Raw genomic sequence first — 57,671 nt, 5'->3', positions numbered from 1 at the left:
GCGATGGCGACTGAACTGCGAAAAGTGGGGGCTGAAGTGGAAGAGGGGCATGACTTCATTCGCATTACGCCGCCGGAAAAACTGAACTTTGCCGAGATCGCCACTTATAACGATCACCGCATGGCGATGTGTTTCTCGCTGGTGGCCTTGTCAGATACGCCGGTGACGATTCTTGACCCAAAATGTACGGCCAAAACATTTCCGGATTATTTCGAGCAACTGGCGCGGATTAGCCAGGCAGCCTGAATGAAGAACGGGCAATAAATAGCCAAATCTTTCTTTATCAAAACGTCGGCGCATTGTCGGCGTTTTTTTTCGGACATTGTGAACCATTTTTATTGATGGTAGCGTTAACTGTCAATGTAAGTTGTTGATACATAATATTTATATATGATTAATCAACGGATGATTCACATGAAGAATACTAAATTACTGCTGGCGATTGCGACCTCTGCAGCATTACTGACAGGGTGTCAAAATACCCACGGTATTGATACCAATATGGCTATCAGCTCCGGTTTAAATGCATATAAAGCAGCAACGTTAAACGATGCCGATGCAAAAGCGATTGCCAATCAGGGCTGTGCCGAAATGGACAGCGGCAATCAAGTCGCAAGTAAATCCAGCAAGTACGGTAAACGTCTGGCAAAAATCGCCAAAGCATTGGGTAACAATATTAACGGCACGCCGGTCAACTATAAGGTTTATATGACCAGCGACGTCAACGCATGGGCGATGGCGAACGGCTGTGTTCGTGTCTACAGTGGCCTGATGGACATGATGAACGACAACGAAATTGAAGGGGTTCTGGGTCATGAACTGGGGCACGTTGCGTTGGGTCACTCGCTGGCTGAAATGAAAGCCTCTTATGCGATCGTTGCCGCACGTGATGCTATTTCCGCCACCAGCGGTGTTGCTTCCCAGCTTTCCCGTTCACAATTAGGTGATATCGCAGAAGGCGCTATCAATGCTAAATACTCCCGCGATAAAGAGTCTGAAGCAGATGATTTCTCCTTTGATCTGCTGAAGAAACGTGGCATCAGCACCCAGGGACTGGTCGGTAGCTTTGAAAAACTGGCTAGCCTGGATGGCGGTCGTACCCAGTCCATGTTTGACTCTCACCCACCATCAACAGAGCGTGCGCAACATATCCGTGATCGTATCGCCTCTGGTAAGTAAATCATTGTCATCTTTCGGGCTGGTCTTCTGCCAGCCCGCTATAATTGCGCAATAAATCCCCATCTGAATACAGACAAAACTGGTTTTTGCACACAACGTTAACGATTTGTGGCGCCGACGCGTATAATGCGCGCGGTTATGTTAACGGTACGCCTGTTTTAAGGAGATAAAGATGACGGCAATTGCCCCGGTTATTACCATTGATGGCCCAAGCGGTGCAGGGAAAGGCACCTTGTGTAAGGCTATGGCGGAAGCGTTGCAATGGCATCTGCTGGACTCGGGTGCAATTTATCGCGTACTGGCGCTGGCGGCATTACATCACCATGTTGATGTGGCGTCAGAAGACGCTCTGGTGCCGCTAGCATCCCACCTGGATGTACGTTTTGTGTCGACCAATGGCAATCTGGAAGTGATCCTCGAAGGGGAAGATGTCAGCGGTGAAATTCGTACTCAGGAAGTGGCGAATGCCGCTTCACAAGTCGCCTCATTTCCTCGTGTTCGTGAAGCATTATTGCGTCGCCAACGTGCGTTTCGTGAATTGCCAGGCCTGATTGCCGATGGCCGCGACATGGGAACAGTTGTATTCCCTGATGCGCCAGTGAAAATTTTCCTTGACGCCTCTTCGGAAGAACGTGCGCATCGCCGAATGCTACAGTTGCAGGAGAAGGGCTTTAGTGTTAACTTTGAACGCCTTTTGGCCGAGATCAAAGAACGCGATGACCGCGATCGTAATCGTGCGGTAGCGCCTCTGGTTCCGGCATCCGATGCTTTAGTGTTGGATTCCACCACCTTAAGCATTGAGCAAGTAATTGAAAAAGCGTTACACTACGCGCGCCAAAAATTGGCTCTCGCATAAGCGACCGAATTTGCAGTACCCCCGTTGCAATGGAATGACAGCGGGTATGTTAAACAACCCCATCCGGCACGGAGCCAGGTGGACGTTAAATATAAACCTGAAGATTAAACATGACTGAATCTTTTGCTCAACTCTTTGAAGAGTCCTTAAAAGAAATCGAAACCCGCCCGGGTTCTATCGTTCGTGGCGTTGTTGTTGCTATCGACAAAGACGTAGTACTGGTTGACGCTGGTCTGAAATCTGAGTCTGCCATCCCGGCTGAGCAGTTCAAAAACGCCCAGGGCGAGCTGGAAATCCAGGTAGGTGACGAAGTTGACGTTGCTCTGGACGCAGTAGAAGACGGCTTCGGTGAAACTCTGCTGTCCCGTGAGAAAGCTAAACGTCACGAAGCCTGGATCACGCTGGAAAAAGCTTACGAAGATGCTGAAACTGTTACCGGTGTTATCAACGGCAAAGTTAAGGGCGGCTTCACTGTTGAGCTGAACGGTATTCGTGCGTTCCTGCCAGGTTCTCTGGTAGACGTTCGTCCGGTGCGTGACACTCTGCACCTGGAAGGCAAAGAGCTTGAATTCAAAGTAATCAAGCTGGATCAGAAGCGCAACAACGTTGTTGTTTCTCGTCGTGCCGTTATCGAATCCGAAAACAGCGCAGAGCGCGATCAGCTGCTGGAAAACCTGCAGGAAGGCATGGAAGTTAAAGGTATCGTTAAGAACCTCACTGACTACGGTGCATTCGTTGATCTGGGCGGCGTTGACGGCCTGCTGCACATCACTGACATGGCCTGGAAACGCGTTAAGCATCCGAGCGAAATCGTCAACGTGGGCGACGAAATCACTGTTAAAGTGCTGAAGTTCGACCGCGAACGTACCCGTGTATCCCTGGGTCTGAAACAGCTGGGCGAAGATCCGTGGGTAGCTATCGCTAAACGTTATCCGGAAGGTACTAAACTGACTGGTCGCGTGACCAACCTGACCGACTACGGCTGCTTCGTTGAAATCGAAGAAGGCGTTGAAGGCCTGGTACACGTTTCCGAAATGGATTGGACCAACAAAAACATCCACCCGTCTAAAGTTGTTAACGTTGGCGATGTAGTGGAAGTTATGGTTCTGGATATCGACGAAGAACGTCGTCGTATCTCCCTGGGTCTGAAACAGTGCAAAGCTAACCCGTGGCAGCAGTTCGCGGAAACCCACAACAAGGGCGACCGTGTTGAAGGTAAAATCAAGTCTATCACTGACTTCGGTATCTTCATCGGCCTGGACGGCGGCATCGACGGCCTGGTTCACCTGTCTGACATCTCCTGGAACGTTGCAGGCGAAGAAGCAGTTCGTGAATACAAAAAAGGCGACGAAATCGCTGCAGTTGTTCTGCAAGTTGACGCAGAACGTGAACGTATCTCCCTGGGCGTTAAACAGCTCGCAGAAGATCCGTTCAACAACTGGGTTGCTCTGAACAAGAAAGGCGCTATCGTAACTGGTAAAGTAACTGCAGTTGACGCTAAAGGCGCAACCGTAGAACTGGCTGACGGCGTTGAAGGTTACCTGCGTGCTTCTGAAGCATCCCGTGACCGCGTTGAAGACGCTACCCTGGTTCTGAGCGTTGGCGACGAAGTTGAAGCTAAATTCACCGGCGTTGATCGTAAAAACCGCGCAATCAGCCTGTCTGTTCGTGCGAAAGACGAAGCTGACGAGAAAGATGCAATCGCAACTGTTAACAAACAGGAAGATGCAAACTTCTCCAACAACGCAATGGCTGAAGCTTTCAAAGCAGCTAAAGGCGAGTAATTCTCTGACTCTTCGGGATTTTTATTCCGAAGTTTGTTGAGTTTACTTGACAGATTGCAGGTTTCGTCCTGTAATCAAGCACTAAGGGCGGCTACGGCCGCCCTTAATCAATGCAGCAACAGCAGCCGCTTAATTTGCCTTTAAGGAACCGGAGGAATCATGACCAAGTCAGAATTGATAGAAAGACTTGCCACCCAGCAATCGCACATTCCCGCTAAGACGGTTGAAGATGCAGTAAAAGAGATGCTGGAGCATATGGCCTCGACTCTTGCGCAGGGCGAGCGTATTGAAATCCGCGGTTTCGGCAGTTTCTCTTTGCACTACCGCGCACCACGTACCGGACGTAATCCGAAGACTGGTGATAAAGTAGAACTGGAAGGAAAATACGTTCCTCACTTTAAACCAGGAAAAGAACTGCGCGATCGCGCCAATATTTACGGTTAAGTTTTCACTCAAACTTGAACGCGAGAAAAGCACCTGTCGGGTGCTTTTTTCATTTCTGTAATCTGGAACTGGAAGCTGCCTCGCAGCGTTTTGTGTAGTTTTCACATTCCCGTTAAATTCTTCTGAACCCGTCTCGGGGAACGCAAAACTCCCGCCAGACAACCGTTCAACAAAGTTGCACACTTTCCGAAAACAGGGAGGGGTGCATGAAAATAACGACAGTTGGCGTATGCATTATTTGCGGAATTTTTCCGCTGCTGATTTTGCCACAATTGCCTGGGACATTAACCCTTGCGAGTCTGACCGTCTTCGCCTGCGTACTGGCATTTATTCCTGTTAAAGCCGTTCGTTATTTCACGCTGACATTGCTGTTTTTCCTTTGGGGCATATTGGCGGCAAAGCAAATTTTGTGGGCAGGAGAAAACTTAACTGGCGCGACGCAGGATGCAATTGTCGAGATTACTGCTACTGACGGCATAACCACTCATTACGCTCAAATTACCCATCTACAAGGTCGACGTCTTTTCCCTGCGCCAGGCATTGTGCTGTATGGCGAGTATCTGCCACAAGTGGTTTGTGCCGGACAACAATGGTCAATGAAACTCAGAGTTCGTGCGGTTCACGGTCAGCTTAATGATGGTGGCTTTGACAGCCAGCGTTATGCTATTGCCCAGCACCAGCCTCTAACCGGGCGTTTTCTTCAGGCAAGAATCATTGAACCGGGGTGTAGTCTGCGGGCGCAATATCTGGCCTCTTTGCAAACGACCCTGCAACCTTATCTGTGGAAAGCGGTGATTCTTGGCTTAGGTATGGGTGAACGGTTATCTGTGCCCAAAGAAATCAAAGATATTATGCGCAATACTGGTACAGCGCATTTAATGGCGATATCGGGATTGCACATCGCTTTTGCGGCGTTGCTGGCAGCCGGGCTCATTCGCGGTGGGCAAATTTTCCTCCCTGGTCATTGGATCCACTGGCAGATGCCATTAATTGGCGGAATTTTCTGTGCCGCTTTTTATGCCTGGTTGACTGGTATGCAACCTCCGGCACTGCGTACCATCGTGGCGCTTGCAACGTGGGGAATGCTTAAGTTAAGTGGGCGACAATGGAGTGGCTGGGATGTATGGATATGTTGTCTGGCGGCAATTTTGCTGATGGATCCTGTTGCCATTCTCTCGCAAAGTTTATGGCTCTCTGCTGCAGCGGTGGCAGCACTGATTTTTTGGTATCAGTGGTTTCCCTGTCCTGAGTGGCAACTGCCGCCGGTATTGCGTGCAGTTGTTTCCCTCATTCATTTGCAACTGGGAATCACACTCCTGCTTATGCCCGTGCAAATCGTCATATTTCATGGCATTAGTCTGACCTCGTTTATAGCAAATTTGTTCGCTATTCCCTTAGTGACATTTATCACGGTTCCGTTGATTCTCGCCGCGATGATAGTGCATTTAAGCGGACCATTAATCGTGGAACAAGGATTATGGTTTCTGGCCGACAGATCTTTGGCTTTACTTTTCTGGTTGTTAAAGAGCTTGCCAGAAGGATGGGTCAACGTTGCTGAACGTTGGCAATGGCTATCATTTTCTCCCTGGTTATTACTGGTAGGATGGCGACTAAACGCATGGCGAACGTTGCCTGCGCTGTGCGTGGCTGGAGGCATTATGATGTGTTGTCCACTGTGGCAAAAAACACGGTCTGACGAGTGGCAGGTGTATATGCTTGATGTCGGGCAAGGGCTGGCAATGGTGATTGCGCGAAACGGCAAAGCGATTCTCTATGATACGGGCCTCGCCTGGCCAGAAGGTGACAGCGGGCAACAACTGATTGTCCCCTGGCTACGCTGGCATAACCTTGAACCGGAAGGCGTCATTCTGAGTCATGAACATCTGGATCATCGGGGAGGGCTGGACTCGATATTACGTGTCTGGCCGACGTTATGGGTCAGAAGCCCTTTAAACTGGGAACATCATCAGCCCTGTGTGCGCGGTGAAGCGTGGCAGTGGCAAGGATTACGTTTTAGCGCACACTGGCCTTTACAAGGTAGCAACGATAAAGGAAATAACCATTCCTGTGTGGTTAAGGTTGACGACGGAACGTATAGCATTCTTTTAACCGGTGATATTGAAGCACTCGCTGAACAAAAAATGCTAAGTCGTTACTGGCAACACGTGCAGGCAACATTACTTCAGGTGCCCCATCATGGCAGTAATACCTCATCATCATTGCCATTAATTCAGCGTGTGAATGGAAAAGTGGCACTGGCATCGGCATCGCGCTATAACGCATGGCGACTACCCTCCAGCAAAGTTAAAAGACGCTATGAAATTCAGGGATATCAATGGGTTGATACCTCGCATCAGGGGCAAATAACCGTCGATTTTTCAGCGCAAGGCTGGCAGGTACGCAGCCTAAGGGAGCAAATTTTACCTCGTTGGTATCATCAGTGGTTTGGCGTGCCAGTGGATAACGGGTAGAATATGCGGCTATTTCAACAAATGCTGGTTTTTTGAATGCATAACGACAAAGATCTCTCTACGTGGCAGACATTCCGCCGACTGTGGCCAACCATTGCGCCTTTTAAAGCGGGTCTGATCGTGGCGGGCATAGCGTTAATTCTCAACGCAGCCAGCGATACCTTCATGTTATCGCTCCTTAAGCCACTTCTCGATGATGGCTTTGGTAAAACCGATCGCTCCGTGCTGATGTGGATGCCGCTGGTGGTTATTGGGCTGATGATTTTACGTGGTATCACCAGTTATATTTCCAGTTACTGCATTTCCTGGGTATCAGGAAAAGTGGTAATGACCATGCGTCGCCGTCTGTTCGGCCACATGATGGGAATGCCGGTGTCATTTTTTGACAAACAGTCAACCGGGACACTGCTTTCACGTATTACTTACGATTCTGAACAGGTTGCTTCGTCGTCTTCCGGCGCGCTGATTACGGTGGTGCGTGAAGGTGCTTCCATTATCGGTCTGTTCGCCATGATGTTCTATTACAGCTGGCAGTTGTCGATCATTTTGATTGTGCTGGCGCCGATCGTCTCGATTGCGATTCGTATCGTATCGAAGCGTTTTCGCAGCATCAGCAAAAACATGCAGAACACCATGGGGCAGGTGACCACCAGTGCTGAACAGATGCTGAAAGGCCATAAAGAAGTATTGATTTTTGGTGGCCAGGAAGTAGAAACGAAGCGTTTTGATAAGGTCAGCAACAAGATGCGTTTGCAGGGAATGAAGATGGTATCTGCCTCTTCCATCTCTGACCCGATCATTCAGCTGATTGCCTCTCTGGCGCTGGCATTTGTTCTCTACGCCGCGAGCTTCCCAAGTGTAATGGATAGCCTGACAGCCGGTACGATCACCGTTGTCTTCTCTTCGATGATTGCACTGATGCGTCCGCTGAAATCGCTGACCAACGTTAACGCCCAATTCCAGCGTGGTATGGCGGCCTGTCAGACGCTGTTTACAATTCTGGATAGTGAACAGGAGAAAGACGAAGGTAAACGCGAGATTGAGCGTGCTACTGGCGACGTCGAATTTCGCAATGTCACCTTTACCTATCCGGGGCGTGAAGTCCCTGCGCTGCGTAATATCAACCTGAAGATCCCAGCAGGGAAAACAGTGGCTCTGGTAGGGCGTTCGGGTTCGGGTAAATCAACTATCGCCAGCCTGATCACGCGTTTTTACGATATTGATGAAGGCGAGATCCTGATGGATGGTCACGATCTGCGCGAGTATACCCTGGCGTCGTTACGTAACCAGGTTGCACTGGTATCGCAGAATGTCCATTTGTTTAACGATACGGTTGCCAACAATATTGCTTACGCACGTACAGACCAGTACAGCCGTGAGCAAATTGAAGAAGCGGCGCGTATGGCTTATGCCATGGACTTTATCAATAAGATGGATAACGGTCTTGATACGGTGATTGGTGAAAACGGCGTGTTGCTCTCTGGCGGTCAGCGCCAGCGTATCGCTATCGCTCGAGCTTTGTTGCGTGACAGTCCTATTCTGATCCTTGATGAAGCCACTTCGGCGCTGGATACAGAATCCGAACGTGCGATTCAGGCGGCGCTTGACGAGCTACAGAAAAACCGTACCTCACTGGTGATTGCTCACCGTTTGTCTACCATTGAAAAGGCAGACGAAATTGTGGTCGTTGAGGATGGTGTCATTGTGGAACGCGGCACGCATAACGATTTGCTTGAGCACCGTGGTGTCTACGCGCAACTTCACAAAATGCAATTTGGTCAATGATCGAAAAAATCTGGTCTGGTGAATCTCCTTTGTGGCGGCTGTTGCTGCCACTCTCCTGGTTGTATGGTCTGGTGAGTGGCGCTATCCGTCTTTGCTATAAACTAAAACTGAAGCGCGCATGGCGTGCCCCAGTGCCTGTTGTGGTGGTCGGTAATCTCACCGCAGGTGGTAACGGGAAAACACCGGTCGTTGTCTGGCTGGTAGAACAACTGCAAAAACGCGGTGTTCGTGTTGGTGTTGTATCCCGGGGCTATGGCGGTAAGGCCGAGTCGTATCCGATGTTATTGTCGGCAGAGACTACCACAGCACAGGCGGGTGATGAACCTGTGCTGATTTATCAGCGTACTGGCGCGCCTGTTGCAGTTTCTCCCGTCCGTTCTGATGCGGTAAAAGCCATTCTTGCGCAACATCCTGATGTGCAGCTCATCGTAACCGACGACGGTCTACAACATTATTGTCTGGCACGAGATGTGGAAATTGTCGTCATTGATGGTGTGCGTCGCTTTGGCAATGGCTGGTGGCTGCCTGCGGGGCCAATGCGTGAGCGAGCCGGGCGTTTAAAATCGGTTGATGCGGTAATCGTCAATGGCGGCGTACCGCGTGATGGTGAAATTCCGATGAATTTAATACCGGGTCAGGCAGTGAATTTGCGTACCGGTGCTCGTTGTGACATTGCACAGCTTGAACATGTGGTGGCAATGGCGGGGATTGGTCATCCGCCGCGCTTTTTTGCCACGCTGAATATGTGTGGTGTGCAACCGGAAAAATGTGTGCCGTTGTCCGATCATCAGTCTTTGAATCATGTGGATGTCAGCGCATTGTTAAGTGCCGGGCAAACACTGGTTATGACTGAAAAAGATGCGGTGAAATGCCGGGGCTTTGCAGAAGAAAATTGGTGGTATTTGCCCGTTGACGCACAGTTTTCGGGCGCTGAGCCAGAGAAACTGCTCGCGCAACTTTCCTCGCTGGCTTCTGGCAACTAATTCGCAGCAGCAGCGTTCAATTGATGGAGCCATGAATGACGCTGCCGTATATCTCTCTTGCTGATGCGCGTAATCTTCATCTCGCTGCGCAAGGCCTGTTAAAAAAATCTCGTCGTCGCGCGTTGCCGCAAGATATTCTGGCAGCTATTTCCCGCATGTCCTTGCTGCAAATCGACACTATCAATATCGTTGCCCGCAGCCCTTATTTGGTGCTTTTTAGTCGTCTGGGTAATTATCCTCCGCAGTGGCTGGACGAGTCGCTGGCGCATGGCGAATTAATGGAATACTGGGCGCATGAAGCCTGCTTTATGCCGCGTAGTGATTTTCATCTCATTCGCCACCGGATGCTGGCGCCAGAAAAAATGGGCTGGAAATATCAAGACGCCTGGATGCGGGAACATGCGGAAGAAATTGAACAGTTACTTCAGTACATTCAGGATAACGGACCCGTACGTTCAGCCGATTTTGCTCATCCCCGCAAAGGGGCAAGCGGTTGGTGGGAGTGGAAGCCGCATAAACGCCATCTGGAAGGGCTGTTTACTGCTGGAAAGGTTATGGTGATTGAAAGGCGTAATTTCCAGCGCATATATGATTTAACCCATCGCGTCATGCCGCACTGGGATGATAAGTGTGACCTCGTTTCGCAAACAGAAGCAGAAATCACGATGCTGGATAACAGCGCGCGTAGCCTGGGAATATTTCGCGAACAGTGGCTGACAGATTACTATCGCCTTAAACGCCCGGCGCTGGCTGCCTGGCGTGATGTGCGTGCTGAACAGCGGAAAATTATCCCCGTAAATGTGGAGAGGTTAGGACAACTCTGGCTGCATACTGATTTGTTGCCTCTTCTCGAAACTGCTCTCGCGGGAAAACTCACCGCGACGCATTGCACTGTACTGTCACCCTTTGACCCTGTCGTCTGGGATCGTAAACGTGCAGAGCAGCTTTTTGATTTTAGCTACCGGCTGGAATGCTACACGCCGGCACCGAAACGTCAGTATGGCTATTTCGTTCTGCCGTTACTGCATCGTGGACAATTAGTCGGGCGAATGGATGCAAAAATGCATCGCCAGACGGGCGTCCTTGAAGTTATCTCCCTTTGGTTACAGGATGGCATCAAACTGACTGCTTTTCTTCAAAAAGGATTGCGCCAGGCGATTACAGATTTTGCTGGTTGGCAGCAGGCAACGCGAGTGACATTAGGGCGCTGCCCACACGGTCTCTTTAGTGATTGCCGCACAGGCTGGGAAATAGCCCCCTGGGCATAAATGATTATGATAAGATTTATGCATTCATAACCCGATCCATCTGGAGGAACTATGGATCATCGTCTGCTCGAAATCGTTGCCTGTCCGGTTTGCAACGGCAAACTTTGGTATAACCAGGAAAAACAAGAACTGATTTGCAAACTGGATAACCTGGCTTTCCCGCTGCGCGATGGCATCCCAGTGCTGTTGGAAACGGAAGCCCGCGTACTGACTGCTGATGAGAGTAAATCATGAGTTTTGTGGTGATTATTCCTGCACGCTACGCTTCTACGCGTCTGCCAGGTAAACCGTTGGTCGATATTAACGGTAAGCCGATGATCGTTCATGTTCTTGAACGCGCCCGCGAGTCAGGAGCCGATCGCATCATTGTAGCAACCGATCATCAAGATGTTGCCCGCGCTGTTGAAGCTGCTGGAGGGGAAGTGTGCATGACGCGCGCCGATCATCAGTCAGGCACCGAACGCCTGGCGGAAGTTGTCGAAAAATGCGCGTTCAGCGACGACACGGTGATTGTTAATGTGCAGGGCGATGAGCCAATGATCCCTGCGACAATCATTCGTCAGGTTGCTGATAATCTCGCCCAGCGTGAAGTAGGCATGGCTACCCTTGCTGTACCTATCCACAGTGCGGAAGAAGCCTTTAATCCGAATGCAGTTAAAGTGGTGCTTGACGCTGAAGGTTATGCGCTTTACTTCTCGCGTGCCACCATTCCGTGGGATCGTGACCGTTTTGCAAAAGGTCTGGAAACCGTTGGTGATAACTTCCTGCGTCATCTTGGTATTTATGGCTACCGTGCAGGCTTTATCCGTCGTTATGTCAACTGGCAGCCAAGTCCGTTAGAACACATCGAAATGCTAGAGCAGCTTCGCGTACTGTGGTATGGCGAAAAAATCCACGTTGCTGTTGCCCAGGAAGTTCCTGGTACAGGAGTGGATACCCCTGAAGATCTCGAGCGCGTTCGCGCTGAAATGCTCTAAGCTAATTTCACGACACTCCACCTGATTGTTGGGGAGTGTCGTACCGTTACGATTTTCCTCATTTTTCTTTTCAACAATTGATCTCATTCAGGTGACATCTTTTACATTGGCGCTCATTATGAAGGCAGTAGCTTTTATGAGGGTAATCTGAATGGAACAGCTGCGTGCCGAATTAAGCCATTTACTGGGCGAAAAACTCAGTCGTATTGAGTGCGTCAATGAAAAAGCAGATACGGCGTTGTGGGCTTTGTATGACAGCCAGGGAAACCCAATGCCGTTAATGGCGAGAAGCTTTAGTACGCCAGGACAAGCCCGCCAGTTGGCATGGAAAACCACCATGCTGGCGCGCAGCGGGACTATTCGTATGCCAACCATCTATGGCGTGATGACACATGAAGAACATCCTGGCCCCGATGTCCTGTTACTGGAGCGGATGCGTGGTGTTTCTGTGGAAGCACCCACGCGTACACCGGAACGTTGGGATCATCTGAAAGAGCAAATTGTTGAAGCTCTGCTGGCCTGGCACCGACAGGACAGTCGCGGTTGCGTCGGTGCAGTCGACAATACTCAGGAAAATTTCTGGCCCTCATGGTATCGGCAACATGTTGAAGTGCTATGGACCACGCTCAATCAGTTCCATAACACCGGATTAACGATGCAGGATAAGCGTATCCTGTTCCGCACCCGCGAATGTCTTCCGGCATTATTTGAAGGATTTAACGACAATTGTGTGCTGATCCATGGCAATTTCTGTTTGCGCAGCATGTTGAAAGATTCTCGTAGCGATCAATTACTGGCGATGGTAGGGCCGGGCCTCATGCTTTGGGCGCCACGTGAGTATGAGTTGTTCCGGTTGATGGATAACACTCTGGCAGAGGATTTACTCTGGAGTTACCTGCAACGCGCGCCAGTGGCGGAGTCGTTCATCTGGCGGCGTTGGTTGTATGTGTTATGGGATGAAGTTGCGCAACTGGTCAATACCGGACGGTTTAGCCGGCGCAACTTCGATCTGGCATCAAAATCACTCCTTCCCTGGCTCGCCTGACGAACCTTTCAGCCACTGCCAGATGCGACCAAGCGTTTCATAGCCGACTCGGTCGCTATGCATCAACCAGACCGGAGAGGGAATTGCCCGTTCCCACGGATTAAGCGGTGAGTCGATTGCCAGCTGATTCGCCGGGGCTGGCAGCGGATTCAGACCTTCCTGTTGGAAAAAGATCATCGCGCGCGGCAAATGAGACGCAGATGTCACCAGCAGGAAAGGGGCGTCACCAATTGCCTGTTTCACTGCGGCTGCTTCTTCTTCGGTATCTTTTGGCAAATCCAGCGTAATAATTTGTTCGCGCGGTACGCCCAGCGATTGCGCTACTCTGGCACCCACTTCGGCTGTACTCACCGTATTGGTTTTTGCCACGCCTCCCGTGAAGATCAGTTTTGATCCCGGATTCTCGCGCCATAAACGAATACCTTCATTCAGGCGCGGCAAACTATTATTGATTAAATTTGAACTTGGTGCCCACTGCGGGTTCCAGGTATAACCACCTCCGAGCACCACGATATAGTCCACTTTTTGTGCATTATTCCATGTCGGATAAGTACTTTCGATGGGACGCAGCAGGCGGTCGGCTACTGGTTGCAAACTTAATAACAAAAGCGCCAGCCATCCGGCGCTAATAAATATCTTTCCGGTTTTTTGAAAACGGCTAAACCACAGTAGCACCAGACCCACACCGATAATCAACAACATTAGCGGAAGTGGCAGTAGCATACCGCCAATCACTTTTTTCAGTGTAAAAAGCATCCTTTCTGGTTCCTTTTTTAACCATATAGCGAGGGATCGGCAGTGATATTACACCAGACGGGTTCATTCTCGCCGTGGCTGTGACAAAATAGCGCCTTTATCAGAAAACGTCTTAGCCAACCGGTGGAGAAAGCAATGCAGGATCGCAATTTTGATGACATTGCGGAAAAGTTTTCCCGTAACATTTACGGCACCACCAAAGGACAGCTTCGGCAGGCTATTCTGTGGCAGGATCTCGATCGTGTGCTGGTGGATATGGAGCCGCACAAACTGTGCGTACTGGATGCCGGTGGTGGTGAAGGACAGACCGCGATCAAAATGGCCGAACGTGGGCATCAGGTCATTTTATGCGATCTCTCCGCCCAGATGATCGACCGCGCAAAGCAGGCGGCAGAAGCTAAAGGTGTGAGCGACAACATGCAATTTATACATTGCGCCGCTCAGGACGTTGCTTCGCATTTGGAAACGCCCGTTGATCTGATATTGTTCCATGCGGTGCTGGAATGGGTGGCTGACCCCCGCAGCGTATTGCAAACATTGTGGTCAGTGTTGCGCCCAGGCGGCATGTTGTCATTAATGTTCTACAATGCGCACGGCTTGCTGATGCATAACATGGTCGCAGGGAATTTTGATTACGTGCAGGCGGGAATGCCGAAAAAGAAAAAACGGACGCTTTCGCCAGACTATCCACGCGACCCGGCGCAGGTATATCAGTGGCTGGAAGAAGCTGGCTGGCAAATTATGGGTAAAACCGGCGTTCGCGTGTTTCATGATTATCTGCGTGAAAAGCACCAGCAGCGCGACTGCTACGAAGCATTACTTGAATTAGAAACGCGTTATTGCCGCCAGGAACCGTATATCAGCCTGGGGCGTTATATTCATGTCACCGCGCGCAAACCGCAGAGCAAGGATAAAGTATGAGTGAATTTTCCCAGACAGTCCCCGAACTGGTTGCCTGGGCCAGAAAAAATGACTTCTCCATCTCGCTGCCGGTAGACCGACTCTCTTTTCTGCTGGCGGTTGCCACGCTGAATGGCGAGCGTCTGGATGGTGAGATGAGTGAAGGCGAGCTGGTGGATGCATTCCGCCATGTGAGTGATGCGTTTGAGCAAACCAGCGAAACCATCGGCGTGCGCGCCAACAACGCGATCAACGACATGGTGCGTCAACGTCTGCTGAACCGCTTTACCAGTGAGCAGGCGGAAGGGAACGCTATATATCGTCTGACGCCGCTCGGCATCGGCATTACTGACTACTATATCCGTCAGCGCGAGTTTTCTACGCTGCGTCTTTCTATGCAGTTGTCGATCGTTGCAGGCGAACTGAAGCGTGCGGCGGATGCGGCAGAAGAGGGCGGTGATGAGTTTCACTGGCACCGCAATGTCTATGCGCCGCTGAAATATTCGGTAGCAGAAATTTTCGACAGCATCGATCTGACGCAACGCCTGATGGATGAGCAGCAGCAGCAGGTGAAAGATGACATCGCTCAGTTGCTGAATAAAGACTGGCGGGCGGCGATCTCCAGCTGCGAATTGTTGCTTTCAGAAACCTCCGGTACGCTGCGTGAATTGCAGGATACGCTGGAAGCGGCAGGTGACAAATTGCAGGCTAACCTGTTGCGCATTCAGGATGCGACCATGACGCATGACGATCTGCATTTTGTCGATAGTCTGGTGTTCGATCTGCAAAGTAAGCTCGATCGTATTATCAGCTGGGGACAGCAATCTATCGACTTGTGGATTGGCTACGATCGCCACGTACACAAATTTATCCGTACTGCTATCGATATGGATAAAAACCGCGTCTTTGCCCAGCGGTTACGTCAGTCGGTACAAACCTATTTTGATGAGCCGTGGGCGCTGACTTACGCGAATGCCGATCGTCTGCTGGATATGCGTGACGAAGAGATGGCACTGCGCGACGAAGAAGTGACCGGGGAGCTTCCGCCAGATTTAGAGTACGAAGAGTTCAACGAGATCCGCGAACAACTGGCGGCGATCATCGAAGAACAGCTCGCCGTGTACAAAACCAGACAAGTACCGCTGGATCTTGGTCTGGTGGTACGCGAATATCTGGCGCAGTATCCACGTGCGCGTCACTTTGACGTTGCGCGTATTGTTATTGATCAGGCGGTACGCCTCGGCGTAGCGCAAGCAGATTTCACCGGACTGCCTGCGAAATGGCAGCCGATTAATGATTACGGAGCCAAGGTACAGGCGCATGTCATCGACAAATATTGAACAAGTGATGCCGGTTAAGCTGGCGCAGGCGCTGGCGAATCCGTTATTTCCGGCGCTGGATAGCGCCTTACGTTCAGGCCGTCATATTGGCCTCGACGAACTGGATAATCATGCATTCCTGATGGATTTTCAGGAATATCTGGAAGAGTTTTACGCACGTTATAACGTGGAGCTTATTCGCGCGCCGGAAGGTTTTTTCTATTTGCGCCCACGTTCTACCACTATTATCCCGCGCTCCGTATTGTCGGAACTGGACATGATGGTCGGGAAAATCCTCTGTTATCTCTATCTCAGCCCGGAACGGCTGGCGAACGAGGGGATTTTTACTCAGCAGGAACTGTATGATGAACTGCTCACCCTGGCCGATGAAGCGAAACTGCTGAAACTGGTAAATAACCGTTCTACCGGTTCGGACGTGGATCGCCAGAAGTTGCAGGAAAAAGTACGCTCTTCGCTCAACCGTCTGCGCCGCTTAGGCATGGTGTGGTTTATGGGGCACGACAGCAGCAAGTTCCGCATTACTGAATCGGTGTTCCGTTTCGGTGCGGATGTCCGTGCGGGCGACGATCCGCGCGAAGCTCAGCGTCGCCTGATTCGCGATGGTGAAGCTATGTCGCTGGAAAACCACCTGCAACTCAACGACGAAACTGAAGAGAATCAGCCAGATAGCGGAGAGGAAGAATAATGATTGAACGCGGTAAATTTCGCTCACTGACGCTGATTAACTGGAACGGCTTTTTTGCCCGTACCTTTGACCTTGATGAGCTGGTCACGACGCTTTCCGGCGGTAACGGTGCGGGTAAATCCACCACTATGGCGGCGTTCGTTACGGCGCTTATCCCCGACCTGACCTTGTTGCATTTCCGTAACACCACGGAAGCCGGTGCTACCAGCGGTTCGCGAGATAAAGGCCTGCACGGTAAGCTAAAAGCGGGGGTCTGTTATTCGATGCTTGACACCATCAACTCGCGCCACCAGCGCGTGGTGGTTGGTGTGCGTCTACAACAGGTTGCCGGGCGCGATCGTAAAGTTGATATCAAACCGTTTGCCATTCAGGGCTTGCCGATGTCGATGCAGCCGACGCAACTGGTGACCGAAACCCTGAACGAACGTCAGGCGCGCGTGCTGCCGCTTAACGAGCTGAAAGACAAGCTCGAGGCGATGGAAGGCGTGCAGTTTAAGCAGTTCAACTCCATCACCGATTACCATTCGCTGATGTTCGATCTGGGCATCATCGCGCGTCGTCTGCGTTCTGCTTCTGATCGTAGTAAATTCTATCGTCTGATCGAAGCCTCGCTGTACGGCGGTATTTCCAGCGCCATTACCCGTTCTCTGCGCGACTACCTGCTGCCAGAAAACAGCGGTGTGCGTAAAGCGTTCCAGGACATGGAAGCGGCGCTGCGTGAAAACCGCATGACGCTGGAAGCGATTCGTGTCACCCAGTCTGACCGTGACTTGTTCAAGCATCTGATTAGCGAAGCCACCAACTATGTGGCGGCGGACTACATGCGTCACGCCAACGAGCGCCGTGTCCATCTCGACAAAGCTCTGGAGTTTCGTCGTGAGCTACATACTTCGCGTCAGCAACTGGCGGCGGAACAGTACAAACACGTCGATATGGCGCGTGAGCTGGCAGAGCACAACGGTGCCGAAGGCGATCTGGAAGCGGATTATCAGGCGGCCAGCGATCACCTGAACCTGGTGCAGACTGCACTGCGTCAGCAGGAAAAGATCGAACGTTACGAAGCGGATCTCGATGAGCTGCAGATCCGTCTGGAAGAGCAAAACGAAGTGGTGGCAGAAGCCATCGAGCGCCAGGAAGAGAACGAAGCGCGTGCGGAAGCCGCTGAACTGGAAGTGGATGAGCTGAAAAGCCAGCTTGCTGACTACCAGCAGGCGCTGGACGTCCAGCAAACGCGCGCGATCCAGTACAACCAGGCGATTGCTGCGCTTAATCGTGCCAAAGAATTGTGTCATCTGCCGGACTTAACCGCCGACAGCGCCGCCGAATGGCTGGAAACCTTCCAGGCGAAAGAGCTGGAAGCGACCGAAACAATGCTCTCTCTTGAGCAGAAAATGAGTATGGCGCAAACTGCGCACAGCCAGTTTGAGCAGGCTTATCAATTGGTAGTAGCAATCAACGGTCCGCTGGCGCGTAACGAAGCGTGGGAGGTCGCCCGCGAATTGCTGCGCGAAGGGGTCGATCAGCGCCACCTGGCAGAACAGGTTCAGCCGCTACGGATGCGCTTAAGCGAACTGGAACAGCGTCTGCGCGAGCAGCAAGAAGCCGAAAGACTGCTGGCAGAATTCTGCAAACGTCAGGGCAAGAATTTCGATATCGACGAACTGGAAGCCCTGCATCAGGAACTGGAAGCGCGCATTGCCTCTCTTTCTGACAGCGTGTCTAACGCCCGTGAAGAGCGCATGGCGCTGCGTCAGGAACAGGAACAACTGCAATCACGCATTCAGAGTCTGATGCAGCGTGCGCCGGTTTGGCTGGCGGCGCAAAACAGCCTCAATCAGTTGAGCGAGCAGTGCGGTGAAGAGTTCACTTCCAGTCAGGACGTCACTGAATACATGCAACAGTTGCTGGAGCGTGAGCGCGAAGCGATTGTTGAACGTGACGAAGTGGGCGCGCGTAAAAACGCCGTTGACGAAGAGATTGAGCGTTTAAGTCAGCCGGGCGGCTCTGAAGATCAGCGCCTGAATGCGCTGGCAGAACGTTTTGGCGGCGTGCTGCTGTCAGAAATTTATGACGACGTTAGCCTTGAAGATGCGCCGTACTTCTCTGCGCTATATGGCCCGTCTCGGCACGCGATCGTCGTGCCGGATCTGTCGCAGATTGCCGAACAACTGGAAGGTTTAACCGATTGCCCGGAAGATCTCTATCTGATCGAAGGTGATCCGCAGTCATTCGATGATAGCGTGTTCAGCGTTGATGAGCTGGAAAAAGCGGTGGTGGTGAAAGTTGCCGACCGTCAGTGGCGTTACTCACGCTTCCCGGAAGTTCCGCTGTTTGGTCGTGCGGCGCGCGAAAGCCGTATTGAAAGTCTTCATGCCGAGCGTGAAGTGCTCTCTGAACGTTTTGCTACGCTCTCCTTTGATGTACAAAAAACCCAGCGCCTGCATCAGGCATTTAGCCGTTTTATCGGCAGCCATCTGGCGGTGGCGTTTGAGTCCGATCCGGAAGCCGAAATCCGCCAACTCAACAGCCGTCGCGTCGAGCTGGAGCGTGCGTTGAGTAATCATGAAAATGATAACCAGCAGCAGCGTATTCAGTTTGAGCAGGCGAAAGAGGGCGTTACGGCGCTAAATCGCATTCTGCCGCGTCTCAACCTGTTGGCTGATGACAGCCTGGCGGATCGCGTCGATGAAATCCGCGAACGTCTGGATGAAGCACAGGAAGCCGCGCGTTTTGTTCAGCAGTTCGGTAATCAACTTGCAAAACTGGAGCCGATGGTTTCGGTGTTGCAGAGCGACCCGGAACAGTTCGAACAGTTAAAAGAAGATTACGCGTACTCCCAGCAAATGCAGCGAGATGCCCGTCAGCAGGCATTTGCCCTGACTGAAGTGGTGCAGCGTCGTGCGCACTTTAGCTACTCCGACTCGGCAGAAATGCTCAGCGGTAACAGCGATCTCAACGAAAAACTGCGTGAGCGTCTGGAGCAGGCGGAAGCGGAACGTACCCGCGCTCGTGAAGCGTTGCGTGGTCACGCAGCGCAGTTGAGCCAGTACAACCAGGTACTGGCCTCGCTGAAAAGTTCTTACGACACCAAAAAAGAGCTGCTTAACGATCTGCAACGCGAATTGCAGGATATCGGTGTGCGTGCCGATAGCGGGGCAGAAGAACGGGCGCGTATTCGCCGTGACGAATTACATGCGCAACTGAGCAATAACCGTTCACGTCGCAACCAACTGGAAAAAGCACTTACCTTCTGCGAAGCGGAGATGGACAACCTGACCCGCAAACTGCGCAAGCTGGAACGTGATTACTTTGAGATGCGCGAGCAGGTGGTGACCGCCAAAGCGGGCTGGTGTGCAGTCATGCGCATGGTGAAAGATAATGGCGTTGAGCGCCGCTTACACCGTCGCGAGCTGGCTTATCTCTCCGCTGATGATTTGCGTTCCATGTCGGATAAGGCGTTAGGTGCGCTGCGTCTGGCGGTAGCGGATAACGAACATCTACGCGACGTGCTGCGTATGTCGGAAGATCCAAAACGTCCGGAACGTAAAATTCAGTTCTTCGTGGCGGTTTACCAGCATCTGCGCGAACGTATTCGTCAGGATATTATTCGTACCGATGATCCGGTTGAAGCTATCGAGCAGATGGAAATCGAACTTAGCCGTCTGACTGAAGAGTTAACTTCCCGCGAACAGAAACTGGCGATCAGTTCCCGCAGCGTGGCGAACATTATTCGCAAAACCATTCAGCGCGAACAGAACCGTATCCGTATGCTCAACCAGGGATTGCAGAACGTGTCGTTCGGTCAGGTGAACAGCGTGCGTCTGAACGTGAACGTGCGTGAAACTCACGCCATGCTGCTGGATGTCCTTTCTGAACAGCATGAACAACATCAGGATCTGTTTAACAGCAACCGTCTGACCTTCTCGGAAGCTCTGGCGAAACTGTATCAGCGCCTTAACCCGCAGATTGATATGGGCCAGCGCACACCGCAGACCATTGGTGAAGAACTGCTGGATTACCGCAACTACCTGGAGATGGAAGTTGAGGTTAACCGTGGTTCCGATGGCTGGCTGCGTGCGGAATCGGGCGCACTATCTACCGGTGAAGCAATTGGTACAGGTATGTCGATTCTGGTTATGGTGGTACAGAGCTGGGAAGATGAATCACGCCGCCTGCGCGGTAAAGACATTTCTCCTTGCCGCCTGTTGTTCCTCGATGAAGCAGCGCGACTGGATGCTCGTTCTATCGCCACGCTGTTTGAATTGTGTGAGCGTTTGCAAATGCAGCTCATCATCGCGGCGCCAGAAAATATTAGCCCGGAGAAAGGCACCACCTACAAACTGGTGCGTAAGGTATTCCAGAATACCGAGCACGTACATGTGGTTGGTTTACGTGGCTTTGCGCCGCAGCTTCCTGAAACGCTTCCTGGAGCTGACGAAGCGTCTTCCCAGGCAAGTTAAGATTAAGGCGGCAGCGATGTCGCCTTTTTTCCGAAAACTCCGTTTCTGCACTAAAAAAATGCCGCATTACGGCGCGCTTTTCTTTAAACTTCTTTACATTAGGTTGTGTAAAAACGTATCGGTGTTTATATACTGAAGGTAAGCCTGATAAGTAACAGGCTTGCTCGTCATACTTTCGTGAGTATTGGCGTTGTACAGGCAAATAGAGAAAAGCAGCCTGGCTATTCAAAGTATGATAAAAACAGGGGGCAAGGGATGTTGCTTAACATGATGTGTGGTCGTCGGCTTTCGGCAATGAGTTTGTGTCTGGCCGTAACATTCGCTCCACTGTTCAGTGTGCAGGCTGATGAGCCTGAAGTAATCCCTGGCGACAGCCCGGTGGCTGTTAGCGAACAGGGAGATGCACTGCCGCAAGCGCAAGCTACGGCAATTATGGCGGGACTTCAGCCGCTACCAGAGGGTGCGGCGGAAAACGCTCGCACACAAATCGAATCTCAATTACCCGCAGGTTATAAGCCGGTTTATCTTAACCAACTTCAACTGCTGTATGCCGCACGTGATATGCAGCCGATGTGGGAAAACCGTGATGCGGTAAAAGCCTTCCAGCAGCAACTAGCAGAAGTGGCGATTGCTGGTTTTCAGCCGCAGTTTAACAAATGGGTAGAGTTACTGACTGATCCTGGCGTTAACGGTCTGGCACGCGACGTAGTGTTGTCGGATGCAATGCTGGGCTATCTCCATTTCGTTGCTAACATTCCGGTCAAAGGTACGCGCTGGTTGTACAGCAGTAAACCTTATGTGCTCTCTACACCACCGCTCTCGGTCATTAACCAATGGCAGGTGGCGCTAAATAATGGTCAGTTGCCAACGTTTATTGCAGGACTGGCTCCGCAGCATCCGCAATATGCCGCGATGCATGAATCTTTATTGACCTTACTCAGCGATACCAAACCGTGGCCACAACTGACCGGTAAAGCAACGCTGCGTCCTGGCCAGTGGAGTAATGATGTACCAGCACTGCGCGAGATTTTGCAGCGAACGGGAATGCTCGAAGGCGGACCGAAAATTGCGCTCCCTGGCGATGAAACACCCGCTGATGCAGTCGTGAGTCCGTCCGCCGTTGCCGTCGAACAGCGGAAACTAAGCCGATGGACAGGCAAACTACGGCTCGCAGTAAACCGGCACCAGCCGTGCGCGCCGCCTACGATAATGAGCTGGTGGAAGCCGTTAAACGTTTTCAGGCATGGCAAGGATTGGGGGCAGATGGCGCTATTGGCCCGGCAACGCGGGACTGGTTAAATGTAACGCCAGCTCAGCGTGCAGGTGTGCTGGCACTCAACATCCAGCGTTTACGCTTGCTGCCTGCGGAGCTTTCTACTGGCATCATGGTCAATATACCCGCCTATTCTTTGGTCTATTACCAGAACGGTAATCAGGTGCTGGACTCGCGGGTAATTGTCGGTCGTCCTGACCGAAAAACACCGATGATGAGCAGTGCTTTAAACAATGTGGTGGTGAATCCGCCGTGGAACGTACCGCCGACGCTGGCACGCAAAGATATTTTGCCAAAAGTGCGTAACGATCCGGGTTATCTGGAAAGTCATGGCTATACGGTGATGCGCGGCTGGAACAGCAAAGAAGCGATTGATCCGTGGCAGGTTGACTGGTCAACGATTACTGCGTCGAATTTACCGTTCCGCTTCCAGCAAGCTCCTGGCCCACGAAATTCGCTAGGACGGTATAAATTTAATATGCCGAGTTCAGACGCTATCTACTTGCATGACACGCCTAATCACAATCTGTTCAAGCGTGATACACGCGCGTTAAGCTCAGGGTGTGTGCGGGTGAATAAGGCATCTGATCTGGCAAATATGCTGTTGCAGGATGCAGGCTGGAATGACAAGCGTATTTCCGACGCCCTGAAGCAGGGAGATACCCGTTACGTCAATATCCGTCAGTCGATTCCGGTTAATCTCTACTACCTGACCGCGTTTGTCGGTGCAGACGGTCGTACTCAATATCGTACAGATATTTACAATTATGATCTGCCTGCGCGATCCAGCTCGCAAATTGTATCGAAAGCGGAACAATTAATCAGATAAATGAAGTAGTTCGGGTAAATCAGTTGTCGTAATAATTGGCATGATTGGGGGGTATTCTCGGTAGCCCCCATTACTGCTGGGATTGAGTCATCTTGACGTTAGCTTTATGGGCGGTTAAGGTGCCTCTTGTGCGCCAGAAGTGCATATAAACGATAACATTGACCTGTAGACTTGATTATCATGGACAAATTCGACGCTAATCGCCGTAAACTGCTGGCGCTTGGTGGCGTTGCACTTGGTGCCGCCATCTTGCCGACCCCTGCGTTTGCGACACTCTCTACCCCACGTCCGCGTATTTTGACACTCAACAATCTCCATACCGGAGAGTCAATTAAAGCGGAGTTTTTCGATGGCAGAGGCTATATTCAGGAAGAATTGGCAAAACTAAACCATTTTTTCCGCGATTTCCGCGCGAACAAAATAAAGTCCATCGACCCAGGATTATTCGACCAGTTGTATCGCCTGCAAGGGCTGTTAGGCACCCGCAAACCGGTGCAACTCATTTCCGGTTATCGCTCTATTGATACCAACAATGAACTACGCGCGCACAGTCGTGGGGTAGCGAAGAAAAGCTATCACACCAAAGGCCAGGCGATGGATTTCCATATTGAAGGTGTCGCGTTAAGCAATATTCGCAAAGCCGCGTTATCTATGCGTGCAGGTGGTGTAGGATATTACCCACGTAGTAACTTTGTGCATATTGATACCGGGCCAGCACGGCACTGGTAACAATCGCTTAACGAAACAGGGGCAGTATGAATTATCGTATTATTCCGGTCACTGCATTCTCCCAGAATTGCTCATTGATCTGGTGTGAACAAACTCGCCTGGCTGCACTGGTTGATCCTGGCGGCGATGCAGAAAAAATCAAACAGGAAGTTGATGCCAGCGGCCTGACGCTAATGCAGATCCTGCTTACGCATGGTCACCTGGATCATGTTGGCGCGGCGGCGGAAGTGGCGCGACATTACGGCGTGCCGGTTCTTGGTCCGGAAAAGGAAGATGAGTTCTGGCTGCAAGGCTTGCCTGCGCAAAGCCGTATGTTTGGCCTGGATGAGTGTCAGCCACTAACACCGGATCGTTGGCTGAACGAAGGCGACACTATCAGCATAGGGAATGTGACTTTACAGGTGTTACATTGCCCTGGGCATACGCCGGGTCATGTGGTCTTCTTTGATAATCAGTCAAAACTGCTCATTTCTGGCGACGTTATTTTCAAAGGTGGAGTGGGGCGCAGTGACTTCCCGCGTGGCGATCACAATCAACTGATTTCTTCAATCAAAGATAAATTGCTGCCACTGGGGGATGACGTGACATTTATTCCGGGTCACGGACCATTATCCACTCTTGGTTATGAGCGCCTGCATAATCCCTTCCTGCGAGATGAAATGCCCGTCTGGTAAAGGCGTATAAAAAAGCCCGCTTTCAATGCGGGCCTGGATTTCTGGCAAAGTGCGCTTTGTTTATGCCGGATGCGGCGCGAGCGCCTTATCCGGCCTACAAAATCGTGCAAATTCAAAATATTGCAGGGGACGCGTAGGCCTGATAAGCGTAGCGCATCAGGTAATGCTGCATTTGTCATCAGTCTCAGCCCGCTTTCAGCGGGCTTTATTGGTTTTAACGCTTACAGCACTGCCACAATCGCTTCGCACAGCGGAGCCATGTTGTCTGGCGTCATCCCGGCTACGTTCACACGACCGGAAGCTACTGCATACACGCCAAACTCTTCACGCAGACGCAGTACCTGTTCTTTAGTCAGACCGCTAAAGGAGAACATGCCATTCTGTTTGATGATAAAGCTGAAGTCGCGGTTTGCACCTTTCTCCTGCAGCGTATTAACGAACAACTGACGCATACGCTGAATGCGCTGGCGCATATCGGTCAGCTCTTGTTCCCAAATAGCACGTAACGCATCATTGCTCAGGATAGTGGCAACAACCGAAGCTCCGTGCGCTGGTGGGTTAGAATAGTTCGCACGAATCGCTGCCTTCATCTGGCTGAACGCGCAATCAACGGTTTCACTGTCAGCAGCAACCAGCGTACATGCGCCTACACGCTCGTTGTACAGACCAAAGTTTTTAGAGTAGGAACTGGCGACGATAAGTTCTTTATGCAGACCAGCGAAAACGCGCAGACCTTCAGCATCTTCTTCCAGACCGCGAGCAAAACCCTGGTAAGCGAAGTCAAACAGCGGTAACCAGCCTTTCTCAACGGAAAGCTGCGCCAGCGTTTGCCATTGCTCCAGTGTAGGATCGATACCGGTTGGGTTATGACAGCAGCCGTGGAACAGAACCACATCGCCAGCCTGGGCTTCGTTCAGACTGTTAATCAGGGCGTCGAAGTCCAGAGTATGTTTTTCTGCGTCGTAATAAGCGTATTCACGTACTTCCAGACCAGCAGAGTTGAATACGCTCTTATGATTTGGCCAGCTTGGGTTACTTACCCACACACGCTTAACACTGGTATTTTTCGCCAGGAAATCGGCAGCCACGCGTAACGCACCAGTACCACCTGGGGTCTGAGCCGTGCGGGCGCGTTTGTCGTTGATCAGGGCGCTACCTTTACCAAACAGTAATTCCTGGGTGCAACGACCAAATTCAGGGATACCGTCAATGCCGAGGTAGTTTTTGGTGGTTTCATTTTCGAGCAGATACTGTTCAGCCTTTTTAACGCTGGTCAGTACCGGAGTTTTGCCCGTCTCATCTTTATAGACACCAATCCCGAGGTTAATTTTGCCAGGACGTTCATCGGCACGAAACAGATCGGCCAGACCCAGAATCGGGTCGGCAGGAGCGGCGGTAATGTTCTCAAACATGACGAGGTTCCATTATGGTTACAGAAGGGAAGTCCGCTATCAGGGTAACGGGAGATTTACAAAATTCCAACTATTACTGATGAAAACGCCGGCTGTTTTTGCAAGACGTGAGATTGCTCTGGAAGGCATAAAAAAAACAGGACCAAAGTCCTGTTTTTTCGGCATTTAACAAAGAGGTCTGCTATTAGAACTGGTAAACGATACCCACAGCAACGGTGTCGTCAGAACCTACGCCCAGTTTGTTGTCAGAATCGATCTGGTTGATGATGTAGTCAACATAGGTGGACATGTTTTTGTTGAAGTAGTAGGTTGCGCCCACTTCAACGTAGTTCACCAGATCAACATCACCGATACCTTCTACGTCTTTCGCTTTAGATTTGGTGTAAGCGATGGACGGACGCAGACCGAAATCGAACTGGTATTGCGCAACTAACAGAACGTCTTGCGTTTTGTTGGCAAAGCCGCCAGTGATCGGCGTAGCGTTACGGGTTTCACCGTAGTTTGCTGCCAGGTAGATGTTGTTCGCATCATACTTCAGGCCAGTAGCCCACTGTTCAGCTTTTTTACCCTGGCCGAGAGGCTGAGCTTCCTGCAGGTTGGTACGGTCAGCGGCACCATAAGCACCAACGATACCAAAGCCTTCGAATTCGTAGCTGATGGAGCCGCCAACACCGTCGCCGTTAGAACGACGTGCGGTGTCACGTTCGTTTTTACCCAGGTACTGAACAGCGAAATTCAGGCCGTCAACCAGACCAAAGAAGTTGGAGTTACGGTAAGTTGCAACGCCGCCAACACGGCCAACGAAGAAGTCATCGCTGTATGCAGTGTCACCACCAAATTCTGGCAACATATCGGTGTAACCCAGTGCATCATAAACAACACCATAGTTACGACCGTAATCGATTGAGCCAGCATCAGCAAATTTCAGACCAGCGAACGCCAGACGGGTTTTGTTGCCATTTTGGGCATCAGAACCCTCAGAGTTGTTACCCTGGAAGTTGTATTCCCACTGACCGTAACCGGTCAGATCGGAATTGATTTGAGTTTCCCCTTTAAAACCAAGACGGGCATAGGTCATATCGCCATTGCCACCGTAACTGTTTTCACCGTTACCCTTGGAAAAATAGTGCAGACCGACAGCTTTACCGTACAGATCTACTTTGTTGCCATCTTTGTTATAGATTTCTGCAGCGTTTGCAGTACCTGCTACTAACAGAGCAGGGACGATCACTGCCAGAATGTTGCGCTTCATCATTATTTATTACCCTCATGGTTTTTTTTATGACACCTGCCACTGCCGTCAATAAGTTTCGTCAATAAATATTTACGGAGCTATTGATGAAAGTTTGGTGTCTTTATGTATCTGCAGGCATCTTTCCATTCAAACTAACGTTTCGCTACCGTGAAAGTGCTACAAAGATAAAGATATAGTTACAAAAAGAAAAAATATGTAACTAAAGGTAAATTTTAAGGAACTTTGTGAACGCCGTCATATTTCCATTGGACTTTAATGATATTTGCAGTGAGTTTGATCTATTTATATGATTTCCTTATATTAAATTTAGCTAAACGGAAATTTTCGCTCTGAGGATTTCTCTCAGTGGCTTCGCTAAAACACACGTTCAGACATCCAGAAAGCCAATAAGAGTTATGGAAATTGTGCTATTGGCTAAGAAATAACTAATCCGCAATAAGAATGCGGATTATTTTTTGTTCACAAATGTTACGTGGAAATATTCCGTAACAGGAAGGCTGTTGTGACAGGGTTGCAAATAGATTGATTGACTTAACAAACAGATAACTTGACAGAAGGGAATAGAAAAGAGCCAGCGGGCGCTGGCTCTCGGAAAAACTAAATTAGAAGCTGGCGTTACGCGGGGTACGCGGGAACGGAATCACGTCACGCACGTTTTGCACACCAGTCACGTAGGCGATCAGGCGTTCAAAACCAAGACCGAAACCGGAATGCGGAACAGTACCGTAGCGACGCAGATCGCGATACCACCAGTAATCTTCTTTGTTCAGACCCATCTCCAGCATACGTTCGTCCAGCACGTCCAGACGCTCTTCACGCTGGGAACCACCAATGATCTCACCGATGCCCGGTGCCAGTACGTCCATTGCTGCAACGGTTTTACCGTCTTCGTTAAGACGCATATAGAACGCCTTAATATCTTTCGGATAGTTTTTCACCACGACCGGCGCTTTAAAGTGTTCTTCTGCCAGGTAACGTTCATGCTCGGAAGAGAGATCCACGCCCCAGTAAACCGGGTTTTCAAATTTCTTACCGCAATTTTCAAGGATGGTTACCGCGTCGGTGTAATCAACCTGCGCAAAGTCGGCTTCAATGAAGCGTTCCAGACGGCTGACAGCATCTTTATCTACGCGTTCAGCGAAGAATTTCATGTCGTCAGCACGTTCTTCGAGAACCGCTTTGAAGACATATTTCAGCATGGCTTCAGCCAGACCGGCGATATCGTTCAGGTTAGCAAACGCCACTTCCGGCTCCAGCATCCAGAATTCCGCCAGGTGACGGCTGGTGTTGGAGTTTTCTGCACGGAAAGTCGGGCCAAAGGTATAAATTTTGGACAATGCGCAAGCGTAGGTTTCGCCGTTCAACTGACCAGATACGGTCAGGAAAGACTCTTTACCGAAGAAGTCTTTGTCGAAATCGACTTTGCCCTGATCGTTACGCGGCAGGTTTTCCAGATCCAGCGTTGAAACGCGGAACATTTCGCCAGCGCCTTCGGTATCAGATGCGGTAATCAGTGGTGTTGAAACCCAGAAGAATCCCTGCTCGTTAAAGAAGCGATGCAGCGCCTGTGCCAGCGTGTGGCGAACGCGCGCAACGGCACCAATCAGGTTGGTACGTGGACGCAGGTGAGCGACTTCACGCAGATACTCAATGCTGTGGCGTTTTGCTGCCATCGGGTAAGTGTCTGGATCCTCAACCCAGCCGGCAACTTCAACGTTGCTGGCCTGAATTTCAAATTGTTGCCCCTGGCCCGGCGACGCCACGACTTTACCCGTCACAATGACCGAGCAACCGGTGGTCAGACGCAGGACGTCTTCATTGTAATTGGGCAGAGAATTATTGATGACAGCCTGTACAGGATCAAAGCAGGAACCGTCATAAACGGCGAGGAAGGAGATGCCAGCTTTTGAATCTCGGCGGGTACGCACCCATCCGCGCACGGTGACTTCGCTGTCAACGGCTACACGGCCCTGGAGTACGTCGGCTACAGGCACAACGCTCATAATATTCTCTCTGTTAATAGTCGGAAAAAATAAACACTTGTCCACCCGTCAATGGGGGGATACCTATGTTACCTGGCATCTGCAATCAGACAAGCAGAATTCGCAGATGGGACAAAAGATTTCGGAATAAAAGGCAAAAAAGGGAGCCGTTATGGCTCCCTGATGATATTAACTGGCTTTTTTAATGTGCGGAAGGTCGAACGCTTTACGCAGCGCACGGACAAACGCTTTGTCATGGCAGATAGTTTTGCCAGGACTGTCAGAAAGTTTCGCCACCGGTTTACCGTTACACTCCACCAGCTTAATCACAATATTCAGTGGTTTGACCTGGGGTATATCGCAGGTCAGGCGCGTACCGATACCAAAGCTTAATTGCACACGGGAAGAGAAGTGGCGATAAAGCTCGACCGCTTTGCGTAAATCCAGATTGTCAGAGAAAACCAGCGTTTTGCTCTGCGGATCAATTCCCAGCTTCTCATAATGTGCAATGGCTTTTTCGCCCCATTCAACCGGGTCGCCGGAATCATGGCGAAGCCCCTGGTAACGACTGGCAAACTCCACGCCGAAATCACGCAGAAAGGCATCCATAGTAATGCAGTCGGTTAACGCAATGCCAAGTTGGTCAGGATATTCTTCCAGCCACGCAGCAAGTGCGGCGCGCTGACTATTGGCAAGATCCGGGCTGATTTGTTGATGCGCCTGGAACCATTCATGCGCTTGCGTTCCCATAGGGGTGAGGGAAAGCCGACGCGCCAGATCGTAATTACTGGTGCCAACGAACCAGGGTTCCTGTTGCAAACGTTTAACGATGGTTTCTTGTACTTCGCGGGAAAAACGGCGGCGAGTGCCGAAATCCATCAGATGGAAGCGCGACATCTCGAGATCGGCGGTTAATGCCGAAAAGTCGACTAATTTGCTTTCCAGCGTATCGAGGGCTTGCGCAACGTCGGCCTGCGGTGAGCGATAGCGATGTATCAGTTCACTGATGACCGCCAGCAGAGGAACTTCCCAGAGGATGACTTCACGCCACGGGCCGCTTAAACGAATATCCAGCTTACCGTTATCGTTGGTGACGGTGACCTGTTCCGGGTTAAAGCGGAACTCGCGTAGCCAGTTGAGATAGTCGGCCTTAAAAAAAGGCAGGGCAGAGAGCCATTGATATTCATCATCCTGCAGGCGCAGGTGCTGCATCGCCTGAACCTGTTCACGAATAGCATCGGCATAAATACCCAGCAGATCGTCACCTCGGCAACGAAACTCCGCCGCGACATGCACATCATAATAGTGATGAAACACGGCTTGCTGCATATGCAACTTATAAGCATCTGTATCCAGCAACGAGTGCAGAACAGGAGAAGCGAATTGTGTCATAGGTGCGCAGTAGCGTCCTCGTACGGGAGCGTTTAGTACAATAAACATCTTCAGGAACTGCTGGAGTATACCTTGTTTCGCAATTTATTGAACCCCGATCACACCATATGCCACCTTTATGGTCGATGGTATTGCGCCCTGTATGTTATAAAAATGTAGCAATAAAAGCGTTTGTACCTGAAAAGATGAAGATTCTGCGTAGCGAGATTTATGCAACAGGAATAGACTGAACACCTGACTCTATAAAAGATGCTAAAGGTTATTTATGACTCAACAGCCACAAGCCAAATACCGTCACGACTATCGTGCGCCGGATTACCAGATTACTGATATTGACTTGACCTTTGACCTGAACGCGCAAAAGACGGTGGTTACCGCGATCAGCCAGGCTGTCCGTCATGGTGCATCAGATGCTCCGCTTCGTCTGGACGGCGAAGATCTTAAACTGGTTTCTATTCATATTAATGATGAGCCGTGGACAGCCTGGAAAGAAGAAGAGGGCGCACTAATCATCAATAATTTACCGGAACGTTTTACGCTTAAGATTGTTAATGAAATTAGCCCGGCGGCGAATACTGCGCTGGAAGGGCTTTATCAGTCAGGCGATGCGCTTTGCACCCAGTGCGAAGCCGAAGGTTTCCGCCATATTACGTACTATCTCGACCGCCCGGACGTGCTGGCGCGTTTTACCACCAAAATTGTTGCCGATAAAACTAAATACCCGTTCCTGCTTTCCAACGGTAACCGCGTTGCGCAAGGCGAACTGGAAAACGGACGTCACTGGGTACATTGGCAGGATCCGTTCCCGAAACCGAGCTATCTGTTTGCGCTGGTAGCTGGTGACTTCGATGTACTTCGCGACACCTTCACTACCCGCTCCGGTCGCGAAGTGGCGCTGGAGCTGTATGTCGATCGCGGCAATCTTGATCGCGCGCCGTGGGCGATGACCTCGCTGAAAAATTCCATGAAGTGGGATGAAGAACGCTTTGGTCTGGAATATGACCTCGACATCTATATGATCGTTGCAGTGGATTTCTTCAACATGGGCGCAATGGAGAATAAAGGTCTTAACATCTTTAACTCCAAATATGTGCTGGCGCGTACCGACACCGCAACCGATAAAGATTATCTCGACATTGAGCGTGTCATCGGTCATGAATATTTCCATAACTGGACTGGTAACCGCGTTACCTGCCGTGACTGGTTCCAGCTCAGTCTGAAAGAAGGCTTGACCGTTTTCCGCGATCAGGAGTTCAGTTCTGACCTTGGTTCCCGCGCAGTTAACCGTATCAACAACGTACGCACCATGCGCGGATTGCAGTTTGCGGAAGACGCCAGTCCGATGGCTCACCCAATCCGTCCGGATATGGTCATTGAAATGAACAACTTCTACACTCTGACCGTTTACGAAAAGGGCGCAGAAGTGATTCGTATGATCCACACCTTGCTGGGCGAAGAAAACTTCCAGAAAGGGATGCAGCTCTATTTCGAGCGTCATGATGGTAGTGCTGCGACCTGCGACGATTTCGTTCAGGCGATGGAAGATGCGTCAAATGTCGATCTTTCCCATTTCCGTCGCTGGTACAGTCAGTCCGGTACGCCGATTGTGACCGTTAAAGACGACTACAATCCGGAAACCGAGCAGTACACTCTGACCATCAGCCAGCGCACACCAGCCACGCCGGATCAGGCAGAAAAACAGCCACTGCATATTCCGTTTGCTATTGAATTGTATGACAACGAAGGCAAAGTGATTCCGTTGCAGAAGGGTGGCCATCCGGTCAATCCGGTATTGAATGTCACCCAGGCGGAACAGACCTTTGTCTTCGATAACGTCTACTTCCAGCCTGTGCCTGCGCTGCTGTGCGAATTTTCTGCGCCGGTGAAACTGGAATATAAGTGGAGCGACCAGCAACTGACTTTCCTGATGCGCCATGCGCGTAATGATTTCTCTCGCTGGGATGCGGCACAAAGCCTGCTTGCAACCTACATCAAACTGAACGTCGCCCGTCATCAGCAAGGGCAGCCGCTATCTCTGCCGGTGCATGTTGCAGATGCTTTCCGTGCGGTATTGCTCGATGAGAAGATTGACCCGGCGCTGGCGGCAGAAATCCTGACGCTGCCTTCCGTCAATGAAATGGCAGAACTGTTCGATATCATCGACCCGATTGCCATTGCTGAAGTGCGTGAAGCTCTCACCCGTACTCTGGCGACTGAACTGGCGGATGAGTTGCTGGCTATTTATAACGCGAATTACCAGAGTGAGTACCGCGTTGAGCATGAAGATATTGCGAAACGCACTCTGCGTAATGCCTGCCTGCGTTTCCTCGCTTTTGGTGAAACGCATCTGGCTGACGTGCTGGTGAGCAAGCAGTTCCACGAGGCCAACAATATGACCGATGCGTTGGCGGCGCTCTCGGCGGCGGTTGCTGCGCAGTTACCATGTCGTGACGCGCTGATGCAGGAGTACGACGACAAGTGGCATCAGGACGGCCTGGTGATGGATAAATGGTTTATCCTGCAAGCCACCAGTCCGGCGGCGAATGTGCTGGAGACGGTGCGTAGCCTGTTGCAGCATCGCTCATTTACCATGAGCAACCCGAACCGTATTCGTTCGTTGATTGGTGCGTTTGCGGGCAGCAACCCGGCTGCGTTCCATGCCGAAGATGGCAGCGGTTATCAGTTCCTGGTGGAAATGCTCACCGACCTGAACAGCCGTAACCCGCAGGTGGCTTCGCGCCTGATTGAGCCGCTAATTCGCCTGAAACGTTACGATGCCAAACGTCAGGCAAAAATGCGTGCGGCGCTGGAACAGTTGAAAGGGCTGGAAAATCTCTCTGGCGATCTGTACGAGAAAATCACCAAAGCTCTGGCTTGATACAAACATGCCTGATGCGACGCTTGCAGCGTCTTATCAGGCCTACAAACCTGTTGAAATTGCTGGTTTTGTAGGCCGGATAAGGCGTTCACGCCGCATCCGGCATATTAACCATGACGCCGAATCGGTTGTTCAGAATGCCCACGCTGCATTACCCGCTGCAACACTTCCGCTTCCAGCTCCGCTAATCGTACCGACCCTAACCGGCGCGGACGGGGTATATCCACCGTCAAATCCAGACCAATTTTTCCTTCTTCAATTAACAGCACCCGGTCAGCCATCGCCACCGCTTCGCTCACATCATGCGTTACCAGCAAGACGGTAAAACCGTGCTCCTGCCAAAGTGACACAATCAAATCCTGCATTTCCAGTCGCGTTAAGGCGTCCAGTGCCCCGAGCGGTTCATCAAGCAACAATAAACCCGGTCGATGAATCAACGCTCTTGCCAGTGCCACACGCTGTTTTTGCCCGCCAGAAAGTGCGGCAGGCCATTCCCCAGCCCGATTCTCCAATCCTACCGCAGCCAACGCCCGACGCGCGGCATCGCGCCACTGGCCTTTAAGGCCTAACCCGACGTTATCAATCACCGATTTCCACGGCAGTAAACGGGCATCCTGAAACATCATGCGTGTATCGTCCTGAATTTCGGCAAGTGGCGTTGTGCCCGCTAACACATCGCCTGCGGTTGGTGTTTCCAGCCCCGCCAACAGGCGCAGCAGAGTACTTTTACCACCGCCGCTGCGACCGACCACAGCCACAAACTGACCAGCCGGAATATGTAGATCAAGTTGATTCAGAACGATATTTTCTGCGTAATGTTTGCTTACCGCATTGAGCAATAGCGGTGTGCCCTGGTTCAATCGTGCAGTATTCATACCGTGGCCTCCTTCAGATGATAAGCCGGGTTCCAGCGTAGCCAGACGCGCTCTAACAATTGGGCGCTGACGTCAGCAAGTTTGCCGAGCAGGGCGTAAAGAATAATGGCGACTACCACCACGTCCGTTTGCAGAAACTCCCGCGCATTCATCGCCAGATAACCAATGCCGGAATTAGCAGAAATGGTTTCGGCAACAATCAGCGTCAGCCACATCAGACCTAACGCAAAGCGCACACCGACCATAATTGAGGGCAGGGCACCGGGCAGGATCACATGGATAAACAGCGGCACGCCGGATAAGCCATAGCTGTGCGCCATCTCTACCAGCCCGCGATCGATATTACGGATCCCGTGCCAGGTGTTGATATAAATGGGGAATAGCGTGCCAAGCGCCACCAGGAAAATCTTTGCGGACTCATCAATGCCAAACCACAAAATCACCAGCGGGATCAGCGCCAGATGTGGCACGTTGCGCAACATCTGAATTGAGGTATCCAGCAGCCGTTCTCCCCAGCGTGACAGCCCGCTAATCAGTCCCAGAATCAAGCCCAGCGATCCGCCAATTGAAAAGCCAATCAGCGCCCGCCAGGAACTGATCGCCAGATGCTGCCATAATTCGCCGCTGGCGGAGAGCGTCCAGAACGCCGTCACCACTCCTTCCGGTGAAGGCAAAATACGCGTCGACAGCCAGCCAACCGAGGAGGCCAGTTGCCACACCGCTACGATGCCCACCGGTAAAAACCAGGGGGCAACGCGCAATAACCACTTTTTCACTGGCGTTGCCATCATCTTGTTCCTTAGCTTTGCGCGACTTTACGTGGGATAAACTCATTTGCCACTGCTTCGCCTTGCAGGTTCAGCGGCTGCGGTTGGGGAATCTGTGGGATGGCGACATCCAGATGTGGGAACAACAACTCGCCAATCCGATACGCTTCTTCCAGATGTGGATAGCCAGAAAGTACAAAACTGTCGATGCCAAGCGCGGCGTATTCGTTGATTCGCGCAGCGACTGTCAGCCCATCGCCCACCAGCGCCGTCCCGGCACCGCCGCGCACTAAGCCAACACCCGCCCATAAATTGGGGCTGATCTCCAGGTTGTCGCGCTTACCGTTATGCAGCGCCGCCATTCGTTGTTGACCTACGGAATCCGTCCGGGCAAACGCTTCTTGTGCTTTGGCAATCGTCTCATCGTCAAGATGGGAGATTAACCGTTCGGCGGCCTGCCAGGCTTCGTCGTTGGTTTCGCGGACAATTACATGCAGACGAATACCGAAACGGATTTTGCGCCCATGTGCGGCAGCTTTTGCCCGCACTTGTTCGATCTTCTCTTTTACCCGCTCCGGCGGCTCGCCCCAGGTAAGATAAAGATCAACTTGTTCGGCAGCCAGATCCCGAGCGACGTCGGACGATCCGCCAAAGTAAAGAGGAGGATACGGCTGTTGGATCGGTGGAAAGAGCAGTTTTGCTCCTCGCACATGAATATGTTTGCCGTTGAAATCGACGGTTTCCCCCTGCAATAACCGCCGCCAGACCTGAGTAAATTCCGCCGAGGCTTCGTAACGCTCGCTATGATCAAGAAACACGCCGTCGCCTGCCAGCTCTTGCGGATCGCTGCCTGTAACCAGGTTAAACAACGCGCGTCCATTAGAGAGGCGATCAAGCGTGGCAGCCTGGCGAGCGGCTACGGTAGGCGATGTCACACTTGGGCGTAGGGCGACGAGGAACTTAAGCCGTTGCGTCACCGGGATCATCGATGCCGCCACCAGCCACGCATCTTCGCAGGAACGGCCTGTTGGGATCAGCACGCCGGTATAGCCAAGACGATCCGCCGCTTGCGCAATCTGTTGCAGATACCCATGATCAACCGGGCGAGACCCTTCTTCCGTTCCCAGATAATGACCGTCACCGTGCGTGGGTAAAAACCAGAATATATTCAGACTAATAATTGTTTTCCTTCCAGTTGAGTGGGTTGCCAGATGCGTTGACGGATATCGACTTTTTTCGGTACCAGACGATTTTCATAAAACAGGTCGGCAGTGTGTTGCTGTAAAGCAGCAACCTCGGCGTTCACGGGTTTGATGGTGGTAGGGGGGCGATGATCCAGATACGAGGCAATCACCGGTGCCGGTAAGCCCATCGTTTTTGCCAGTAAAGAGATACTTTGCTCGCGCTGGCTGCGGGTTAACGCATCAGCTTCGCTAAAGGTTGTCAGTACGCCCTGAATAAATGCGCCGTTTTTTTCCGCATAGGGACGGGCTGCCAGATAAAACGATCCTGTTTGATTGAGATCGGTGCCATCTTTCAGCACCCGCACGCCGCCCTGCAATAACGCAGCAGAGTAGTAAGGATCCCAGATAGCCCAGGCGTCGACGTTACCCTGCTGGAATGCAGCGCGCGCATCGGCGGGCGTCAGATAGGTCGGCTGGATATCAGTGAATTTAAGCCCGGCCTGTTGCAGTGCGCGCAGTAAAAGGTTGTGCGAACTTGAACCTTTCTGAAACGCGACTTTGTGGCCCTTTAGTTCAGCCACAGTTTTGATCGGGCTGTTTTCGGGCACCAGAATCACTTCGGCTTTTGGTTTCGGCGGCTCGACACCGACATAAACCAAATCAGCACCGGCGGCCTGAGCAAAGATTGGAGGAATGTCCCCCGTACTGCCCAGATCGATACTGCCGACGTTTAACGCCTCCAACATTTGCGGGCCAGCGGGAAACTCCACCCACGAGATTTTGGTTTGCGGATAGCGTGTTTCCAGTAACTGGTGGCTTTTTGCCAACACCATGCTGATGCTGCCTTTCTGATAACCTATCCGTAACGCTTCAGGAGAAGACTCCGCAGCAATCGCGAGCGTAGAGGCGCTGAATAATCCCACCAGCACCAGTTTAAAAATATTACGCATGGGCGTTACCTCGCAGAGAGAGAAAGTCAGGAACCTGGACATCACGGCGGTGCAACGCCTGCCAGAAGGTATCGAGCGCGGTATCAAGACGGGATTGCAGATTCGGCGTGAATTGCGGCTTATGTTGGAAATCAAGCACCTGTGAGTCATCGGCAAATACGCCGTGTAGGATCTCCTGGGCTTTTAGTGCGCTTAAAACTGGTTTAAGTGCGTAATCAACCGCCAGTAGGTGAGCCACCGTGCCACCTGTCGCCAGCGGCAACACCACTTTTCCTTGCAGTGCGCGTTCTGGTAGCAGATCGAGAAGCGTTTTCAGTGCGCCGGAATAGGCGGCTTTGTAGACGGGCGTGGCGACAATCAGCCCATCAGCCTCTTGCAACTGATCGGTGAAGGTCTTGAGTGCCGGACTATCGAAACGGGCATAAAGCAAATCTTCCGGGGAGAAGTTTTGCAGATTCCAGTGATAAACCTCGACATCCAGGCCATTCAATTTTTCTCGCGCATATTCCAGCAAAGAACTGGAGCGAGAGGGAAAGCGAGGACTTCCTGCCAGGGTGATGACACGCATATTCTCTCCTTATAACCAATTGTTCTTGTTTTGTTAACATTGATAACAATTCGCTCAGTCTGTCGGAGGGAAAAGCAAATGCCAAATATAATTTTTGTGTATGTTTTTCTAAAAATGAACTAAAGGATGTTATTAAAATATCACTTGTATTTATTTATTGGGCTGTCGTTTTATATTGAATCAATATATTGCCAATGAGTACCATGAAATTATATTCACTAAATCTATAAGTTAAGAAAATGTCATTTATTTGGGTGAATAGACCCGGTTTAAATAGCGGACAATTATTGATATTATTAAATGCGATGTCATTTATAGGCATTATCATATTTACGAAGAAATCAGGATGATAACGATGAAAAAAAGTGTATTGACGGCGTTTATAACTGTGGTATGTACAACTTCCAGCGTTATGGCGGCTGATGATAATGCCATCACGGACGGTACAGTAACGTTTAATGGTAAAGTCATCGCACCTGCCTGCACGCTGGTCGCTGCGACGAAAGATTCAATAGTCACATTGCCAAATGTCAGTGCAACGAAGTTGCAAAGTAATGGCGCAGTCTCTGGTGTAAAAACTGATGTACCAATTGCATTAGAAGACTGTGATGTTACTGTAACTAAAAATGCTGCTTTCACCTTTAGCGGTACGGCTGACGCCACACAGACTACAGCATTCGCCAACCAGGCTTCTACCGATGCAGCGACTAATGTCGCTCTACAAATGTATATGCCGGATGGTACTACAACAGTGACTCCCGGTACGGAAACTGAAAATATTCAGTTAGCGGATTCTGCTGAGCAAACAGTGACCTTTAAAGTTGATTATATCGCTACGGGTAAAGCGACTTCAGGTAATGTTAATGCGGTAACTGATTTCCATATTAACTATTATTAATAGAACTCATTAATTGTTTTATTAATTAGTACCCCTCCAGTGTTCTGGAGGGGATATTCATATTTTTTAAGAGTACCTATTTATGAAAACTTGCATAACAAAGGGAATTGTGACCGTAAGTTTAACGGTAATATTACTAAACTGTATGTCCGTCTGGGCCGCAGGTAAAGGTGGAGTAGGACTTGCCGCCACGCGTCTGGTTTATTCTGAAAGTGAAGAACAAATTTCACTTGGCGTGCGTAACACCAGTCCTGATGTTTCTTATCTTATTCAGTCATGGGTGATGACGCCGGATAATAAAAAATCAGCAGATTTTATTATTACGCCACCGCTATTTGTGCTGAATCCGGCAAATGAGAATCTGTTACGCATTATGTATATTGGTGCACCGTTAGCAAAAGACAGGGAAAGCCTTTTCTATACCAGTGTGCGTGCCGTTCCTGCCACAACAAAGCGGGAAGAGGGCAATACCCTGAAGATTGCCACGCAAAGTGTTATCAAACTGTTCTGGCGACCAAAAGGTTTACCGTATTCCGTTAGTGAGGCTCCGGCAAAACTGCGTTGCACCTCGTCAGCCGACGTGATTACGGTCAGTAATCCAACGCCTTACTTCATTACCCTTACAAACCTGAAAATAGGTGGGAAAACGGTTAAAAATCAAATGATCTCCCCCGTTGATAAATATCAATTCTCTCTGCCTAAGGGAGCCAAAAACAGCAGCGTAACGTACCAAACAATCAATGACTATGGGGCGGAAACGCCGCAACTCAACTGTAAATCGTAAGTCGTCTTCAGTTAAGAGAGCGAGATGCATAGAACTCAACGACAACACAGCCTGTTAAGCTCTGGTGGAGTGCCATCGTTTATTGGTGGGCTGGTGGTGTTTGTGTCGGCGGCGTTCAATGCACAAGCTGAAACCTGGTTCGATCCTGCCTTTTTCAAAGATGATCCCTCAATGGTGGCCGATTTGTCCCGTTTCGAAAAAGGACAAAAAATAACGCCAGGGATTTATCGTGTCGATATTGTTCTGAATCAGACAATTGTAGATACGCGCAACGTCAATTTTGTTGAGATAACGCCAGAGAAGGGGATTGCTGCCTGTTTAACGACTGAAAGCCTGGATGCAATGGGCGTGAATACTGACGCGTTTCCGGCTTTTAAACAACTGGACAAACAAGCGTGCGCGCCGTTGACGGAGATTATTCCCGATGCCAGCGTGACCTTTGATGTGAATAAACTCCGTCTGGAAATTTCAGTACCGCAAATCGCCATCAAAAGTAACGCTCGTGGCTACGTTCCCCCTGAACGTTGGGATGAAGGGATCAACGCGCTATTACTGGGATATTCATTTAGCGGTGCTAACAGCATTCACAGCAGTACAAGCAGTGATTCTGGCGACAGCTATTTTCTGAATTTAAACAGTGGCGTGAATTTAGGTTCGTGGAGATTGCGCAACAATTCAACATGGAGTCGTAGTAGCGGGCAACCCGCAGAATGGAAGAATCTCAGCAGCTACCTGCAGCGGGCAGTTATTCCATTAAAAGGTGAATTGACCGTGGGTGATGATTATACAGCAGGCGATTTTTTCGATAGCGTCAGCTTTCGTGGCGTGCAACTGGCGTCAGATGACAACATGCTGCCAGACAGTTTGAAAGGCTTTGCGCCAGTGGTGCGTGGTATCGCAAAAAGCAATGCTCAGATAACAATTAAACAAAACGGCTATACCATCTACCAAACCTATGTTTCGCCTGGTGCTTTTGAAATTAGTGATCTCTATTCCACATCGTCTAGTGGTGATTTGCTGGTTGAAATTAAAGAAGCTGACGGCAGCGTCAATAGTTACAGCGTACCTTTTTCCAGCGTGCCATTGCTCCAGCGTCAGGGGCGAATCAAATACGCGGTGACACTGGCGAAATACAGAACCAATAGCAATGACCAACAAGAAAGTAAATTTGCTCAGGCTACGCTGCAATGGGGTGGGCCGTGGGGAATGACCTGGTATGGCGGTGGGCAATATGCTGAATATTACCGTGCTGCGATGTTTGGCATGGGGTTTAACCTCGGCGATTTCGGGGCAATTTCGTTCGATGCAACCCAGGCGAAGAGTACACTGGCAGATCAAAGTGAACATAAAGGTCAGTCGTATCGTTTCCTGTATGCCAAAACGCTTAACCAGTTTGGCACTAATTTTCAGTTGATGGGCTATCGCTATTCTACTTCCGGTTTCTACACACTTTCCGACACTATGTATAAACACATGGATGGTTACGAATTTAATGACGGTGATGACGAAGACACGCCGATGTGGTCGCGTTATTACAATTTGTATTACACCAAACGCGGCAAACTTCAGCTCAATATCTCCCAGCAATTAGGCGAGTACGGTTCGTTTTATTTAAGCGGCAGTCAGCAGACATACTGGCATACGAATCAACAGGATCGGTTATTACAGTTTGGTTATAACACGCAAATTAAAGATGTTTCCCTGGGACTATCGTGGAACTACAGTAAATCACGTGGCCAGCCTGAAGCTGACCAGGTATTTGCGCTGAATTTTTCCTTACCGTTCAGTTTATTGCTTCCAAAGACTAATGATAGCTATACCGCGAAAAAGAATTACGCCTGGGTGACCTCAAATACCAGCGTCGATAACGAGGGACATATAACGCAAAACCTGGGTTTAACGGAGACATTACTCGACGACGGTAATCTGAGTTATAGCGTGCAACAGGGTTATAACAGCGAAGGAAAAACCGCCAACGGCAGCGCCAGCATGGATTACAAGGGTGCGTTTGGTGATGCCAGAGTGGGATATAACTACAGCGATAATGCCCGACAGCAACAGCTTAATTATGCACTTTCAGGCGGTTTAGTTGCCCATTCGCACGGTATTACGTTGGGTCAATCATTGGGCGAAACAAATGTTTTGATTGCTGCTCCGGGCGCAGAAAATACCCGAGTGGCAAACAGCACTGGCCTGAAAACCGACTGGCGCGGCTATACCGTTGTCCCTTATGCCACTTCTTACCGGGAAAATCGCATTGCGCTCGATGCCGCGTCGTTGAGACGTAATGTGGATATTGAAAATGCAGTAGTAAACGTGGTGCCCACCAAAGGGGCGCTGGTATTGGCGCAATTCAGTGCCCATGTTGGGGCCAGAGTATTAATGAAAACATCAAAGCAGGGTATGCCGCTGCGCTTTGGCGCGATGGCAACACTGGATGGCGTACAGACAAATAGCGGCATTATTGATGATGATGGTTCGCTCTATATGTCAGGTTTACCGGCGAAGGGAACGATAACCGTACGCTGGGGCGAAGCTTCCGATCAGGCTTGCCGAATAAGTTATCAACTAACCGAACAGCAAATTAACTCAGCGATTACGCGTATGGAGGCCATATGCAGATAAATTCTATTTCATTATTACGACTGATTTTTGCTGCCGTGTTAATACTTTGGGGCGCTCAAGCCGCTGCTTATACCGGACAGTGCCATGTTACGCAGGGGAACCCTTATATTGGCGTTAATTTTGGCGTTAAAACTCTCGACGAAGAAGAAAATACAGCAGGAGTTGTCAAAGATAAATTTTATCAGTGGAACGAATCGAATGATTATTATGTTTCCTGTGATTGCGATAAAGACAATGTCAGAAGTGGTCTGTGGGCATTCGCTGCTGATTCACCGTTACCCTATTTAGGAGACAGCTGGTACAAAATCAACGACTATCTGGCGGCTAAGGTATTGCTCCAGGTGAAAGGGAATTCTCCAACTGCAGTACCGTTTGAAAATATTGGTACAGGGTCTGACAACCGATGGCATATTTGCGATCCTGGTGGGCAACGATTAGGTGGCCAGGGAGCAAGCGGCAATAGCGGGAGTTTTTCCCTGAAAATATTACAGCCGTTTGTCGGTTCGGTAACCATTCCGCCGATGGCGCTGGCGCGATTATTCGAATGTTACAACATACCCGCAGGTAATTCCTGTACGGCCACAGGTACACCGGTTCTGGTGTATTACCTGTCAGGTACTATCAATTCTTTGGAATCATGCTCTGTTAACGCCGGAGAGACCATCGAAGTGGATTTGGGGGATGTATTTGCCGCTAACTTTCGGGTTGTGGGTCATAAACCACTGGGAGCCAATACCGCAGGTCTATCGATTCCTGTCAGGTGTAATACCGGAAACTCCGGACTGGTTAACGTTAATTTAAGTCTGACGGCAACCAGCGATCCCAATTATCCCCAGGCGATTAAGACTTCACGTCCCGGTGTCGGTGTTGTAGTCACTGACAGCCAGAACAATATTATTTCCCCAGCAGGAGGAACGCTACCGCTCTCAATTCCTGATGATGCGGACAGTATCGCGCGAATGAATGTTTATCCGGTCAGCACGACGGGCGTACCACCGTAAACCGGGCGCTTTGAAGCCACGGCGACGGTAAGAATAAACTTTGACTGACGCGTGAATACATGAAGAAAAATACAATAATTCAGTATGTTGTCTTGTCGTTGACTCTGCTTAATGCACATGTCGGGACGGCTGGACCTGAGCAGGTCAGTATGCATATTTATGGCAATGTGGTCGATCAGGGCTGCGATGTCTCTACTAAAAGCGCATTACAAAATATCCATATTGGTGATTTTAATATCAGCGATTTTCAGACCGCGAATACCGTAAGCACTGCTGCTGATTTGAATATTGATATTACCGGCTGTGCCGCTGGTATTACTGGCGCGGATGTCCTTTTTAGCGGCGAAGCTGATTCCCTTGCACCGACATTACTCAAATTAACCGACACAGGCGGAAGCGGTGGAATGGCAACGGGGATTGCCGTGCAAATTCTCGATGCACAAACCCAGCAAGAAATCCCGCTCAACCAGGTACAGCCGCTCACCCCCTTAAAAGCAGGGGATAACACACTCAAGTATCAACTGCGTTACAAGTCTACAAAGACGGGAGCAACGGGCGGTAATGCGACTGCTGTCCTGTATTTTGATCTGGTTTACCAGTGAAGGAGTGATGTTGAAACGGATAATCTTGATTCTGTGCTTGCTGGGATTAACGGGAGGCGGCACGGTGTTTGCTCATGATGGCACGGTAAACATCAGTGGATCGTTTCGCCGTAACACGTGCGTACTGGCACAGGATAGCAAGCAAATTAATGTACCGTTAGGTGATGTCTCGCTGACGCGTTTTTCTCATGGGAATTATGGTCCGGAGAAATCTTTCATGATTAATTTGCAGGATTGCGGAACAGATGTCAGCACGGTAGACGTCACCTTTTCAGGAATACCCGACGGAATGCAGAGCGAAATGCTGTCCATTGAAAGTGGTACGGATGCAGCCAGTGGGCTGGCTATTGCGATTCTGGATGATGCGAAGATATTGATACCGCTTAATCAGGCGAGCAAAGACTACAGCTTACATAGCGGTAATGTGCCATTAACGTTTTATGCGCAACTGCGACCTGTCGGTGGCGGTGTGCAGTCAGGCAATGTGAGTGCCAGCGCGACATTTGTACTTCATTATGACTAATATCTGGAACAGATTTACGCTGTCTATTTTTGTCGTCTTACTCCTGCTGGTAGCGGGAGAGTTACAGGCGGGGGTTGTGGTTGGGGGAACGCGATTTGTCTTTCCTGCTGACAGAGAATCGATTTCGATTTCACTGACCAATACCAGTCAGGAATCCTGGCTTATCAACAGTAAAATTAATCGCCCTGTACGCTGGGCGGGGGGAGATGCACCTGCCACATCAGCACCATTACTGGCAGCTCCGCCGCTTTTTCTGTTGAAGCCGGGAACCACAGGAACGTTGCGCTTGCTGAAAACTGAAAGCAATTTATTACCTGCGGATCGTGAAACGCTATTCGAATTAAGCATTGCCAGCGTGCCTTCTGGCAAAGTGGAAAATCAAAGCGTGAAAGTGGCGATGCGTTCAGTATTTAAACTGTTCTGGCGACCCGAAGGTTTGCAAGGCGATCCGTTGGAGGCTTATCAACAATTACGCTGGTCACGGACTTCGCAGGGGGTGCAACTGATTAACCCCACGCCTTACTACATCAACTTGATTCAGGTTAGCGTAAATGGTCAACCGCTAAGCAACGCGGGGGTTGTGGCTCCTAAAAGTCAGCGTCAGACAAGTTGGTGCCAGTCAGTGGCGCAGTGCCAGGTCTCCTGGCGGACGATAAATGATTACGGCGGTTTGAGTGAAAAGAAGGAGCAAAATTTGCCCTAAAACAGGTTCAGAAAACGTTTGCGCTTTTTTTGCCACAGGTCAATTCCCTTTTGATCCGAACTCGCACATAATACGCACCCGGTTTGCACACCGGGAATCCAGGAGAGTTCATGTACTACCCCTTCGTTCGTAAAGCCCTTTTCCAGCTCGATCCTGAGCGCGCTCATGAGTTTACTTTTCAGCAATTACGTCGCATTACCGGAACGCCGTTTGAAGCACTTGTTCGACAGAACGTTCCAGCGAAACCGGTTAACTGCATGGGACTGACCTTTAAAAATCCGCTTGGTCTGGCTGCCGGTCTTGATAAAGACGGGGAGTGTATTGACGCTTTAGGCGCAATGGGATTTGGATCGATCGAGATCGGCACTGTCACCCCTCGTCCACAACCAGGAAATGACAAGCCACGTCTCTTCCGCCTGGTGGATGCCGAAGGTTTGATCAACCGTATGGGCTTTAATAACCTCGGCGTTGATAACCTCGTTGAGAACGTTAAAAAAGCACATTATGATGGTGTTCTGGGAATTAATATCGGTAAAAATAAAGATACACCGGTTGAGCAAGGCAAAGATGACTATCTGATTTGTATGGAGAAAATCTACGCCTATGCAGGATATATCGCCATCAATATTTCATCACCGAATACCCCAGGATTACGTACTCTGCAATATGGCGAAGCACTGGATGATTTATTAACGGCAATTAAAAATAAGCAAAATGATTTGCAAGCGATGCACCATAAATATGTGCCGATCGCAGTGAAGATCGCGCCGGATCTTTCTGAAGAGGAGTTGATCCAGGTGGCCGATAGTTTGGTACGCCATAATATTGATGGCGTTATTGCGACTAATACCACCCTCGATCGTTCTTTAGTTCAGGGAATGAAAAATTGCGAGCAAACCGGTGGCTTAAGTGGTCGTCCGTTACAATTAAAAAGCACAGAAATTATTCGCCGCTTGTCGCAGGAATTAAATGGTCGTTTACCGATCATTGGTGTTGGTGGTATTGACTCGGTTATCGCTGCCCGTGAGAAGATAGCCGCAGGAGCCTCACTGGTGCAAATTTATTCTGGTTTTATTTTTAAAGGGCCGCCGCTGATTAAAGAAATCGTTACTCATATCTAATTATTTCTTTCACTTTCTCTTTATAAGATAATCAGGGCTTTATTTTCAGCCCTGGTTGTTTTATATTCATTCCTGTTACTTATTTAGACATTTTGTACTTTTCTTGTTGAGGTTATTAAGCAAAGCGACAATGGAATGTGTTGCAGTGAATTTATAGGGTAGAGGAGAGGCATATGCGAATTAAACCAGACGATAACTGGCGTTGGTATTACGATGAAGAGCATGATCGAATGATGCTTGATTTAGCCAATGGTATGCTGTTTCGCTCACGTTTTGCACGTAAAATGTTGACGCCGGATGCTTTTTCTCCTGCGGGATTTTGCGTTGATGACGCCGCGCTCTATTTCACGTTTGAAGAAAAATGCCGCGACCTTAACTTATCAAAAGAACAAAAAGCTGAACTGGTGCTTAATGCACTGGTAGCGATTCGTTATCTCAAACCGCAAATGCCGAAAAGCTGGCATTTTGTTTCTCATGGCGAAATGTGGGCACCAGCGTCGGGTGATGCTGCCTGTGTCTGGTTAAGCGACACCAATGAGCAGGTCAATTTACTGGTTATTGAATCTGGCGAAAATGCCGCACTGTGCCTGCTGGCGCAACCTTGCGTCATTATCGCCGGGCGCGCCATGCAACTGGGTGACGCCATCAAAATTATGAATGACAGGCTGAGACCGCATGTGAGTTATGACAGCGTCAGCCTTGAACAAGCCGTTTAACTTTTCAGTTTCAATGCAGTCTTCGGTACGCAACTACAGCAAAGAATTGTTCCATCGTCGCTCATAGCTGATTTTTTCAGCGGGGTGACTTCGCCTTCGAGAAGCTGAACACGACAACTTCCACATATGCCGGCACGGCAAGAATAGGGAATACGAATCCCTTGATTTTCTAATTGTTCCAGCAGTACCTGTTGGTTATTACCGCGAAATGCCCGCCCTTGCCAGTTGATATCAACATTCGCATTCGGTTGTTGGGGCGCAGGGAAAGTATCGTCCGTTGCGGCCGCACCGTAGACTTTTGCCGGTGCTGTCGCCAGGATTTCCAGCTCATCGCCAACACGGATAACACCACTGTTACGGGCAATTAAGTTTTGACCGAAATCGACATCGCCGTTATCCTGGGCTGTACGGAAAGATTGCAGCGTTTTTAATGGTTCGCCAGTCGGATGCTTTTGCCCTTTTTCCGGGCTAACGGTGGTGAAAATACAACGGCTACAAGGTTTCACCACATCGAACACCACATCGCCAATACGAATCACTTTCCAGGTGTCTTCTTCCCACGCGGCTACGCCAGAAACAACCAGATTGGGGCGGAATTGTTCCATTTTGACACTTGCCGGACAGCGTTGTTGGAGATCGCGCAATGAAGCTTCATTGACGAGCAGATACGGATAGCCATCAGCGAATGACAGGGGTACAGTGTTGTGGCGTTTTACGCGCCGCGTCATCTGCGGCCCCACCCAGCGCAATTGCACGTCGCGGGAGAAAAATCCGCTTAACCATTTGTTAATCTCATCTGGCGCAATGCGCGCAGTAAAATGGTTACCCCACACTTCCGTTGGTGCGTCCTGTTTGGCGAAATCGGCAAAGCGGACCCACGCGCTGCTACCATCGGGCGCGGTGAGATGTAAGCCGTCATGCACGGGAGAAGGGGTAAACCGTACCATTTGCGGAAACTGGCGAGCGGTAATAAACGTACCGTCAGGTTCTGTCAGCATAAAAATGCGATCGAAGGCCAGCCCGCTGATATCTGCAAGAGCGTGTGTCAGACCGATGCCACGCATGGATTTAACAGGATGAATAAAAAGCCGGGTTAATGTCGCCACGGTGCGGTCCCCAAATGAAAATAAGCCCTCAACTTTATGACATGACGGACTTATTAGCTATAATGCGCAACAATTTTCTTAGAGTAAAAGTGACGATATGAATTCTCTGTTTGCCAGTACGGCCCGTGGGCTGGAAGAGCTGTTAAAAACTGAACTGGAAAACCTGGGGGCCGTTGAATGCCAGGTGGTTCAGGGTGGGGTCCATTTCAAGGGCGACACGCGGCTTATATACCAGAGCCTGATGTGGAGCCGCCTGGCCTCGCGTATTATGTTGCCGCTGGGCGAGTGTAAGGTTTACAGCGATTTAGACCTCTATCTCGGCGTTCAGGCGATCAACTGGACAGAGATGTTTAATCCTGGCGCGACCTTTGCTGTCCACTTTAGCGGTCTGAATGACACTATCCGCAACAGCCAGTACGGCGCGATGAAAGTTAAAGACGCAATTGTTGATGCTTTCACGCGTAAAAATCTGCCGCGACCAAATGTTGATCGCGATGCGCCGGATATCCGCGTTAATGTCTGGCTACATAAAGAAACCGCCAGTATCGCTCTCGACTTAAGTGGTGATGGTTTGCATCTGCGTGGTTATCGTGACCGTGCCGGTATTGCGCCAATCAAAGAAACACTGGCGGCTGCCATTGTGATGCGATCCGGCTGGCAGCCAGGAACACCACTGCTTGACCCGATGTGTGGTTCCGGTACGTTGCTGATTGAAGCAGCGATGCTGGCGACCGACCGCGCGCCGGGCTTGCACCGTGGGCGTTGGGGCTTTAGCGGCTGGGCGCAGCACGACGAAGCCATCTGGCAGGAAGTGAAAGCGGAAGCGCAAACTCGTGCTCGTAAAGGTCTGGCAGAATACAGCTCTCATTTCTACGGTTCCGACAGCGATGCGCGGGTGATTCAACGTGCGCGTACTAACGCCCGCCTGGCGGGGATTGGCGAACTGATCACTTTTGACGTGAAAGATGTCGCGCAACTGACCAATCCGCTGCCAAAAGGACCGTATGGTACAGTACTGAGCAACCCGCCGTACGGCGAGCGTCTGGACAGCGAACCGGCGCTGATTGCGCTGCATAGTCTGTTGGGTAGAATCATGAAAAACCAGTTCGGTGGCTGGAATCTCTCTTTATTCAGCGCCTCACCGGATTTGTTAAGTTGTCTGCAATTGCGCGCAGACAAACAGTACAAGGCGAAAAATGGCCCGCTGGACTGCGTGCAGAAAAATTACCACGTTGCTGAAAGTACTCCGGACAGCAAACCGGCGATGGTGGCGGAAGATTACGCCAACCGTCTGCGTAAGAACCTGAAGAAATTCGAAAAATGGGCGCGTCAGGAAGGGATTGAATGTTATCGTCTGTATGACGCCGATTTGCCGGAATACAACGTCGCTGTTGACCGCTACGCCGACTGGGTGGTCGTGCAGGAGTACGCGCCGCCGAAGACCATCGATGCGCACAAAGCGCGTCAACGTCTGTTCGATATTATCGCTGCGACCATTTCGGTACTGGGGATTGCGCCAAACAAACTGGTGCTGAAAACCCGTGAACGCCAGAAAGGCAAAAATCAGTATCAGAAACTGGGCGAGAAGGGCGAGTTTCTTGAAGTCACCGAATATAACGCGCACCTGTGGGTGAACCTGACGGATTACCTCGATACGGGTTTGTTCCTCGATCACCGTATCGCCCGTCGTATGCTCGGTCAGATGAGTAAAGGCAAAGATTTCCTCAACCTTTTCTCCTATACCGGTAGCGCCACCGTGCATGCGGGATTAGGCGGTGCACGCAGCACCACCACCGTGGATATGTCGCGTACTTATCTGGAGTGGGCAGAACGCAACCTGCGTCTGAATGGCTTAACCGGTCGTGCGCATCGCCTGATTCAGGCCGATTGCCTGGCGTGGTTGCGTGAAGCTAATGAACAGTTCGATCTGATCTTTATCGATCCGCCAACCTTCTCTAACTCAAAACGAATGGAAGATGCGTTTGATGTTCAGCGCGATCATCTGGCGCTGATGAAAGATTTGAAACGTCTGCTGCGTGCAGGTGGGACGATCATGTTCTCGAACAACAAACGCGGCTTCCGTATGGATCTTGACGGACTGGCAAAACTGGGACTGAAAGCTCAAGAAATTACGCAAAAAACGCTCTCCCAGGATTTCGCCCGTAACCGCCAGATCCACAACTGCTGGCTGATTACCGCAGCCTGAAAGGAATAGTAATGTCATTAATCAGTATGCATGGCGCATGGCTGTCGTTCAGCGACGCGCCGCTTCTCGATAACGCAGAATTGCACATCGAAGATAACGAACGTGTTTGTCTGGTGGGCCGTAACGGCGCAGGCAAATCGACGTTAATGAAAATCCTCAACCGTGAACAGGGGCTGGATGACGGTCGGATAATCTATGAGCAAGATTTGATCGTTGCGCGTTTGCAACAAGATCCGCCGCGTAACGTCGAGGGCAGCGTTTATGATTTCGTTGCCGAAGGCATTGAAGAACAAGCGGAATATCTGAAACGCTATCACGATATTTCGCGCCTGGTGATGAACGACCCGAGCGAGAAAAATCTCAACGAACTGGCGAAGGTTCAGGAACAGCTGGATCACCACAACCTGTGGCAGCTGGAAAACCGCATCAACGAAGTGCTGGCGCAACTGGGGTTAGATCCCAATGCTGCGCTGTCGTCACTTTCCGGCGGTTGGTTGCGTAAAGCAGCGTTGGGACGCGCGCTGGTGAGCAATCCGCGCGTGTTACTGCTTGACGAACCGACGAACCACCTGGATATCGAAACCATCGACTGGCTGGAAGGTTTCCTGAAAACCTTTAACGGGACGATTATTTTTATCTCCCACGACCGTTCGTTTATTCGCAATATGGCGACGCGTATTGTCGATCTCGATCGCGGCAAGCTGGTGACCTATCCAGGGAATTACGACCAGTATTTACTGGAAAAAGAAGAAGCCCTGCGCGTGGAAGAGCTGCAAAACGCCGAGTTCGACCGCAAACTGGCGCAGGAAGAGGTGTGGATCCGTCAGGGGATCAAAGCGCGTCGTACCCGTAACGAAGGTCGCGTGCGTGCATTGAAAGCGATGCGTCGTGAACGTAGCCAACGCCGCGAGGTAATGGGTACGGCAAAGATGCAGGTGGAAGAGGCCAGCCGCTCCGGTAAGATCGTTTTCGAAATGGAAGACGTTTGCTACCAGGTTGACGGCAAGCAACTGGTGAAAGATTTTTCTGCCCAGGTTCAACGTGGCGACAAAATTGCCCTGATTGGCCCGAATGGCTGTGGTAAAACCACGCTACTGAAACTGATGCTCGGTCAACTTCAAGCGGACAGCGGGCGTATTCATGTCGGCACCAAACTGGAAGTAGCTTACTTCGACCAACACCGCGCGGAACTCGATCCCGATAAAACGGTAATGGATAACCTGGCAGAAGGTAAGCAAGAGGTGATGGTTAACGGTAAACCACGTCACGTGCTGGGCTATTTGCAGGACTTCCTGTTCCATCCGAAACGAGCGATGACGCCGGTGCGTGCGCTTTCTGGCGGGGAACGTAACCGTCTGCTGCTGGCGCGCTTGTTCCTTAAGCCAAGCAATTTACTGATCCTCGACGAACCGACCAACGACCTTGACGTCGAAACGCTCGAACTGCTTGAAGAGCTAATCGACAGCTACCAGGGGACGGTGTTGTTAGTAAGCCACGATCGTCAGTTTGTCGATAACACCGTTACAGAATGCTGGATCTTCGAAGGCGGCGGCAAAATTGGTCGTTATGTTGGCGGTTATCATGATGCCCGTGGTCAGCAAGAACAGTATGTGGCGCTTAAACAGCCTGTGGTGAAAAAAACCGAAGAAGCGGCAGCGCCAAAAACAGAAACTGTAAAACGCAACACTAGCAAACTAAGCTATAAATTGCAGCGCGAACTGGAACAGCTTCCTCAATTGCTTGAAGATCTGGAATCGAAGCTGGAAGCCTTACAGGCGCAGGTGGCGGATGCCTCCTTCTTCAGCCAGTCTCATGAACATACGCAAAAAGTGCTCGCTGATCTGGCTGCTGCGGAGCAGGAGTTGGAGCAGGCTTTTGAACGCTGGGAGTATCTTGAAGCGTTAAAAAATGGTGGCTGATCGCAAAACAGTTGATTGATATAGAGGCTGATGACAAAGGTAAAATTGCCTGATGCGCTACGCTTATCAGGCATGGGGGAAACTATTTGTATTCTCTCAGACCGGTAAAGGCACCTATGCTGCATCCGGCATGAAAAAAGGACACTTTGTCAGCAATCTGTAGAATAGCGCATCATTAAGGAGTACCAATGTGCGAACATCATCATGCCGCGAAGCATATCTTATGCTCGCAGTGTGACATGCTGGTGGCATTACCCCACCTTGAGCATGGTCAGAAAGCGGCATGTCCTCGGTGTGGCACAACGTTAACCGTTGCGTGGGACGCGCCCCGGCAGCGTCCTACCGCCTATGCGTTGGCCGCACTGTTCATGCTGTTGCTGTCCAACTTATTCCCTTTTGTGAATATGAACGTCGCAGGAGTTACCAGTGAAATTACATTACTGGAAATTCCGGGCGTGCTGTTTTCTGAGGACTACGCCAGCCTCGGCACTTTTTTCTTGTTGTTTGTGCAACTGGTTCCTGCATTTTGCCTGATTACCATTCTGCTTCTGGTGAATCGCGCCGAATTACCGGTACGTCTGAAAGAGCAACTGGCACGGGTGCTCTTTCAACTCAAAACCTGGGGAATGGCAGAGATTTTCCTCGCGGGTGTGCTGGTCAGTTTCGTCAAACTGATGGCCTACGGCAGTATTGGTGTGGGCAGCAGTTTTCTCCCCTGGTGTTTATTTTGTGTGCTGCAACTGCGCGCCTTTCAGTGCGTTGATCGTCGCTGGTTGTGGGATGATATTGCGCCGATGCCAGAACTACTTAAGCCGTTAAAACCGGGCATTACGGGTATCCGACAAGGATTGCGCTCTTGCTCTTGCTGTACGGCGATCCTTCCCGCCGATGAAACGGTGTGCCCGCGTTGCGGCACGAAAGGATACGTTCGGCGCAGAAATAGCCTGCAATGGACGCTGGCGCTGCTTGTTACGTCCATCATGCTGTATCTCCCGGCTAATCTATTACCCATCATGGTGACCGATTTATTAGGTTCGAAGATGCCGTCGACAATTCTCGCCGGGGTCATCCTGTTGTGGAGTGAAGGTTCTTACCCTGTTGCTGCGGTTATCTTTTTAGCCAGTATCATGGTGCCAACGTTAAAGATGATCGCCATCGCATGGTTGTGCTGGGATGCCAAAGGGCACGGCAAGCGTGACAGCGAAAGAATGCATTTAATTTATGAAGTTGTTGAGTTTGTAGGCCGCTGGTCGATGATTGACGTTTTCGTGATTGCGGTGCTCTCGGCGCTGGTGCGTATGGGAGGTTTAATGAGTATTTATCCGGCAATGGGTGCGTTAATGTTTGCTTTAGTCGTCATAATGACAATGTTTTCTGCGATGACGTTTGATCCACGCTTGTCGTGGGATCGTCAACCTGAATCAGTGCATGAGGAGTCCTGACAGTATGGAATCTAATAATGGGGAAGCCAAAATCCAGAAAGTGAAGAACTGGTCTCCCGTGTGGATATTTCCTATCGTCACGGCGCTTATAGGGGCGTGGGTTCTTTTTTATCATTACAGTCATCAGGGGCCGGAAGTTACCCTGATCACCGCGAATGCGGAAGGGATTGAGGGCGGCAAGACTACCATTAAAAGCCGTAGTGTTGACGTCGGCGTGGTCGAGAGCGCAACGCTAGCCGATGATTTGACGCACGTTGAAATCAAAGCGCGCCTGAACGCCGGTATGGAGAAGCTGCTGCATAAAGATACCGTCTTCTGGGTAGTAAAACCGCAGATAGGTCGAGAAGGTATTAGTGGCCTGGGCACACTGCTTTCCGGTGTGTATATCGAACTGCAACCGGGGGCGAAAGGCAGCAAACAGGCAAGTTATGATTTGCTCGATTCGCCACCGCTGGCACCGCCTGATGCGAAAGGTATTCGTGTGATTCTTGATAGCAAAAAAGCCGGACAACTCTCGCCGGGAGATCCGGTGCTGTTCCGTGGCTATCGGGTAGGTTCGGTTGAAACCAGCACCTTCGATACGCAAAAACGCAATATCAGCTATCAACTGTTCATCAATGCGCCTTATGACCGGTTGGTGACCGGCAATGTTCGCTTCTGGAAAGATAGTGGCATTGCGGTTGATCTGACGTCAGCGGGAATGCGCGTAGAGATGGGCTCGTTGACAACGCTACTCAGCGGCGGCGTTAGCTTTGACGTGCCGGAAGGTCTGGATTTAGGGCAGCCTGTTGCGCCGAAAACCGCATTCGTTTTGTATGACGACCAGAAGAGCATTCAGGATTCGCTATACACCGATCACATTGACTATCTGATGTTCTTTAAAGATTCGGTACGCGGCTTGCAGCCTGGCGCTCCGGTAGAATTCCGGGGTATTCGCCTGGGTACAGTAAGTAAAGTACCTTTCTTTGCGCCGAATATGCGTCAGACATTTAATGATGATTACCGTATTCCGGTACTCATTCGCATTGAACCGGAACGGTTGAAAATGCAGCTTGGCGAAAATGCGGATGTCGTTAAGCACCTTGGAGAGTTGTTGAAACGTGGTTTACGCGGATCGCTGAAGACCGGAAATCTGGTCACTGGCGCGCTCTATGTTGATCTCGATTTCTATCCAAATACGCCAGCAATAACCGGTATTCGTGAATTTAATGGTTATCAGATTATCCCGACCGTTAGCGGCGGTCTGGCGCAAATCCAGCAACGTCTGATGGAAGCATTAGATAAGATCAACAAGCTGCCGTTGAATCCGATGATTGAGCAGGCGACCAGTACGCTGTCTGAAAGCCAGCGCACGATGAAAAACCTGCAAGCGACGCTGGATAGCATGAACAAGATCCTTGCCAGCCAGTCGATGCAGCAGTTGCCGACGGATATGCAGTCAACGTTGCGTGAGCTGAATCGCAGTATGCAGGGCTTCCAGCCTGGCTCCGCAGCCTACAACAAGATGGTGGCGGATATGCAGCGGCTTGATCAGGTGTTGCGTGAACTGCAACCGGTGCTGAAAACGCTTAATGAGAAGAGTAACGCGCTGGTATTTGAAGCGAAGGACAAAAAAGATCCAGAGCCGAAGAGGGCGAAACAATGAAAAAGTGGCTAGTGACGATTGCGGCACTGTGGCTGGCCGGATGCAGCTCCGGCGAGATCAATAAAAACTATTACCAGTTACCTGTTGTGCAGAGCGGTACGCAAAGTACCGCCAGCCAGGGCAATCGCCTGTTATGGGTAGAGCAAGTCGTTGTTCCAGACTATCTGGCGGGGAATGGGGTGGTTTATCAGACCAGTGATGTGAAGTATGTGATTGCCAACAACAACCTGTGGGCCAGCCCGCTGGATCAACAGTTGCGCAACACCCTGGTTGCTAATCTGAGTACGCAGCTCCCCGGTTGGGTGGTTGCCTCCCAGCCTCTGGGAAGCGCCCAGGACACGCTCAACGTAACCGTAACGGAGTTTAATGGTCGCTATGATGGCAAGGTCATTGTCAGTGGCGAGTGGCTGTTGAACCACCAGGGACAATTGATCAAACGACCGTTCCGTCTGGAAGGGGTGCAAAATCAGGATGGCTACGATGAAATGGTCAAAGTGCTGGCCAGTGTCTGGAGTCAGGAAGCCGCTGCTATTGCGCAAGAGATAAAGCGTCTACCTTAATTATAAATATTTGTAAATATAACCGTCTCCGGCATGTAGCCTGAGGCGGTTTTTTTGTTTAATCCATCGAGAAAAACTTGTTCCGCTTCACATTTTTTGTACAACCAACATGCCTGTATGGCTCACAAATATGACAGTGGCGTGAATTTTGCGCATTGACGGCAGTTATGATTCGCGGTATTGCTTAACTGTGATTGCACATTTAGTAATCACTGTTTTCTTTTCCACCAGAAACCAGTATGAGGGAAACGAGGCATGAAGAGACAAAAACGAGATCGCCTGGAACGGGCACATCAACGTGGTTATCAGGCCGGCATCGCCGGACGCTCAAAAGAAATGTGTCCCTATCAGACGCTGAATCAAAGGTCACAATGGCTGGGAGGCTGGCGAGAAGCCATGGCGGACAGGGTAGTAATGGCCTGATTCTGTCTCTTTAAAAAGAAACCTCCGCAATGCGGAGGTTTCGCCTTTAATATGTAGCCTGATTTAAATCAGAATGCAGAAGTATCCTGGAACAGACCGACTTTCAGGTCGCTGGCGGTATAGATTAGACGACCATCTACCAGCACTTCGCCGTCTGCCAGACCCATGATCAAGCGACGGTTAACAATGCGTTTAAAGTGAATACGGTAGGTCACTTTTTTCGCGGTAGGTAGAACCTGACCAGTGAACTTCACTTCGCCTACACCCAGTGCGCGGCCTTTACCTTCGCCGCCCAGCCAGCCAAGGTAGAACCCTACCAGCTGCCACATCGCATCCAGACCCAGACATCCCGGCATTACCGGATCGCCGATGAAGTGGCAGCCGAAGAACCATAGGTCTGGATTGATATCCAGTTCTGCTTCGACATAGCCTTTGTCGAAGTTACCGCCGGTCTCGGTCATTTTGACCACTCGATCCATCATCAGCATGTTTGGTGCTGGCAATTGCGGGCCTTTAGCGCCAAACAGTTCTCCGCGACCAGAGGCAAGAAGGTCTTCTTTTGTATAGGATTCGCGTTTATCTACCATGTTCTCTGTAAGCCTTATTTTAGTGAAGCACGCAGGATAGCTAACACGTGTACGCTGAACAAGTCCGATCAGTTCGGAATAAACCAGTTCAGCCAACGTAATGGCCATGGAAAACGGTGACGTCCTTCCTGTTGCGATGCTTGCGCAATACGTTCCTGGATAGTTTGCATCAGCGTTGTCTGGCCTTCGCCATCCCACACAAGATTTAATAATAACGGCAGTGCGTCAGTCACATCGTCTACTGCCCAGATGGTGAATTTGCCTTCCTCTACCGCTTTCACAAGTTCACTGTGAAGACTTAAATGGCGAACGTTAGAGGTAGGGATAATGACACCTTGTTTCCCCGTTAACTCACGTTGCTGGCAAATCGCAAAGAAGCCTTCGATTTTCTCATTCAAACCACCGACCGGTTGGGCGCGACCGAACTGATCGACTGAACCCGTAATAGCGATACTCTGATTCACCGGCACATCGGCAAGGGCGCTTATCAGGGCGCAGAGTTCAGCCATCGAGGCACTATCGCCGTCCACTTCACTGTATGACTGCTCAAAAGTTAGCGATGCTGAGAAAGGGATCTGTTGCTCAAGCTGAAGCTCCGACATCAGGAACGCCTGCATGATCATCATCCCTTTAGCGTGTATGTTGCCGCCAAGCTCGGCTTTGCGTTCGATATCGGTAAACTCGCCATCACCTATATGCACAACGCAGCTAATGCGAGAAGGTTCGCCAAAAGCGCGCGGATGGCCCGGAAATTCGATGACCGAAAGGGCGTTAATTTGCCCGATGCGTTCGCCTTCGGTTTCAATCAGGATCTGCTCCTGAAGGATCTCATCCTGCATCCGTTCGGCGAGGAAACCTTCGCGCCATTCACGCTGCTGTAGCATTAAGTTTAGCTGCTCGCCGGAGAAGGTATCGCCATCGCACAAGGAAGCGACTTCTTTACACTGGCGGAGGATCCACTGCGGGCTAAGCGGCAGCGTTTCTTGTTCACCGGTGTAGCGGACGGCTTCGCGGATAAGTACCGGCCAGGCATCAGTTCCCGGCGCAGGCAAGTGGTTATGTCTGGCGGTGAATGTCACCCAGCGACACCACTGGCTTACTGACTCGGC

Annotated in this window: 47 protein-coding genes and 1 pseudogene (2 of these 48 running past the window's edge); 35 read left to right on the top strand and 13 right to left on the bottom strand. The window is 50.6% G+C overall.

The window, feature by feature from the left end:
- From aroA to BEG40_RS04275, 12 genes are all read left to right on the top strand, one after another.
- Positions 1 to 246: the 3' portion of a 3-phosphoshikimate 1-carboxyvinyltransferase gene (aroA, locus tag BEG40_RS04330; protein WP_000445175.1), read on the top strand. The gene continues 1,038 nt to the left of window position 1, outside the view; 246 of the gene's 1,284 nt are visible here — the last part of the coding sequence; the start codon falls outside the window, past its left edge; its stop codon occupies positions 244 to 246.
- 168 nt (positions 247 to 414) lie between these two features.
- Complete coding sequence (gene ycaL / locus BEG40_RS04325; RefSeq protein ID WP_105284943.1) at positions 415 to 1,179, top strand: metallopeptidase YcaL; 765 nt, start codon at positions 415 to 417, stop codon at positions 1,177 to 1,179.
- A 172-nt stretch (positions 1,180 to 1,351) separates the two neighbouring features.
- A complete protein-coding gene (gene cmk, locus BEG40_RS04320; protein WP_105284942.1) occupies positions 1,352 to 2,035 on the top strand; it encodes a (d)CMP kinase in 684 nt (227 codons plus the stop codon).
- A 110-nt stretch (positions 2,036 to 2,145) separates the two neighbouring features.
- Entirely contained in the window at positions 2,146 to 3,819 is a 1,674-nt protein-coding gene (gene rpsA, locus BEG40_RS04315) for a 30S ribosomal protein S1 (protein WP_000140327.1), read from the top strand.
- A 159-nt stretch (positions 3,820 to 3,978) separates the two neighbouring features.
- Complete coding sequence (gene ihfB / locus BEG40_RS04310) at positions 3,979 to 4,263, top strand: integration host factor subunit beta (protein ID WP_000167336.1); 285 nt, start codon at positions 3,979 to 3,981, stop codon at positions 4,261 to 4,263.
- Positions 4,264 to 4,469: 206 nt separating this feature from the next.
- Positions 4,470 to 6,734, top strand: a complete 2,265-nt coding sequence (locus BEG40_RS04305) for a ComEC family protein (RefSeq protein ID WP_000705720.1) — start codon at positions 4,470 to 4,472, stop codon at positions 6,732 to 6,734.
- 36 nt (positions 6,735 to 6,770) lie between these two features.
- Positions 6,771 to 8,519: a lipid A ABC transporter ATP-binding protein/permease MsbA gene (msbA, locus tag BEG40_RS04300; protein ID WP_000551252.1), complete on the top strand. Its 1,749-nt coding sequence runs from the start codon at positions 6,771 to 6,773 to the stop codon at positions 8,517 to 8,519.
- The gene (gene lpxK, locus BEG40_RS04295) at positions 8,516 to 9,502 is read left to right on the top strand and encodes a tetraacyldisaccharide 4'-kinase (protein WP_105284941.1); all 987 of its coding nucleotides are present in this window, start codon (positions 8,516 to 8,518) and stop codon (positions 9,500 to 9,502) included. The genes msbA and lpxK overlap by 4 nt, the downstream gene beginning before the upstream one ends.
- A 35-nt stretch (positions 9,503 to 9,537) precedes the next feature.
- Complete coding sequence (ycaQ, locus tag BEG40_RS04290) at positions 9,538 to 10,770, top strand: crosslink repair DNA glycosylase YcaQ (RefSeq protein ID WP_016157996.1); 1,233 nt, start codon at positions 9,538 to 9,540, stop codon at positions 10,768 to 10,770.
- Between the two features lie 51 nt (positions 10,771 to 10,821).
- The gene (ycaR, locus tag BEG40_RS04285; protein WP_000350069.1) at positions 10,822 to 11,004 is read left to right on the top strand and encodes a protein YcaR; all 183 of its coding nucleotides are present in this window, start codon (positions 10,822 to 10,824) and stop codon (positions 11,002 to 11,004) included.
- Positions 11,001 to 11,747 (top strand): 3-deoxy-manno-octulosonate cytidylyltransferase, encoded by a 747-nt coding sequence (gene kdsB, locus BEG40_RS04280; RefSeq protein WP_000011597.1) that lies wholly within the window; start codon positions 11,001 to 11,003, stop codon positions 11,745 to 11,747. The genes ycaR and kdsB overlap by 4 nt, the downstream gene beginning before the upstream one ends.
- Before the next feature lie 151 nt (positions 11,748 to 11,898).
- Complete coding sequence (locus tag BEG40_RS04275; RefSeq protein WP_105284940.1) at positions 11,899 to 12,792, top strand: YcbJ family phosphotransferase; 894 nt, start codon at positions 11,899 to 11,901, stop codon at positions 12,790 to 12,792.
- Here BEG40_RS04275 and elyC read toward each other — a convergent pair.
- Complete coding sequence (gene elyC / locus BEG40_RS04270) at positions 12,769 to 13,548, bottom strand: envelope biogenesis factor ElyC (RefSeq protein ID WP_000899558.1); 780 nt, start codon at positions 13,546 to 13,548, stop codon at positions 12,769 to 12,771. The two genes, BEG40_RS04275 and elyC, sit on opposite strands and share 24 nt — an antisense overlap.
- A 135-nt stretch (positions 13,549 to 13,683) precedes the next feature.
- Between elyC and cmoM the strand changes: the two genes are divergently transcribed.
- The 7 genes and pseudogenes from cmoM to gloC all read left to right on the top strand — a co-directional run bounded on the left by cmoM (position 13,684) and on the right by gloC (position 24,438).
- Positions 13,684 to 14,469, top strand: coding sequence for a tRNA uridine 5-oxyacetic acid(34) methyltransferase CmoM (gene cmoM, locus BEG40_RS04265; protein WP_105284939.1), 786 nt, complete (start codon positions 13,684 to 13,686; stop codon positions 14,467 to 14,469).
- On the top strand, positions 14,466 to 15,788 hold the full coding sequence (mukF, locus tag BEG40_RS04260; RefSeq protein WP_001288859.1) for a chromosome partition protein MukF: 1,323 nt from the start codon (positions 14,466 to 14,468) through the stop codon (positions 15,786 to 15,788). The genes cmoM and mukF overlap by 4 nt, the downstream gene beginning before the upstream one ends.
- On the top strand, positions 15,769 to 16,473 hold the full coding sequence (mukE, locus tag BEG40_RS04255; RefSeq protein WP_010344468.1) for a chromosome partition protein MukE: 705 nt from the start codon (positions 15,769 to 15,771) through the stop codon (positions 16,471 to 16,473). The genes mukF and mukE overlap by 20 nt, the downstream gene beginning before the upstream one ends.
- Positions 16,473 to 20,933 carry a chromosome partition protein MukB gene (gene mukB / locus BEG40_RS04250; RefSeq protein ID WP_105284938.1) on the top strand — a complete coding sequence of 1,487 codons (4,461 nt, stop codon included), beginning with the start codon at positions 16,473 to 16,475 and terminating at the stop codon, positions 20,931 to 20,933. Before mukE ends, mukB begins: the two co-directional genes overlap by 1 nt.
- Before the next feature lie 255 nt (positions 20,934 to 21,188).
- Positions 21,189 to 23,035 (top strand): annotated as a pseudogene (ldtD, locus tag BEG40_RS04245) (L,D-transpeptidase).
- Between the two features lie 180 nt (positions 23,036 to 23,215).
- Positions 23,216 to 23,764: a peptidoglycan L,D-endopeptidase MepK gene (gene mepK / locus BEG40_RS04235; protein ID WP_001516120.1), complete on the top strand. Its 549-nt coding sequence runs from the start codon at positions 23,216 to 23,218 to the stop codon at positions 23,762 to 23,764.
- 26 nt (positions 23,765 to 23,790) lie between these two features.
- Positions 23,791 to 24,438, top strand: coding sequence for a hydroxyacylglutathione hydrolase GloC (gloC, locus tag BEG40_RS04230; protein WP_105284937.1), 648 nt, complete (start codon positions 23,791 to 23,793; stop codon positions 24,436 to 24,438).
- Positions 24,439 to 24,659: 221 nt separating this feature from the next.
- Here gloC and aspC read toward each other — a convergent pair whose 3' ends face one another.
- The 4 genes from aspC to pncB form a co-directional block, all read right to left on the bottom strand.
- Positions 24,660 to 25,850, bottom strand: coding sequence for an aspartate transaminase (aspC, locus tag BEG40_RS04225; RefSeq protein WP_105284936.1), 1,191 nt, complete (start codon positions 25,848 to 25,850; stop codon positions 24,660 to 24,662).
- Positions 25,851 to 26,034: 184 nt separating this feature from the next.
- Positions 26,035 to 27,105, bottom strand: a complete 1,071-nt coding sequence (ompF, locus tag BEG40_RS04215; RefSeq protein ID WP_000977931.1) for a porin OmpF — start codon at positions 27,103 to 27,105, stop codon at positions 26,035 to 26,037.
- Between the two features lie 602 nt (positions 27,106 to 27,707).
- Entirely contained in the window at positions 27,708 to 29,108 is a 1,401-nt protein-coding gene (gene asnS, locus BEG40_RS04210) for an asparagine--tRNA ligase (RefSeq protein WP_000117892.1), read from the bottom strand.
- 168 nt (positions 29,109 to 29,276) lie between these two features.
- Positions 29,277 to 30,479 carry a nicotinate phosphoribosyltransferase gene (gene pncB, locus BEG40_RS04205; protein ID WP_105284935.1) on the bottom strand — a complete coding sequence of 401 codons (1,203 nt, stop codon included), beginning with the start codon at positions 30,477 to 30,479 and terminating at the stop codon, positions 29,277 to 29,279.
- Between the two features lie 265 nt (positions 30,480 to 30,744).
- On the opposite strand from pncB, the gene pepN reads away from it, so the two are divergent.
- On the top strand, positions 30,745 to 33,357 hold the full coding sequence (gene pepN, locus BEG40_RS04200; protein WP_105284934.1) for an aminopeptidase N: 2,613 nt from the start codon (positions 30,745 to 30,747) through the stop codon (positions 33,355 to 33,357).
- Positions 33,358 to 33,464: 107 nt separating this feature from the next.
- Here pepN and ssuB read toward each other — a convergent pair whose 3' ends face one another.
- The 5 genes from ssuB to ssuE are packed head-to-tail and all read right to left on the bottom strand — an operon-like array spanning position 33,465 to position 37,701.
- Positions 33,465 to 34,232, bottom strand: a complete 768-nt coding sequence (gene ssuB / locus BEG40_RS04195) for an aliphatic sulfonates ABC transporter ATP-binding protein (protein ID WP_001090494.1) — start codon at positions 34,230 to 34,232, stop codon at positions 33,465 to 33,467.
- Positions 34,229 to 35,020, bottom strand: a complete 792-nt coding sequence (ssuC, locus tag BEG40_RS04190; protein WP_000235200.1) for an aliphatic sulfonate ABC transporter permease SsuC — start codon at positions 35,018 to 35,020, stop codon at positions 34,229 to 34,231. Before ssuC ends, ssuB begins: the two co-directional genes overlap by 4 nt.
- Positions 35,021 to 35,031: 11 nt before the next feature.
- On the bottom strand, positions 35,032 to 36,177 hold the full coding sequence (ssuD, locus tag BEG40_RS04185) for an FMNH2-dependent alkanesulfonate monooxygenase (RefSeq protein ID WP_105284933.1): 1,146 nt from the start codon (positions 36,175 to 36,177) through the stop codon (positions 35,032 to 35,034).
- Positions 36,168 to 37,133 (bottom strand): aliphatic sulfonate ABC transporter substrate-binding protein SsuA, encoded by a 966-nt coding sequence (gene ssuA / locus BEG40_RS04180; protein WP_105284932.1) that lies wholly within the window; start codon positions 37,131 to 37,133, stop codon positions 36,168 to 36,170. Before ssuA ends, ssuD begins: the two co-directional genes overlap by 10 nt.
- Positions 37,126 to 37,701, bottom strand: coding sequence for an NADPH-dependent FMN reductase (gene ssuE, locus BEG40_RS04175; RefSeq protein WP_001263940.1), 576 nt, complete (start codon positions 37,699 to 37,701; stop codon positions 37,126 to 37,128). The genes ssuA and ssuE overlap by 8 nt, the downstream gene beginning before the upstream one ends.
- 355 nt (positions 37,702 to 38,056) lie before the next feature.
- On the opposite strand from ssuE, the gene BEG40_RS04165 reads away from it, so the two are divergent.
- From BEG40_RS04165 to zapC, 9 genes are all read left to right on the top strand, one after another.
- Complete coding sequence (locus BEG40_RS04165; RefSeq protein ID WP_000750302.1) at positions 38,057 to 38,599, top strand: fimbrial protein; 543 nt, start codon at positions 38,057 to 38,059, stop codon at positions 38,597 to 38,599.
- Positions 38,600 to 38,681: 82 nt separating this feature from the next.
- Positions 38,682 to 39,383 (top strand): fimbrial biogenesis chaperone, encoded by a 702-nt coding sequence (locus BEG40_RS04160; RefSeq protein WP_016158009.1) that lies wholly within the window; start codon positions 38,682 to 38,684, stop codon positions 39,381 to 39,383.
- 24 nt (positions 39,384 to 39,407) lie between these two features.
- Positions 39,408 to 42,008 (top strand): fimbrial biogenesis usher protein, encoded by a 2,601-nt coding sequence (locus tag BEG40_RS04155; RefSeq protein ID WP_105284931.1) that lies wholly within the window; start codon positions 39,408 to 39,410, stop codon positions 42,006 to 42,008.
- On the top strand, positions 41,999 to 43,009 hold the full coding sequence (locus BEG40_RS04150) for a fimbrial protein (protein WP_105284930.1): 1,011 nt from the start codon (positions 41,999 to 42,001) through the stop codon (positions 43,007 to 43,009). Before BEG40_RS04155 ends, BEG40_RS04150 begins: the two co-directional genes overlap by 10 nt.
- Positions 43,010 to 43,068: 59 nt before the next feature.
- Positions 43,069 to 43,611, top strand: a complete 543-nt coding sequence (locus BEG40_RS04145) for a fimbrial protein (RefSeq protein ID WP_016231655.1) — start codon at positions 43,069 to 43,071, stop codon at positions 43,609 to 43,611.
- A 7-nt stretch (positions 43,612 to 43,618) separates the two neighbouring features.
- Complete coding sequence (locus BEG40_RS04140) at positions 43,619 to 44,134, top strand: fimbrial protein (RefSeq protein WP_000919390.1); 516 nt, start codon at positions 43,619 to 43,621, stop codon at positions 44,132 to 44,134.
- Positions 44,127 to 44,837, top strand: a complete 711-nt coding sequence (locus tag BEG40_RS04135; RefSeq protein WP_010348853.1) for a fimbrial chaperone — start codon at positions 44,127 to 44,129, stop codon at positions 44,835 to 44,837. The genes BEG40_RS04140 and BEG40_RS04135 overlap by 8 nt, the downstream gene beginning before the upstream one ends.
- Positions 44,838 to 44,947: 110 nt before the next feature.
- Positions 44,948 to 45,958 carry a quinone-dependent dihydroorotate dehydrogenase gene (pyrD, locus tag BEG40_RS04130; RefSeq protein ID WP_010355464.1) on the top strand — a complete coding sequence of 337 codons (1,011 nt, stop codon included), beginning with the start codon at positions 44,948 to 44,950 and terminating at the stop codon, positions 45,956 to 45,958.
- Positions 45,959 to 46,131: 173 nt separating this feature from the next.
- Complete coding sequence (gene zapC, locus BEG40_RS04125; protein ID WP_001220664.1) at positions 46,132 to 46,674, top strand: cell division protein ZapC; 543 nt, start codon at positions 46,132 to 46,134, stop codon at positions 46,672 to 46,674.
- Here the strand turns inward: zapC and BEG40_RS04120 are convergent.
- Positions 46,671 to 47,780, bottom strand: a complete 1,110-nt coding sequence (locus BEG40_RS04120) for a YcbX family protein (protein ID WP_105284929.1) — start codon at positions 47,778 to 47,780, stop codon at positions 46,671 to 46,673. The two genes, zapC and BEG40_RS04120, sit on opposite strands and share 4 nt — an antisense overlap.
- A gap of 97 nt (positions 47,781 to 47,877) precedes the next feature.
- Between BEG40_RS04120 and rlmKL the strand changes: the two genes are divergently transcribed.
- The 6 genes from rlmKL (at position 47,878) to rmf (ending at position 55,975) form a co-directional block, all read left to right on the top strand.
- Positions 47,878 to 49,986 (top strand): bifunctional 23S rRNA (guanine(2069)-N(7))-methyltransferase RlmK/23S rRNA (guanine(2445)-N(2))-methyltransferase RlmL, encoded by a 2,109-nt coding sequence (gene rlmKL / locus BEG40_RS04115; RefSeq protein ID WP_105284928.1) that lies wholly within the window; start codon positions 47,878 to 47,880, stop codon positions 49,984 to 49,986.
- Positions 49,987 to 49,997: 11 nt separating this feature from the next.
- Positions 49,998 to 51,905 (top strand): ABC transporter ATP-binding protein, encoded by a 1,908-nt coding sequence (locus BEG40_RS04110; protein WP_105284927.1) that lies wholly within the window; start codon positions 49,998 to 50,000, stop codon positions 51,903 to 51,905.
- Positions 51,906 to 52,093: 188 nt separating this feature from the next.
- The gene (pqiA, locus tag BEG40_RS04105; protein WP_000333155.1) at positions 52,094 to 53,347 is read left to right on the top strand and encodes a membrane integrity-associated transporter subunit PqiA; all 1,254 of its coding nucleotides are present in this window, start codon (positions 52,094 to 52,096) and stop codon (positions 53,345 to 53,347) included.
- Positions 53,348 to 53,351: 4 nt separating this feature from the next.
- Positions 53,352 to 54,992 carry an intermembrane transport protein PqiB gene (gene pqiB, locus BEG40_RS04100; RefSeq protein ID WP_000445526.1) on the top strand — a complete coding sequence of 547 codons (1,641 nt, stop codon included), beginning with the start codon at positions 53,352 to 53,354 and terminating at the stop codon, positions 54,990 to 54,992.
- Entirely contained in the window at positions 54,989 to 55,552 is a 564-nt protein-coding gene (gene pqiC / locus BEG40_RS04095) for a membrane integrity-associated transporter subunit PqiC (RefSeq protein ID WP_000759125.1), read from the top strand. The genes pqiB and pqiC overlap by 4 nt, the downstream gene beginning before the upstream one ends.
- 255 nt (positions 55,553 to 55,807) lie before the next feature.
- Positions 55,808 to 55,975, top strand: a complete 168-nt coding sequence (gene rmf, locus BEG40_RS04090) for a ribosome modulation factor (protein WP_000828648.1) — start codon at positions 55,808 to 55,810, stop codon at positions 55,973 to 55,975.
- Between the two features lie 68 nt (positions 55,976 to 56,043).
- On the opposite strand, the gene fabA is transcribed toward rmf, so the two are convergent.
- On the bottom strand, positions 56,044 to 56,562 hold the full coding sequence (fabA, locus tag BEG40_RS04085; RefSeq protein ID WP_000227927.1) for a bifunctional 3-hydroxydecanoyl-ACP dehydratase/trans-2-decenoyl-ACP isomerase: 519 nt from the start codon (positions 56,560 to 56,562) through the stop codon (positions 56,044 to 56,046).
- Between the two features lie 68 nt (positions 56,563 to 56,630).
- On the bottom strand, positions 56,631 to 57,671 hold the 3' portion of the coding sequence (locus BEG40_RS04080) for an AAA family ATPase (protein ID WP_105284926.1). 720 nt of this gene lie beyond the right edge of the window; 1,041 of the gene's 1,761 nt are visible here — the last part of the coding sequence; its start codon lies off the right edge, out of view; its stop codon occupies positions 56,631 to 56,633.

Source organism: Escherichia sp. MOD1-EC5495 (assembly GCF_002965965.1).
Lineage (GTDB): Bacteria > Pseudomonadota > Gammaproteobacteria > Enterobacterales > Enterobacteriaceae > Escherichia > Escherichia ruysiae.
This window is presented reverse-complemented; position numbering and strand designations above follow the sequence as displayed.

Bases quoted from the DNA above. Each gene is read 5' to 3' on its own strand.
- ycaL (WP_105284943.1), top strand. From the start codon at position 415: ATGAAGAATACTAAATTACTGCTGGCGATTGCGACCTCTGCAGCATTA.
- cmk (WP_105284942.1), top strand. From the start codon at position 1,352: ATGACGGCAATTGCCCCGGTTATTACCATTGATGGCCCAAGCGGTGCA.
- rpsA (WP_000140327.1), top strand. From the start codon at position 2,146: ATGACTGAATCTTTTGCTCAACTCTTTGAAGAGTCCTTAAAAGAAATC.
- ihfB (WP_000167336.1), top strand. From the start codon at position 3,979: ATGACCAAGTCAGAATTGATAGAAAGACTTGCCACCCAGCAATCGCAC.
- BEG40_RS04305 (WP_000705720.1), top strand. From the start codon at position 4,470: ATGAAAATAACGACAGTTGGCGTATGCATTATTTGCGGAATTTTTCCG.
- msbA (WP_000551252.1), top strand. From the start codon at position 6,771: ATGCATAACGACAAAGATCTCTCTACGTGGCAGACATTCCGCCGACTG.
- lpxK (WP_105284941.1), top strand. From the start codon at position 8,516: ATGATCGAAAAAATCTGGTCTGGTGAATCTCCTTTGTGGCGGCTGTTG.
- ycaQ (WP_016157996.1), top strand. From the start codon at position 9,538: ATGACGCTGCCGTATATCTCTCTTGCTGATGCGCGTAATCTTCATCTC.
- ycaR (WP_000350069.1), top strand. From the start codon at position 10,822: ATGGATCATCGTCTGCTCGAAATCGTTGCCTGTCCGGTTTGCAACGGC.
- kdsB (WP_000011597.1), top strand. From the start codon at position 11,001: ATGAGTTTTGTGGTGATTATTCCTGCACGCTACGCTTCTACGCGTCTG.
- BEG40_RS04275 (WP_105284940.1), top strand. From the start codon at position 11,899: ATGGAACAGCTGCGTGCCGAATTAAGCCATTTACTGGGCGAAAAACTC.
- elyC (WP_000899558.1), bottom strand. From the start codon at position 13,548: ATGCTTTTTACACTGAAAAAAGTGATTGGCGGTATGCTACTGCCACTT.
- cmoM (WP_105284939.1), top strand. From the start codon at position 13,684: ATGCAGGATCGCAATTTTGATGACATTGCGGAAAAGTTTTCCCGTAAC.
- mukF (WP_001288859.1), top strand. From the start codon at position 14,466: ATGAGTGAATTTTCCCAGACAGTCCCCGAACTGGTTGCCTGGGCCAGA.
- mukE (WP_010344468.1), top strand. From the start codon at position 15,769: ATGTCATCGACAAATATTGAACAAGTGATGCCGGTTAAGCTGGCGCAG.
- mukB (WP_105284938.1), top strand. From the start codon at position 16,473: ATGATTGAACGCGGTAAATTTCGCTCACTGACGCTGATTAACTGGAAC.
- mepK (WP_001516120.1), top strand. From the start codon at position 23,216: ATGGACAAATTCGACGCTAATCGCCGTAAACTGCTGGCGCTTGGTGGC.
- gloC (WP_105284937.1), top strand. From the start codon at position 23,791: ATGAATTATCGTATTATTCCGGTCACTGCATTCTCCCAGAATTGCTCA.
- aspC (WP_105284936.1), bottom strand. From the start codon at position 25,850: ATGTTTGAGAACATTACCGCCGCTCCTGCCGACCCGATTCTGGGTCTG.
- ompF (WP_000977931.1), bottom strand. From the start codon at position 27,105: ATGATGAAGCGCAACATTCTGGCAGTGATCGTCCCTGCTCTGTTAGTA.
- asnS (WP_000117892.1), bottom strand. From the start codon at position 29,108: ATGAGCGTTGTGCCTGTAGCCGACGTACTCCAGGGCCGTGTAGCCGTT.
- pncB (WP_105284935.1), bottom strand. From the start codon at position 30,479: ATGACACAATTCGCTTCTCCTGTTCTGCACTCGTTGCTGGATACAGAT.
- pepN (WP_105284934.1), top strand. From the start codon at position 30,745: ATGACTCAACAGCCACAAGCCAAATACCGTCACGACTATCGTGCGCCG.
- ssuB (WP_001090494.1), bottom strand. From the start codon at position 34,232: ATGAATACTGCACGATTGAACCAGGGCACACCGCTATTGCTCAATGCG.
- ssuC (WP_000235200.1), bottom strand. From the start codon at position 35,020: ATGGCAACGCCAGTGAAAAAGTGGTTATTGCGCGTTGCCCCCTGGTTT.
- ssuA (WP_105284932.1), bottom strand. From the start codon at position 37,133: ATGCGTAATATTTTTAAACTGGTGCTGGTGGGATTATTCAGCGCCTCT.
- ssuE (WP_001263940.1), bottom strand. From the start codon at position 37,701: ATGCGTGTCATCACCCTGGCAGGAAGTCCTCGCTTTCCCTCTCGCTCC.
- BEG40_RS04165 (WP_000750302.1), top strand. From the start codon at position 38,057: ATGAAAAAAAGTGTATTGACGGCGTTTATAACTGTGGTATGTACAACT.
- BEG40_RS04160 (WP_016158009.1), top strand. From the start codon at position 38,682: ATGAAAACTTGCATAACAAAGGGAATTGTGACCGTAAGTTTAACGGTA.
- BEG40_RS04155 (WP_105284931.1), top strand. From the start codon at position 39,408: ATGCATAGAACTCAACGACAACACAGCCTGTTAAGCTCTGGTGGAGTG.
- BEG40_RS04150 (WP_105284930.1), top strand. From the start codon at position 41,999: ATGCAGATAAATTCTATTTCATTATTACGACTGATTTTTGCTGCCGTG.
- BEG40_RS04145 (WP_016231655.1), top strand. From the start codon at position 43,069: ATGAAGAAAAATACAATAATTCAGTATGTTGTCTTGTCGTTGACTCTG.
- BEG40_RS04140 (WP_000919390.1), top strand. From the start codon at position 43,619: ATGTTGAAACGGATAATCTTGATTCTGTGCTTGCTGGGATTAACGGGA.
- BEG40_RS04135 (WP_010348853.1), top strand. From the start codon at position 44,127: ATGACTAATATCTGGAACAGATTTACGCTGTCTATTTTTGTCGTCTTA.
- pyrD (WP_010355464.1), top strand. From the start codon at position 44,948: ATGTACTACCCCTTCGTTCGTAAAGCCCTTTTCCAGCTCGATCCTGAG.
- zapC (WP_001220664.1), top strand. From the start codon at position 46,132: ATGCGAATTAAACCAGACGATAACTGGCGTTGGTATTACGATGAAGAG.
- rlmKL (WP_105284928.1), top strand. From the start codon at position 47,878: ATGAATTCTCTGTTTGCCAGTACGGCCCGTGGGCTGGAAGAGCTGTTA.
- BEG40_RS04110 (WP_105284927.1), top strand. From the start codon at position 49,998: ATGTCATTAATCAGTATGCATGGCGCATGGCTGTCGTTCAGCGACGCG.
- pqiA (WP_000333155.1), top strand. From the start codon at position 52,094: ATGTGCGAACATCATCATGCCGCGAAGCATATCTTATGCTCGCAGTGT.
- pqiB (WP_000445526.1), top strand. From the start codon at position 53,352: ATGGAATCTAATAATGGGGAAGCCAAAATCCAGAAAGTGAAGAACTGG.
- pqiC (WP_000759125.1), top strand. From the start codon at position 54,989: ATGAAAAAGTGGCTAGTGACGATTGCGGCACTGTGGCTGGCCGGATGC.
- rmf (WP_000828648.1), top strand. From the start codon at position 55,808: ATGAAGAGACAAAAACGAGATCGCCTGGAACGGGCACATCAACGTGGT.
- fabA (WP_000227927.1), bottom strand. From the start codon at position 56,562: ATGGTAGATAAACGCGAATCCTATACAAAAGAAGACCTTCTTGCCTCT.